45 protein-coding genes are annotated in these 42063 nt (G+C 63.0%); 35 read left to right on the forward strand and 10 right to left on the reverse strand.

The genetic code is table 11. The features are described 5' to 3' along the window. Window positions 1-472: 472 nt before the first annotated feature. The 3 genes from fliP to MCB86_RS22715 are packed head-to-tail and all read right to left on the reverse strand — an operon-like array spanning window position 473 to window position 2432. The gene (gene fliP, locus MCB86_RS22705; protein ID WP_045160123.1) at window positions 473-1228 is read right to left on the reverse strand and encodes a flagellar type III secretion system pore protein FliP; all 756 of its coding nucleotides are present in this window, start codon (window positions 1226-1228) and stop codon (window positions 473-475) included. Beyond that, window positions 1225-1596 carry a flagellar motor switch protein FliN gene (gene fliN / locus MCB86_RS22710; RefSeq protein WP_046163473.1) on the reverse strand — a complete coding sequence of 124 codons (372 nt, stop codon included), beginning with the start codon at window positions 1594-1596 and terminating at the stop codon, window positions 1225-1227. Before fliN ends, fliP begins: the two co-directional genes overlap by 4 nt. Further along, a complete protein-coding gene (locus tag MCB86_RS22715; RefSeq protein ID WP_045160125.1) occupies window positions 1593-2432 on the reverse strand; it encodes a FliM/FliN family flagellar motor C-terminal domain-containing protein in 840 nt (279 codons plus the stop codon). The genes fliN and MCB86_RS22715 overlap by 4 nt, the downstream gene beginning before the upstream one ends. Window positions 2433-2868: 436 nt before the next feature. On the opposite strand from MCB86_RS22715, the gene MCB86_RS22720 reads away from it, so the two are divergent. The 17 genes from MCB86_RS22720 to MCB86_RS22800 all read left to right on the forward strand — a co-directional run bounded on the left by MCB86_RS22720 (window position 2869) and on the right by MCB86_RS22800 (window position 17216). Continuing rightward, window positions 2869-4254 (forward strand): sigma-54 dependent transcriptional regulator, encoded by a 1386-nt coding sequence (locus MCB86_RS22720; RefSeq protein WP_045160126.1) that lies wholly within the window; start codon window positions 2869-2871, stop codon window positions 4252-4254. Between the two features lie 28 nt (window positions 4255-4282). Beyond that, window positions 4283-4603, forward strand: a complete 321-nt coding sequence (locus MCB86_RS22725; protein ID WP_239612227.1) for a flagellar hook-basal body complex protein FliE — start codon at window positions 4283-4285, stop codon at window positions 4601-4603. A 20-nt stretch (window positions 4604-4623) separates the two neighbouring features. Then, window positions 4624-6303, forward strand: coding sequence for a flagellar basal-body MS-ring/collar protein FliF (gene fliF, locus MCB86_RS22730; RefSeq protein ID WP_239612228.1), 1680 nt, complete (start codon window positions 4624-4626; stop codon window positions 6301-6303). Beyond that, window positions 6275-7342 carry a FliG C-terminal domain-containing protein gene (locus MCB86_RS22735; RefSeq protein WP_239612229.1) on the forward strand — a complete coding sequence of 356 codons (1068 nt, stop codon included), beginning with the start codon at window positions 6275-6277 and terminating at the stop codon, window positions 7340-7342. The genes fliF and MCB86_RS22735 overlap by 29 nt, the downstream gene beginning before the upstream one ends. A gap of 6 nt (window positions 7343-7348) precedes the next feature. After that, entirely contained in the window at window positions 7349-8047 is a 699-nt protein-coding gene (gene fliH, locus MCB86_RS22740) for a flagellar assembly protein FliH (RefSeq protein WP_239612230.1), read from the forward strand. Window position 8048: 1 nt separating this feature from the next. After that, window positions 8049-9380: a flagellar protein export ATPase FliI gene (gene fliI, locus MCB86_RS22745; protein ID WP_239612231.1), complete on the forward strand. Its 1332-nt coding sequence runs from the start codon at window positions 8049-8051 to the stop codon at window positions 9378-9380. Then, entirely contained in the window at window positions 9377-9802 is a 426-nt protein-coding gene (locus tag MCB86_RS22750; protein ID WP_045160133.1) for a flagellar FliJ family protein, read from the forward strand. Before fliI ends, MCB86_RS22750 begins: the two co-directional genes overlap by 4 nt. 138 nt (window positions 9803-9940) lie before the next feature. Further along, window positions 9941-10216 (forward strand): flagellar biosynthesis anti-sigma factor FlgM, encoded by a 276-nt coding sequence (gene flgM / locus MCB86_RS22755; protein ID WP_045160134.1) that lies wholly within the window; start codon window positions 9941-9943, stop codon window positions 10214-10216. After that, complete coding sequence (locus MCB86_RS22760) at window positions 10213-10653, forward strand: flagellar protein FlgN (RefSeq protein WP_239612232.1); 441 nt, start codon at window positions 10213-10215, stop codon at window positions 10651-10653. Before flgM ends, MCB86_RS22760 begins: the two co-directional genes overlap by 4 nt. A 386-nt stretch (window positions 10654-11039) precedes the next feature. Then, window positions 11040-12311, forward strand: coding sequence for a flagellar filament capping protein FliD (gene fliD, locus MCB86_RS22765; RefSeq protein ID WP_239612233.1), 1272 nt, complete (start codon window positions 11040-11042; stop codon window positions 12309-12311). Next, window positions 12308-12706, forward strand: a complete 399-nt coding sequence (fliS, locus tag MCB86_RS22770; RefSeq protein WP_045160137.1) for a flagellar export chaperone FliS — start codon at window positions 12308-12310, stop codon at window positions 12704-12706. The genes fliD and fliS overlap by 4 nt, the downstream gene beginning before the upstream one ends. Beyond that, window positions 12690-13013: a hypothetical protein gene (locus MCB86_RS22775; RefSeq protein ID WP_239612234.1), complete on the forward strand. Its 324-nt coding sequence runs from the start codon at window positions 12690-12692 to the stop codon at window positions 13011-13013. The genes fliS and MCB86_RS22775 overlap by 17 nt, the downstream gene beginning before the upstream one ends. Further along, entirely contained in the window at window positions 13010-14188 is a 1179-nt protein-coding gene (locus MCB86_RS22780) for a flagellar hook-length control protein FliK (protein ID WP_239612235.1), read from the forward strand. The genes MCB86_RS22775 and MCB86_RS22780 overlap by 4 nt, the downstream gene beginning before the upstream one ends. Before the next feature lie 36 nt (window positions 14189-14224). Next, window positions 14225-14686, forward strand: a complete 462-nt coding sequence (locus MCB86_RS22785; protein WP_045160139.1) for a flagellar basal body-associated FliL family protein — start codon at window positions 14225-14227, stop codon at window positions 14684-14686. A gap of 10 nt (window positions 14687-14696) precedes the next feature. Further along, window positions 14697-15431 (forward strand): FliA/WhiG family RNA polymerase sigma factor, encoded by a 735-nt coding sequence (locus tag MCB86_RS22790; protein WP_239612236.1) that lies wholly within the window; start codon window positions 14697-14699, stop codon window positions 15429-15431. Window positions 15432-15435: 4 nt separating this feature from the next. Then, entirely contained in the window at window positions 15436-16308 is an 873-nt protein-coding gene (gene motA, locus MCB86_RS22795) for a flagellar motor stator protein MotA (protein WP_239612237.1), read from the forward strand. Further along, window positions 16305-17216, forward strand: coding sequence for an OmpA family protein (locus MCB86_RS22800; protein ID WP_239612238.1), 912 nt, complete (start codon window positions 16305-16307; stop codon window positions 17214-17216). Before motA ends, MCB86_RS22800 begins: the two co-directional genes overlap by 4 nt. A 108-nt stretch (window positions 17217-17324) precedes the next feature. On the opposite strand, the gene MCB86_RS22805 is transcribed toward MCB86_RS22800, so the two are convergent. From MCB86_RS22805 to flgA, 4 genes are all read right to left on the reverse strand, one after another. Next, complete coding sequence (locus tag MCB86_RS22805; protein WP_045160144.1) at window positions 17325-17807, reverse strand: hypothetical protein; 483 nt, start codon at window positions 17805-17807, stop codon at window positions 17325-17327. Beyond that, window positions 17804-18694: a winged helix-turn-helix domain-containing protein gene (locus MCB86_RS22810; protein ID WP_239612239.1), complete on the reverse strand. Its 891-nt coding sequence runs from the start codon at window positions 18692-18694 to the stop codon at window positions 17804-17806. The genes MCB86_RS22805 and MCB86_RS22810 overlap by 4 nt, the downstream gene beginning before the upstream one ends. Window positions 18695-19035: 341 nt before the next feature. Beyond that, on the reverse strand, window positions 19036-19872 hold the full coding sequence (gene lafA / locus MCB86_RS22815) for a lateral flagellin LafA (protein WP_045160146.1): 837 nt from the start codon (window positions 19870-19872) through the stop codon (window positions 19036-19038). A 149-nt stretch (window positions 19873-20021) separates the two neighbouring features. After that, the gene (flgA, locus tag MCB86_RS22820) at window positions 20022-20699 is read right to left on the reverse strand and encodes a flagellar basal body P-ring formation chaperone FlgA (RefSeq protein WP_239612240.1); all 678 of its coding nucleotides are present in this window, start codon (window positions 20697-20699) and stop codon (window positions 20022-20024) included. A 225-nt stretch (window positions 20700-20924) separates the two neighbouring features. Between flgA and flgB the strand changes: the two genes are divergently transcribed. From flgB to MCB86_RS22880, 12 genes are all read left to right on the forward strand, one after another. After that, entirely contained in the window at window positions 20925-21290 is a 366-nt protein-coding gene (gene flgB / locus MCB86_RS22825; RefSeq protein ID WP_045160148.1) for a flagellar basal body rod protein FlgB, read from the forward strand. Between the two features lie 4 nt (window positions 21291-21294). Next, entirely contained in the window at window positions 21295-21723 is a 429-nt protein-coding gene (flgC, locus tag MCB86_RS22830) for a flagellar basal body rod protein FlgC (RefSeq protein WP_021209033.1), read from the forward strand. After that, complete coding sequence (locus tag MCB86_RS22835) at window positions 21723-22406, forward strand: flagellar hook capping FlgD N-terminal domain-containing protein (protein ID WP_239612241.1); 684 nt, start codon at window positions 21723-21725, stop codon at window positions 22404-22406. Before flgC ends, MCB86_RS22835 begins: the two co-directional genes overlap by 1 nt. A 50-nt stretch (window positions 22407-22456) precedes the next feature. Beyond that, entirely contained in the window at window positions 22457-23644 is a 1188-nt protein-coding gene (gene flgE, locus MCB86_RS22840) for a flagellar hook protein FlgE (RefSeq protein WP_239612242.1), read from the forward strand. Window positions 23645-23653: 9 nt separating this feature from the next. Then, the gene (gene flgF, locus MCB86_RS22845) at window positions 23654-24382 is read left to right on the forward strand and encodes a flagellar basal-body rod protein FlgF (protein WP_239612243.1); all 729 of its coding nucleotides are present in this window, start codon (window positions 23654-23656) and stop codon (window positions 24380-24382) included. A gap of 14 nt (window positions 24383-24396) precedes the next feature. Continuing rightward, window positions 24397-25182 (forward strand): flagellar basal-body rod protein FlgG, encoded by a 786-nt coding sequence (gene flgG, locus MCB86_RS22850; protein WP_045160153.1) that lies wholly within the window; start codon window positions 24397-24399, stop codon window positions 25180-25182. 8 nt (window positions 25183-25190) lie between these two features. Then, a complete protein-coding gene (gene flgH / locus MCB86_RS22855) occupies window positions 25191-25853 on the forward strand; it encodes a flagellar basal body L-ring protein FlgH (RefSeq protein ID WP_230623560.1) in 663 nt (220 codons plus the stop codon). Window positions 25854-25880: 27 nt separating this feature from the next. Continuing rightward, entirely contained in the window at window positions 25881-26981 is a 1101-nt protein-coding gene (locus MCB86_RS22860) for a flagellar basal body P-ring protein FlgI (protein WP_239612244.1), read from the forward strand. 77 nt (window positions 26982-27058) lie between these two features. Beyond that, window positions 27059-28087 (forward strand): transglycosylase SLT domain-containing protein, encoded by a 1029-nt coding sequence (locus tag MCB86_RS22865; RefSeq protein ID WP_239612245.1) that lies wholly within the window; start codon window positions 27059-27061, stop codon window positions 28085-28087. Continuing rightward, window positions 28084-29451, forward strand: a complete 1368-nt coding sequence (gene flgK, locus MCB86_RS22870) for a flagellar hook-associated protein FlgK (protein WP_045160157.1) — start codon at window positions 28084-28086, stop codon at window positions 29449-29451. The genes MCB86_RS22865 and flgK overlap by 4 nt, the downstream gene beginning before the upstream one ends. 37 nt (window positions 29452-29488) lie before the next feature. Next, window positions 29489-30403 (forward strand): flagellar hook-associated protein FlgL, encoded by a 915-nt coding sequence (flgL, locus tag MCB86_RS22875; RefSeq protein ID WP_045160158.1) that lies wholly within the window; start codon window positions 29489-29491, stop codon window positions 30401-30403. A gap of 14 nt (window positions 30404-30417) precedes the next feature. Then, on the forward strand, window positions 30418-31449 hold the full coding sequence (locus MCB86_RS22880) for a hypothetical protein (RefSeq protein WP_045160159.1): 1032 nt from the start codon (window positions 30418-30420) through the stop codon (window positions 31447-31449). Window positions 31450-31475: 26 nt separating this feature from the next. Here MCB86_RS22880 and MCB86_RS22885 read toward each other — a convergent pair whose 3' ends face one another. Beyond that, window positions 31476-32666: a lactonase family protein gene (locus MCB86_RS22885; protein ID WP_196298624.1), complete on the reverse strand. Its 1191-nt coding sequence runs from the start codon at window positions 32664-32666 to the stop codon at window positions 31476-31478. Window positions 32667-32811: 145 nt separating this feature from the next. On the opposite strand from MCB86_RS22885, the gene MCB86_RS22890 reads away from it, so the two are divergent. From MCB86_RS22890 to MCB86_RS22905, 4 genes are all read left to right on the forward strand, one after another. Next, window positions 32812-33174 (forward strand): YciI family protein, encoded by a 363-nt coding sequence (locus MCB86_RS22890; RefSeq protein ID WP_230623561.1) that lies wholly within the window; start codon window positions 32812-32814, stop codon window positions 33172-33174. A gap of 70 nt (window positions 33175-33244) precedes the next feature. Beyond that, window positions 33245-33691 (forward strand): nuclear transport factor 2 family protein, encoded by a 447-nt coding sequence (locus tag MCB86_RS22895; RefSeq protein WP_045160160.1) that lies wholly within the window; start codon window positions 33245-33247, stop codon window positions 33689-33691. A 104-nt stretch (window positions 33692-33795) separates the two neighbouring features. Next, window positions 33796-34152 carry a YciI family protein gene (locus MCB86_RS22900; RefSeq protein WP_045160161.1) on the forward strand — a complete coding sequence of 119 codons (357 nt, stop codon included), beginning with the start codon at window positions 33796-33798 and terminating at the stop codon, window positions 34150-34152. Window positions 34153-34180: 28 nt separating this feature from the next. Then, complete coding sequence (locus tag MCB86_RS22905) at window positions 34181-35437, forward strand: RNA polymerase sigma factor (protein WP_239612246.1); 1257 nt, start codon at window positions 34181-34183, stop codon at window positions 35435-35437. A 466-nt stretch (window positions 35438-35903) separates the two neighbouring features. On the opposite strand, the gene MCB86_RS22910 is transcribed toward MCB86_RS22905, so the two are convergent. After that, a complete protein-coding gene (locus MCB86_RS22910) occupies window positions 35904-37265 on the reverse strand; it encodes a sigma-54 dependent transcriptional regulator (protein ID WP_045160163.1) in 1362 nt (453 codons plus the stop codon). A 27-nt stretch (window positions 37266-37292) separates the two neighbouring features. Next, the gene (locus tag MCB86_RS22915) at window positions 37293-39056 is read right to left on the reverse strand and encodes an ATP-binding protein (protein WP_239612247.1); all 1764 of its coding nucleotides are present in this window, start codon (window positions 39054-39056) and stop codon (window positions 37293-37295) included. Between the two features lie 378 nt (window positions 39057-39434). On the opposite strand from MCB86_RS22915, the gene MCB86_RS22920 reads away from it, so the two are divergent. After that, window positions 39435-40922 carry a SulP family inorganic anion transporter gene (locus MCB86_RS22920; protein WP_239612248.1) on the forward strand — a complete coding sequence of 496 codons (1488 nt, stop codon included), beginning with the start codon at window positions 39435-39437 and terminating at the stop codon, window positions 40920-40922. A 13-nt stretch (window positions 40923-40935) separates the two neighbouring features. Continuing rightward, entirely contained in the window at window positions 40936-41787 is an 852-nt protein-coding gene (locus tag MCB86_RS22925; protein ID WP_239612249.1) for a universal stress protein, read from the forward strand. Window positions 41788-42063: the final 276 nt, after the last annotated feature.

Here is a 42063-nt window from a genome sequence, read left to right on the forward strand (position 1 = left end):
CTCGGCCTCCTGAAGGGGAATCGAGTCCGAGTTACCTGAAAGATCGTAAACAGCGAAACAAGCGCGCTTCGCTTGTTTGCTAACGAACGAACCATCAGACGACGCCGAACGCCCCTTTCAGGAGGCCGAATGGAATCGCTGCGCAGAGGGGCGAGCGGCATGGATGCCGCGAGAGCCGTGAAGGGCCATGGATGGCCCTTGCGCGGCGACCCTCGGAGCAGCGATGGAATGAGGGAAGTCGAGCGCAGCGAGACCCGGATGCAGGGGCAAGCGTTTTTGCTTACTTTTTTGGCAACTGAAAAAAGTGAGTCGCCCAGCAGGGCGAAACCTACGGTGCGAAGCGACGACGGAGCCGGGCTATACGAAGATGGCCGTATCGTCCCCTGATCGCGAGCAAGCTCGCTCCTACGAAAAGCGATAGACCGCTCAGCGGCTGAGGTATAGAGGGAACGATGACTCATCACGGCGCCCCCTAAAACGGCTGAACACTGGTGGTCAGCGTCCCCATCAACAACGCCCAGCCATCCACCAACACAAACACCATCAACTTGAACGGCAGCGAAATCATCATTGGCGACAGCATCATCATGCCCATCGCCATCAGCACACTGGCCACCACCAGGTCGATCACCAGAAACGGCACGAAAATCATGAAGCCGAGCTGAAAGGCCGTCTTCAACTCGCTCAGCACGAACGCCGGCAGCAGCAGGGAGAAGTCCAGTTCTTCGAGATTCTCCGGCACTTCTTCGCCGGCCAGCGACACCATGGTCTCCAGCGAGGTCTTGTTGGTCTGCGCCAGCATGAACGCCGAGAGGCTGGTTTTGGACACCTCCAGCGCCTGCTCCAGGCTGATCTCGTCGTTCTGAAACGGCTCGAACGCGGCGCTATGAATTTCCTGCCACACAGGGCGCATCACCAGCAGGGTAACGATCAGCGCGATGCCGATCAGGACCTGGTTGGGTGGGCTCTGTTGCAGGCCGATGGCCTGGCGCAGGATGGCCAACACGATGATGAAGCGGGTGAAGCAGGTCATCATCATCAGCATCGCCGGCAGGAAGCCCAGCAGCGTCATGATGATCAGGATCTGCAGCTTTATGCTGAATGCCTGACCGTTCTCGGTATCGTTCAGGTTGAACAGCGTGATTTCGCCGCCGGCAGCCTGCGCCGCCAGCGGGAACAGGCTGGCCAGCAGCAGGCACAGCAGCAACAGCCCGCGGCGCAGCTTCATTGCGTCAGCGCATCCAGGCCGACGCCGGACAGTTCGACGATGCGCAGGCCGTAGCTGCCGTTCATCACCACCACTTCTGCCTTGGCGAACAGGGTGCCGTTGACCTTCACGTCCAGCGGCTCGCCGGCGACCTTGTCGAGGACGATGACGCTGCTGGTGTCGCACTCCATCAGTTCTTTCAGCGAAATCTCAGCCGAGGCCACTTCCAAGGTGACATTCACCGGGATCTTGCCGAAGAAGCTCAGGTCCTGACGCGGCGCCTGGGGCTGGGGAGCGGGCGCAGCGGCTGGCTCGTCGGTACCGTCGAGGCTCAGGTCGCCCTCGTTGATCAGGTTCTCGAATTCGTTGTCGGACAGTTGACCGGTCATTGGGATTTCACGCTTTCAAGTGAAGTGAGGAACAGGGCGCCGTCTTCTTCGAAGACAGTCCCCCGGAAAAGCTTCTGCTGGTTGATGCGCACTTCGTAGCGGTCCAGCGGGCGCACCATGAGGATGTCGTTGAGCTGCAGGGCAAGCACCTGCGACAGCGGCATTTGTACCGAGGCGACCACACAATCGAGGCGTACCGGCAGGTGCTTGATGTGATCGAGCGGATTGCCGGTCAGCCGAGCAGGCAACGGGCCGGCCAGGTGACTGGTGAGTTCATCGACCAGATCGGTGTCTAGATAAATGAAAATCGATGAACGGCTATTGGTCAGGTGGCTGATGTATTCGAACTCAGCGACATATTCCCAGGTGGTTTCTTCGTAATCGTTTTCATAGCGCTCAAGTTCGCCGAATGTTTCGCCGGACAATATCGAGCGCGCAAAAATATAAGTCAGATCCAAGCCCAGGCGATCACGCATCCGTTGTTCTGAAGTGCTGATCGGCGGTGCTTCCTGACTCGGCACTATTGTTCCGCCGTAATAGCACTCGAGTGCCTCGGTGAGGAGTGCCCGATCAATTGAAAACCCGACCTTTCCCATCGGCGAGCGATAGATGCATTCCGGTGCTTTGTTTGCCGGCTCTTGAACATCCACCTTGCTCAATTCGAGGCTGATCCGGTAATTGCGCAAGAAGTAGTCACCCATCAAGCGTGGGTTCTTGTTGGTGGTTTCCTTGATGAACTGAGGAATCTTGTGGTGATGCCGGCCAAGCTTCTGCGGTTTCAAAACAGTCAGGCTTTGGGCGGGCACGCCATGGTGGACTTTTGAATTGCCAGACATGTTGTGAACGGTATTTCCTGGTTCTTGCACGGCAGGCGATGGCCTGTCGCGCGGGTAAAAGCAGAAGAATGTTTGGCCAGGGCGGGTTTGCGGTGCCTGAGATGACGGGCACAGCTCTAGCGTGCCGCCAGTCTAGGCTTGGGCGCGAGGAAGAATTAAATCAATAGGTATCAATTGATCTTTTTTGAGATCAGCTGTGAGCAATTGATTTAATTTTAGCGGAACTGATTGGGCGGTTCCGGGCGGGCTTGTTAGCGTGCGCGCAATTGTTTCGGAGCGGTCGGCTGCAGTTACCTGTCTCGTTCGGCGAGTTGGACAGACAAGGCGACGAAAGTTCCAGAAGACTTAAATAAATTTTTCAGCGAATCCGGCGTTGTGCTCGAGCAACAGGCGTAACAGCGCCAAGGTGGTCACATTGAATAGTGTCAGTCATGCAATGAACTACTCCCGCGATGAGCTATTCGCTCCAGCGCCGGCGCGCAAGAAAATTCTCATTGTCGGCAATCCCGCAGAGGCGGGTTGCGAGTTCCTTGAAGCGGGCTTGCGAAAGGAAGGCTGCGCAGTATTTTCACACGCCGATCTGAATGATCTGGATAACGCCGCTTTGAAGGGCACATCGCTGGTTTTCATCATAATCAGCGGCATACAACAGCCGGCCTTATATACGCAGGTCGATTCACTGATTCGTCGTGGACGCGCCATCAGCGTTATTCCCGTCGTGCAGTACGCCGACCAGGAAAAGGCCGCAGCCTTACTTGAACTGGGCTGTGTCGATTACTTGTTGTCGCCATTCAGCGCAAGCCAGTTAAGCGCATTGCTGCGCCGCCAGGAATTCGCCGATACGGCCCAGGAGAGTTTCGTCTCCTGTTCCCAGGCTGGCCGCCGTCTGCTGGCCATGGCACAGCGTGTGTCGCTGACCCGGGCGCCGATTCTGATCACCGGTGAAACCGGCACCGGTAAGGAGCTGATGGCGCGTTATATCCATCGCTTCTCGGCCAGTGCGGATGCACCTTTCATTGCAGTCAACTGCGCAGCGATTCCGGAGCAGATGCTCGAATCGATACTGTTCGGCCATGAGAAGGGCGCCTTCACTGGCGCGGTGACGGCCCAGCCGGGGAAATTCGAACTGGCCAACGGCGGCACGCTGCTGCTCGATGAGATCGGCGAACTGCCCCTGGGGCTGCAAGCCAAGCTGCTTCGCGTACTGCAGGAACAGCGCGTGGAGCGCCTCGGCGGGCGCAAGGAAATCGAGCTCAACGTGCGCATCATCGCCGCCACCAACCGCGATCTGCAGGTGGAAGTCGCGGAGGGGCGATTCCGTGCCGACCTGATGTTCCGCCTCGACGTGCTGCCGCTGCACATCAGCCCGCTGCGTGAGCGAAAGGAAGACGTGCTGCCGCTGGCTCGCCGTTTCGTGGCCAAGTACGCGCCGCAGGAAGCCGACGAAGAACTGTTCACCAGCGATGCCTGCCGCGCCCTGCTGCGGCACGACTGGCCGGGCAATGCCCGCGAGCTGGAGAACACCGTGCAGCGCGCCCTGGTGTTGCGCAACGGTCTGTTCATCCAGCCGCAGGATCTCGGCCTGGCAGCCCCTTCGCAAGTCGAAGTACGCACCGAGCGGTTGCCGCTGCCCACGCTCGAAACCGGAAAGGCTGCCCTACGCGCCAGCGGCAAGTGGGCCGAGTACCAGCATGTTATCGACACCATTCGCAAGTTCGACGGGCACAAGACCAAGGCGGCGGCCAGCCTCGGGATGACCTCGCGTGCCTTGCGCTACCGCCTCAATGCCATGCGCGAGCAGGGCATCGAGCTGGATTTCTGATTTAGACAAGGCAAGGGGAGAGCCAGCGATGAGTTCAATCACTCAGGTGCAGCAGGAACTGCTGGGCCAAATGCAGCAGCTCCAGGGTGTCGCGTCCGGCGCGGCCATCAAGCCGGCTGACCAGGCGGCACCCGATGCGGGCGGTCTGTTCATGGCGGCGATGCGTTCGGTCGATGCCCAGCAGCATCAGGCCGGCGCGGCCATGGCTGCGGTGGACAGCGGCAAGAGCGACGACCTGGTGGGCGCCATGCTCGACAGCCAGAAGGCCAGCGTGTCGTTTTCCGCGTTGCTGCAGGTGCGCAACAAACTGACCACGGCGTTCGACGACGTCATGAGAATGCCGCTTTGATCCGGCGTGAGAGCTAAGACGTGCTGCAGAAAATCAAAAGCAAGCTGCCGGCTGGCGGCCTCCAGCTCGACCCGCGGGTAACGCTCGCCGGCATGGCGGTGATCGCCGCCGCGCTGGCTGTCGCCGTGGCCTTTTACCTGTGGCGTGACAACGGCTCGTTCCGGCCGCTGCATGGCGCCGGTGAGGCTTTCCCGGTAGCCGAGGTGATGCAAGTGCTCGATGCCGAGGCCGTGCAATACCGCATCCACCCGCAGAGCGGGCAGATCCTGGTGCGTGAGGACCAGCTGTCCCGAGCGCGCATGCTGCTCGCCGCCAAGGGCGTGAAGGTGGCGATGCCGGCCGGTTATGAGCTGTTCGACAAAGAGGAGCCGCTGGGCACCAGCCAATTCGTCCAGGACGTGCGTCTCAAGCGCAGCCTGGAAGGTGAACTGGCACGCACCGTGATGTCGCTCAAGGGCGTTCAACATGCCCGCGTGCACCTGGCGCAGGAGGAGAACAGCTCCTTCGTGGTCAGTAAACGCGCGCCGACCAAGGCCTCGGTGATGCTCCAACTGGAGCCCGGTTACAAGCTGGGCGCCGATCAGGTTGGCGCGATCGTCAATCTGGTGGCTGGCAGCGTGCCCAACCTCAAGCCCGAAGATGTTGGCGTGGTCGATCAGTACGGCGCGCTGCTGTCGCGCGGTCTGAATGTCGGCGGTGGGCCGGCGCAGAACTGGGGCGCTGTGGAGGATTACCAGCAGAAGGCTGTGGCCAACATCGAGCAGGTGCTGGCGCCGGTGCTGGGCAGCGGCAACTACCGCATCAGCGTCGCCGCTGATATCGACTTCAGCCAGAAGGAGGAAACCTTCCAGTCCTATGGCGAAACCCCACGCCTGCGTCGCGAAGTGCTAAGCAACGAAAGCGCGCTGGATCAGCTGGCGCTGGGCATTCCCGGCTCGCTGGCCAACCGTCCCGTCGCCCCGCCGAAGGAAGGCGAGGAACCGGCGCCGGCCAAGGGCGAAACCAAGGGTGCCACCTCCTTGCGTGAAGAATCCACTCGCCAGTTGGACTATGACCAAAGCGTGGTGCATGTGAAGCACGCCGGTTTCGCCCTGCGCCAGCAGAGCGTGGCGGTGGTGCTCAACGCCGATGCCGCGCCCGAAGGCGGCTGGAGCGACGAGGCGCGCGCCGAGCTGGAAGCCATGGTCCGCAGCGCGGTGGGCTTCAAGCAGGATCGAGGCGATCTACTGACCCTCAGCGTCCTGCCCTTCGCCAGCGTGGAAACCGTCACTGAAGAGGTGCCCTGGTGGGAAAACAACCAGGTGCACGCCTTGGCCAAGCTGGGCGTGGCCGGCCTGATCGCGCTGCTGTTGTTGTTGATCGTGGTGCGTCCCGCCGTGCGCAGCCTGACCCAGCGCAGTGCGCCCGCCGAGGCCGATCCGGCTGCTCTGGAAGGCACCCTGGCGGGGATGGCGGGACCGCTGCCGATCGAGACCGAGTCGCGTGCGGCCCTGGCCAGCCCAAAATCCAGTGGCGACGGCGTACACGTATTCGGCGAGCTCAATCCGCTCTCGGAAATTCGCCTGCCAGCGCCCGGTTCGGGGCTGGAACTACAGATCGAGCACTTGCAAATGCTCGCCAAGAACGACCCGGAGCGCGTTTCGGAAGTCATCAAGCATTGGATAGGCCGCAATGAAAGAGACCTCAACCCAGCCAGCTGAGTCGGTGACCGGCTCGAGCAAGGAAATCAAGGCGCGCCCGATACAGCTGCGCTCGGTGAGCTCGCTGGACCAGGCGGCGATCCTCATGCTGAGCATGGGTGACGACATTTCCGCCGGCATCCTGCGCAATTTCACACGTGAAGAAATCATCAGCATCAGCCAGGCGATGGCGCGGCTGTCCAACGTCAAACAGCCGATGGTTTCCGATGTGATCAGCCGCTTCTTTGACGACTACAAGGAGCAGAGCAGCATCAAGGGCGCCTCACGCACCTACCTGTCCGGCATGCTCGGCAAGGCGTTGGGTGGCGATATCACCCGTTCGTTGCTCGATTCCATCTATGGCGAGGAGATCCGCGCCAAGATGGCGAAGATGGAGTGGCTCGACCCCCAGCAGTTCGCCGCCCTGATCGCCAAGGAGCACGCACAGATGCAGGCGGTGTTTCTTGCTTTTCTGCCGCCGGGCATGGCCACCGACGTGCTCGAGTGCATGCCGGCCGAACGTCAGGACGAGCTGCTCTACCGCATCGCCAACCTCAGCGAGGTCAACAGCGACGTGATTGCCGAGCTGGAGCAGCTCATCGATCGCAGCCTGCAGGTGCTCTCGAACCAGGGCTCGCAGGTGCGCGGCGTCAAGCAGGCGGCGGACATCATGAACCGCTTCAAGGGCAACCGTGACCAGATGTTCGAGCTGTTGCGCGCCCACAACGAAGAGCTGGTCGGCAAGATCGAGGATGAAATGTATGACTTCTTCATCCTTTCCCGGCAGAACCAGGACGTGTTGCAGACCCTGCTGGAAGTGATTCCCTTGGAAGAATGGGTGGTCGCGCTCAAGGGCGCCGAACCGGCACTGGTCAAGGCTATTCAGGGGGCGATGCCCAAGCGGCAGGCGCAGCAGATGGAGTCGATCAACCGTCGCCAGGGCCCGGTGCCGCTGTCGCGGGTGGAGCAGGTGCGCAAGGACATCATGGCGGTGGTCCGCGACATGTCCAATGAAGGCGATCTGCAGGTTCAGCTGTTCCGCGAACAGACGGTCGAGTAAGCGCCGATGAGCATCAAGATCATCAAGGGGGAAGGCCGCTCCTGGCGCCCGTTTCGCTTTCCACCTCGTGTGCGTACCGCGGCCGAACTGGCTGACAGCGTGGCCGGCGATCCGGCGGCGTTGCAGCGCGCGGTCGCCGATGGCTTTCAGGAAGGCATCGACAAAGGTTACGAACAGGGCCTGGAGCAGGGCCGCGAAGCCGGGCATCGCGAAGGGTTCGAGCGTGGCATCGAGGACGGCAAGGCCATCGGCCGAGAAGAAGGCCGTGCCCAGGGGCGTCAGGCCTTCGACGAGGCGGCTCGGCCGTTGGATCGATTGATCGAAAGCGTCGAGCGTTTCCGCCAGGATTTCGAACAGGCGCGTCGGGACCAGTTGCTGGAGCTGGTGCAGAAAGTCTCCAAGCAGGTGATCCGCTGTGAGCTGACCCTGCACCCGACGCAATTGCTGACGCTGGCCGAGGAAGCCCTGGCCGCCATGCCGGGCGATCAGGAAGATGTGCGCATTCTGCTCAACCCCGAGGAATGCACACGGATCAAAGAGCTGGCGCCCGAGCGTGCAGCGGCCTGGCGTCTGGTCCCGGATGAGAAGCTGGCGCTCGGCGAGTGCCGTGTGGTGACGGCTCAGGCCGAAGCCGATATCGGCTGCCAGCAGCGCCTGGACTCTTGCATGGACACGCTCGCCGAACACATCCGGGCAGAGGCCTGAGATGTCCCTGCGCGAGAGCTTCCGGCTCGACGAGGCGTTGCGCTCGCTCGACACGGTGCAGCTGGCGAAGGTCAGCGGCCGGCTGGTGCGCGTTTCCGGCATGTTGCTGGAAAGCCTTGGCTGCCAGCGCATGACCGGCCAGCGCTGCTTCGTCGAGCAGGGTGATGGCAGCATGCTCGAAGCGCAGGTGGTGGGCTTCAACCGCGATATCACCTATTTGATGCCGTTCAAGAAGCCGGTGGGCCTGACCGCTGGCTCGCGGGTGTTCCCCGCTCCGGACGACGCCAAGCTGCACATCGATGACTCCTGGTTGGGGCGCGTAGTCAACGGCCTCGGCGAGCCGCTGGACGAAATGGGCAAGCTCAGCGGGCGCGATCCCCTGCCCACCGAGCTGCCCTCGGTCAACCCCCTCAAGCGCAAGCCAGTGAGCGAACCGCTGGACGTCGGCGTGCGGGCGATCAATTCCATGCTCACCCTCGGCAAGGGCCAGCGCGTCGGGCTGTTCGCAGGCTCCGGTGTCGGCAAGAGCGTGCTGCTGGGCATGATCACCCGGCAGACCAAAGCCGATGTGGTGGTGGTCGGGCTGATTGGCGAGCGTGGGCGCGAGGTGCAGGAGTTTTTGCTGCATTCGCTGGGCGAGGAGGGCCTGAAAAAGGCCGTGGTGGTGGTGGCGCCGGCCAACGAATCGCCGTTGATGCGCCTCAAGGCCACCGAGCTGTGCCACAGCATTGCCGCTTATTTTCGCGATCAGGGCAACGATGTGTTGTTGCTGGTGGACTCGCTGACCCGCTACGCCATGGCCCAGCGCGAAATAGCCCTGGCGTTGGGTGAGCCGCCAGCGACCAAGGGTTATCCGCCGTCGGTGTTCGGCATGCTGCCGGAGCTGGTGGAGAGCGCCGGCAACGGCGCCAACGACAATGGCAGCCTCAGCGCGCTGTATACGGTGCTCGCCGAAGGCGACGACCAGCAGGACCCGATCGTCGATTGCGCGCGGGCGATTCTCGACGGCCATATCGTGCTGTCGCGGCGCCTGGCCGATGCCGGCCATTACCCGGCCATCGACATTTGCGCCTCGGTCAGCCGCTGCATGAGCCAGGTCGGCCAGCCACCGCACCTCGGCGCGGCGCGCCAGCTCAAAGAGTTCTACAGCACCTACGAGAAGATCAAGGAGCTGATCCCGCTCGGTGGCTACAGCCCGGGTGCCGATATCAAGACCGACCGCGCCGTGCAGCTGGCGCCCACCATCGAGCGCTTCCTGCGCCAGGAAGTGGGCGAAGCGGCGGAGCTGGAAACCAGTCTCACCATCCTGCAAAGCATCATCCGGAAGCCATGAAACAGCAGATCGAAACGCTCACGCGCCTGGCCAGCCTGCGCGGTAACCGGGTCAAGCAGATGCTCGGGCAGGTTCAGTACCAGCAGAACCTCTGTCAGCGCTATCGCAACAACATCACCGGCCTCAGCCGCCTGTGCGGTTTCAGCGTGCCGATGAGCACCCCACTGCAGCGCGACAATCAGCAGCGCTACAAGGCCACGCTGTACAAAATGGTCGAACTGCAACGGCGCGAACTGGCGGTGGCCGAGCAGGCGCTGGCGCGAATCCAGCAGGAGTTGTTGCAGGCCATGCGCAGCGAGAAGGTGGTCGAGCATGTCATCGACGCCAAGATGCAGCAGTGGCAGCACTTGCTGATGTCGCAGGAGCAGAAGATTCAGGATGGCCTCGCCGCGCAGTCCTGGTGGCGTAACCAGATTGCCTAGGGCGCCCGGCGGTGCGACAGGAGACCTCGAACAGTGGCACCTGATCAGAGCGCTTCCGTCAGCCGCTGAAAAAAAGATTTAAGGTTTTCGCCCGAGCGGTCGCTTGTTTGGCAGTAACCACCGAGTTGGAACGAGATCATGGAAATCAGCCGGCAATTCAAGCCCGCCATTGCAATCCCCACCGAGACCGCCCCGGCGCGTCCGGCCGGTGTTCGCCCCGCCGCGCAGCCGGCCGCACGTCAGGCCGAAAGTCTGCCGCTGGAGCAGATGCACGACGCGCTGCGCGCCATGCCCGAGGTCGATCTGGACCGGGTAGCGGCCATCAAGCAAGCGTTGCAGCGCGGCGAGATATCCACTGACGTGGGTGAGCTGGCCAGCAGCATGCTCAGCTATCACCGCGGTAACGATGCGTGAGCCAGCGCGAGAAGCTGCTGGCCGTCGTCGATGACGATCTGCAGCAGGATTGCGGCGATTACCTCGCCTTGCGTGAGCTGATGCAGGAGCTCTACGGACGTCTGCTGGAACGCGATGTCCCGGAGATCAATCGGATCAATCTGCAAATCACCGTCCGCGTCGAGGCCATTGCTGCGCGTGCTCAACGTCGCAGCAAGGTGCTGGCCGCCTTCCGTCTGGAAACCTCGGGCGTCGGCATGCGTCGCCTGTTGTCCAGCTGCACGGGCGAGCGGGGTGAATCCTTGCAGCGGCATTGGCGGCAGGTCGGCGACCTCGCTGTGCAGTGCCAGCAATTCAACGAGCACAACGGCAAGCTGCTCGCCATGCACCACGATATCCTGCAGCAGCTGCTTGTCGGCAGTCAGGATGCCCGGCTCTATTCGCCTCAGGCCTACTGAGGCGCAAGCTACTCAGCGCCGTGGCCCACCTCGTCTCGCAGAAGTCGTAGCGCAGACCGCGCCGCGTTTCCGCCAGCAAAACAGCTGCTGTGAAAAGCGCATCCGCCCTAGGGCTACCTTCGATCCTGCGCTAACCAACCACCCGACCGGTAAGACGGCACCGGGTCGTGTCGCTCGGATTGATTCCTTAACAAAACCATCCCCACCGTCGCCTTTACAGACAGATGTTCCGCCCTAGCAGTAGGCGGAAACGGTACTTCCCCGTTTCCTCGTCCTGCCGCGTTGCGGAAGTTCCTTTTCTGCATGCCATTGGCTGAGATGCCCGTATCACGGGGCTTTGAGACCTGGCATGCAATCTGCTCTGCAAGCATCAAGAGGGGATGGTGATGGCTATAGATTCCGATTACGTACAGCAGATGTCGACGCAGTTGGCGACCTACGAAGTTCAGTCTTCGTTGGATCGGCTTAACCGCAACGAAACGCGCTACAAGGCGCAGCGCGATGCGTTGAGCTCGCTGCGTACCTCGCTGACCACCTTCAAGTCGGCGATGACCAAGCTCAACAGCCGTACGTCGAGCATGCTGACCAACAGCGCGACCTTCAGCCAGGAGGGTTTCGCCACGGCCACCGTGGGCACTACCGCGACGGCCGGTACCTATGATTTTTATGTCGAGCGCCTGGCCGGCAAGCAGCAGGTGGCGGTGCAGGGGCTGGTCGACGGCAGCCTGAGCGGCACCCTCACGCTCAATGCTCAGGCTTTCGATCTGAGCAGCTACGCCACCCTCGATGACGCGGCCAAGGCCATCAACGCGGCAGGGCTAGGCGCCCAGGCCACATTGGTGCGCAGCAACGGCGCGGTCAATCTGGTGGTGACCAGCGAGAAAAGCGGTGCGGCCGACGGCTTCACCCTGGATGTAGCCGGCAATGCGGCAGCCACCACTACCACGCTGTCCACAGCGCAGGATGCCCTGATTCGCCTGGGCGGCAGCTACGGCGCCGGCGGCATCGAGCTCACCAGTGCCAGCAATACTTTCACCGACGTCATCGACGGCGTCAGCATGACCGTCAGCAAAGTGCATGCGGCGGGCGATGCACCATTGACCGTCACCGTCGGTCAGGACAAGGCTGGGACCAAGGCCAAGGCGCAGAGCTTCATCGATGCCTTCAACAGCCTGATGACAAGCTTCGATTCGCTGACCGCCAGCGGTAGCGACAGCAGCGCCCGTGGCGCCCTGGCCGGCGATTCCAGCGTGCGCTCCATCGAGAGTCGCCTGAATGGCCTGCTGCGTACCGACTTCGGCGGCAAGAGTCTGGTCGAGTTCGGCATCAGCGCCGATCGCAACGGCAAGCTGAGCATTGACGCCACGCGTTTCGAGGCCGCAGTCGCCAACGATCCGGAAGGTTTCGAGGCACTGTTCACCGGCAAGGACAACCTGCTCGACAGCATCGACAAGACCGTCGCCAGCTACACCAGCAGCACCAACGGCATGCTGAAAAACCGCATGGACACGCTGGACATGAGCCTGCGCCGCATCGATGAGCAGTTCGACAATCTTCAGCAGCAGTACGACAACCACTACAGCCGCTACCTCAGACAGTTCACTTCCATGATGCAAACCATGCAGAGCATGGAACAGACCTACGGATTGTTCGGATGAATCCTTATCTCCAAAACGACAGTTACGACAGCTACCGCGCGGTAGACCTCGAAGCCCGCGCGGCCTCCGCATCGCCTTACGAGCTGGTGCTGGTGCTGATGGACGGCCTGCTCGACGAACTGGCTCGCGCCCGTGGACACATCGAGCACAAGCGCTATCAGCAGAAGGGCATTTCCCTGGAGAAGTGCATGAACATCCTTAACGGCCTCAACGGTGCGCTCGACGAAGAGGGCGGCGGAGAGGTCGTGCAGGGCCTGGCGCGGCTCTACGAATACTGCATCTACCGGCTCTCCGACGTCAGCGTAACGCTGTCGCTGGAAGGTCTGGATGAGGTGATCAATCTGCTTGGCATCCTGCGTGAAGGCTGGGAGGGCGTCAGTGCCGCCCGTAAATGACAGCGAACGCCTGATGGCGCTGCATGGGCAGCTGCAACAGGCGTTGCAGGTCAATGACTGGACAGCGGTTGCGACGATCGATGCCGCGATCCGCCAGTGCCTCGAAGCGCTGGCCGGTCGGCTGGAGCAGGACGAGCCCACACGATTGGCGAAAAGCCGCCTCAAGCAGCTGCATGGCGAAGGTCTGCAAGCCTGCGCCGACGAATGCGAACGCCTGCGCCTGTTGCTGCTGAACCATCTGGAGTACGCCGAGGGGCGTGCCGCTTACCAGCGTATCGATATGTTCCAAGCCGGAGACCGGGGATGATCCAGTCGATTCCAACCGCACGCGCGGCTGCCGAGAGTGCCGGGTCGGCCATGCCGACGCCCGCCCGCGTGAGCCAGGGCGGCAAGTCCGTCGAAGGGCGCCAGGTGACGGAGCGCGCCGTCCATGCTTTCGGTGAGCGCATGCGACTGGCCTCTCGTGAAACCGAGGCGCGTTCGACCGAGCCGACTGCGGTCTGGATGCCTGATGCACGGGCGGCGCTGCCGACCGAGCAGGGGCAGGTGCTGCGGTTGGGTGGCGATGCGGCTCAAGGCGCCGAAGCGGCGCGAGAGCTGACCCCCGAACAGTGGTTGCTGAGCATGATCGACCAGCAACTCGCCGAGATCCAGGCGCGCGACGCGGCGCAACTGGAGGCGGTGCCCGAGCCGGTCGCGCCGGCTTCGGTGGAGGCTGCCGCGCCCTTGATCGATGAGCTGCTGGCCTGGATACCCGGGTCTTCGCCTCTTGGTGAGCAGGAGTCCGAGGCCGATCAAGCGTTGACGGCCGATCCGCTGGACCTACTGGGCGGCTTTCACGGCAAGACCAGCGGGGCGAGCCTGACCGCGTCGCCCATGCCGAAGCCTGTCGCCGAGATGGCGCCAGGCCTGTCAACGCCAGCGCTGACCGATGTCTTGCCGACGGCATCATTGGAACCGCAGCTGAATGCGACCGAGTCCCTAGACGCCGGGGAACCGCTTGCCGGGGCCGTCGAGAGAGGTCAGGCGCCGCTGGTGCAAGGCGCTGATCGTGGGCTGAAGCTGCAGGCGCCGGAAGCCAAGTGGGGCGAGCAGATGTTGCATGCCCTGCGTGAAAACGTCGATTTGCAGATCCAGCAGAAGATTCAGAGCGCCACCATCCGCCTCGACCCGCCGGAGCTGGGCAGCATGGAAATCCTGCTCAGCCACGAGTCGGGCCGGCTGAACGTGCAGCTGAGCGCGGCGAACGCCGACGTGGCGAGGCTGCTGCAGCAGACCAGCGATCGCCTGCGCCAGGAGCTGGTCGGTCAGCACTTCGTACAGGTCAACGTGCAGGTGGGTGCCGACAGCGGCGGTCAGCAGGGCCGACGCGATCAGCGGGCAACGTTGCCCGGTGAGGAGCCGCCGCTGGCAGCCCGGCCGGCGGAGCAGGAACAGCGCCGGGAGAACGGCCGCGCCCGTGACGTATTGATCACCGTTTGACCCGATTCAACCCAATTAGCCAACTGTGAGTGTGTTATGTCGACCCCCCGTCTCGTCCTGCTGATGCTGCTGCTCAACGTCCTGACCGTTGCCGGTGGCGTTGGTGTCAGCTACTGGCTGCTCAAGCCTGGCATCGAAGGTACGGTTTCCGAGGAAACCGCCGTGGTTGAATCTGTCGAGCCCTCGGAATACGTGTTCTTCCCGGTGCAGAAAGTCATCGTCAGCGTGCGTGGCGACGGTCGCGAGCACTACTTCGTGCTGGACCTGGCGTTGCAGGCAGACGCATCGGACGAGCCGCCGAAATTCGAGCAAGCCGAGCCCATCGTGCGCAACTCGGTGGTGGGCTACCTGTCGTCCCTGCCCTTCGATGAGTTACGCGGGCTGAAGATCGGTGAGTTACAGGAGCGTCTGGAAACGGCCCTGTTCGCCGACTTTGCCAGCAAGAACGCAGCAGTGCCGTTCAAGCACGTGCTGGTCAACAAGCTGATCGTGCAGTAAAGGCCCCGCCATGAGTGCCATTTGCCCCGTCGACTATTACGGCGCTACGCCGGCCGGTCCCTCGGTGTTCGCACCGGCCGCCGAACAGCGCTGGCTGATGCAGTATCTGCCGCTGGTCAAGCGCATCGTCCGGCAGTTGTCGCTGCAGGCCAACCAGGTGCTCGACCGTGAGGATATGGAGCAGATCGGCATGATGGGGCTGCTCGAGGGGTTACGGCGCTACGGCGAGCCGGACGAGCAGTTCGGCAAGTTCGCCTCGCTGCGCATCCGCGGCGCGATTCTCGACGAGCTGCGTCGCCAAGACTGGCGTCCGCGCCAGGTTCGCCAGCAGGCGCACAAGATTCGCGACGCGATTCGCGACCTGTCCCGTCAACTGGGCCACGAACCCAGCGACGAGGAGATCAAGGCGTACACGGGCCTCGCCGAGAAGGACTATCAGGATTTCCTCTGGGCAGACTCGTCCGAGGCGATAGAAAGCCTCGACGAGCTGCTGCAGAGCGGACACGAGCATTTCCCCGACACCACGGAGTTGTTCGAGGAGCGCTTGATCAAGGAACGGGTGCTGGCGCAGGCGCTGGCCCGGCTGGACGAGCGCGAGCGGCTGGGGCTGACGCTGTATTACCAGCATGAGTTGAGCCTGAAGGAAATTGCCCTGGTGCTGGAAGTCAGCGACGCCCGGGTTTGTCAGCTGAGCAAACAGGCGATCGGCAAGGCTTGTCGCTTCCTAACAGAGAAGAGTCAGTAACGTCATGCAGAAAGTATTAGGCGCCTTCATCATCATTGGCTGTGTGCTGGGCGGCTACGCCATGGCACACGGTGACATGAGCATGCTCTGGCAACCGGCCGAGGTGGTCATCATCCTGGGTGCCGCGCTGGGCAGTCTCGTGGTTGGCAACCCCAAGGAAGTGCTGATCGAGATGTTGCATCAGATCAAGGGCGTATTTGCCTACAAGCGCCGTGGCGAGGAGTTTCAGCGCCAACTGCTGATGCTGCTGTATGAGCTGCTGGAGATGGTCGATGTCGGTGGCCTCAAGGTGCTCGACTCGCATATCGAGGAACCGGAGCAGAGCGACCTGTTCGTGCGCTACCCGCTGATTCTCCAGGAAAAGAACCTGATGGCTTTTATCGCCGACAACTTCCGCCTGATGGCCATGGGCAAGATCAGCGCGCACGAGCTGGAAGGCTTTCTCGAGCAGGAACTTGAAGCCATGGAGCACGCCCTGCTGCAGCCGGCGCGCTCGCTGCACAAGATCGGTGAGGCCATGCCCGGCTTCGGCATCCTTGCGGCGATCATGGGCATCATCATCACCATGGGCAGCATCGGTGGCAGCGTCGCGGAAATCGGCGCCCATGTAGCGGCGGCGCTGGTGGGCACGTTCCTCGGCATCTTCTTCTGCTACTGCCTGATGGACCCGCTGTCCAATGCCATGAGTCAGCGCATCAAGACCGAACTGTCGGCCTTGGAATGCGTGCGCACCACGCTGGTCGCCCACGTCGCCGGCAAGCCTACGCTGTTGGCAGTGGACGCCGGCCGCAAGTTGATCGAGCAGGACGTCAAGCCGGCCTTCCGTCAGCTGGAAAACTGGGTGACCCAGTATGAGGAAGAAAGGGACGCCGCATGAGGAGCCGGGACAAGCACAAAGGCGGCGGCGACCACGAAATCATCATCAAACGGCGTAGCAAGAAAGGCCACGGTGACGAGCATGGTGGCGCCTGGAAGGTCGCCTTTGCGGACTTTACCCTGGCGATGATGGCCCTGTTCATGGTGCTGTGGATCATCCAGCCGCAGATGAATCAGACCAACCCATCCTTTGGCGAGATGGAGAGCAATCCGCTGGTTGAAGGCGGGGCCGGCATCTTCGACGGCACCAGCACCTCGCCGCTGGAGCTCGACGGGCTGCCGGTGCGCCCGCTGCCAGTGGAGCAGAAGGACCGCAGTGAGTCGGCGCGCGAACAGGACGGCAGCCACAACTACGGCTCGACCGCAGAACTGAAAAAGCTCGCCGAGCTGATGCGCGAAGTGGCCAATGAAGTCGATGCGTTGGCCAATCTGGAGGTCGATGTGGTCCCGCAGGGGCTGCGCATTCTGATCAAGGACGACCAGCAGCGCTTCATGTTTCAGCGTGGCAGCGCGACCTTGAATCCACATTTCCAGAAGCTGCTGGGCGTGCTTGCCGGTGTACTGGCGAAGGTCGACAACAAGCTGATCATCAGCGGCCACACCGACGCCACGCCGTACCGGCAGAAAAATGGTTACGACAACTGGAATCTGTCCGGTGACCGCGCGCTACGCGCCCGCAACGCCCTGGTCGACGCCGGCTTGGCTGAGCGCTCCGTATTGCAGGTGACCGCGCAGGCGGCCGTCATGCCGCTGCATCCAGAGGACCCACTGAACGGCGCCAACCGCCGCGTGGAAATCCTCTTGCTCACCGCCTCGGCCGAGGCTCTGTACAAGGAGCTGTTCGGCGACAGTTACGGCCAGGTTCGCTTTTCCGAGCGCGGCGCGAGCTACAGCGGTGAGGGTTCCTAGCGCGGGCTGTTTGGCGGGCTCGAGGCCGCTCGACCGTATCGATTCAGCCGGCGGTCGCCGACTGGATGGTCCCTCTGGGTTAGGCGTTATCCGGGTCGAAACGTTGGGTCAGCCGCGATCTGGATGGTCGTCCGAACAGTAGACCTGCTGAGTCTCGACGCCATAGAGGCAGGCGCCAACCTGCTCGAGGCTGATCCGTGCGCCCTTGTGGGCACCATAGAACAGATTGAACATCAGCTCATCATCGAGTCGATCCTGGGGGCCCAGGCCGTGAACCTGGCCCTCTTCAACGATCAACGAAGCCCGTCCGAGCAGATCCGTTTCCAGGCGACCGGACGCCTCGACAATCGCCGGGGAGTTGCGCGTGAGTGAATAAAACCGGCCCTTGTTGAAGACCAGGCTTTGGCTGACTTGCCGGGTCGTGCCGTCGCGCAGCAGAACGTAGCCGCTTGAACTGTAGCGGCCATCGAAACTGGACGATGTACTGCCATTGGTGCCCATTGCTACAAACGCCCACAGCAGTAACGCCGAAGGGGCCATCACGCGCAATAGGCGCCGGCCTACAGCGCCGGTTTCGTTCTGGCTGCTCATCGCAGGCATCCTTGTAGATGGTCGCTGGGGATCGTCTGAATCTGGCTCTTGTGAACCTTCAGCCAATTGACCCGGCCGTCGTCTTGCAGGCAACGGATCTCATAAAACCCGGGAGACATGTTGACGATCAGCCGGGCCGGTTCGGCCGTCATGCCGCTCATCGTATGGACCAGCAGGCGTGTTTCATTGACCAGCGAATCGAGCAAACGCTGGCTCTTTTCCACGTAAAGCACCTCGAAACCGTTCATATCCAAGGTCTGCGTAAAGGATGGCGCCGGCGTGCTGGCCAGGCGGAAACCCAAGGTCGCCAGTGCCAGCAGCATCAGCATGCCGGTGCTGGCGAGCGCCGCGGTCTGCCACGAGCGGTAGCCCTGGTTCTGTTTGGACGGGCTCGCAACCGCCGCGGCGCTGGGGGCCGGCAGTTCGACTAAGGCACTGGTCGCCCTTTCAGGCAGCGGCTCTGCAGGCAAAGATCCGGTTACAGCGGCGGGGCTGGCTGCCAAGGCTGTCTTTTCGACTATCACGTATTGCGGGTTGAACAGATAGCCGCGCCGCGGCAGCGTCTGAATGATCTGGTTGCGGCTATCGAACAGTGCCTGGCGCAGCGTATAGATTTGCTGATTGAGGCTGCCCTGGCCGACGACCCGACCTTCCCAGGCGTAATTCATCAGCTCTTCGCGGGAGACCACCTCACCGGGCGCCTGCAACAGGCGCTCCAGCACCCGGCTACCGGAAAAGCCGAGGTCGAGCGTGTTTTCGTTTTCCTCTTGGCTCAGTACGAGCTGATAGAGCGAGCGATCGAAACGAGCCGAGCAATCGGCCCGGCCGGTTTGCAACAGGGGGCAGACGAGGGCATCGGTGGCCGTAGGGGTCAGAGATGAAGTCATGAGCGCCTGGTTAGGAAAAGAAATTTAGCTGTGATGAGGTTGGCAAACAGGGCGGCGGCATATTGACGCCGTTTTTTTGATACTACAAGCCGGTCATTACAGGAAATCGCTGAACGGACGCTCCCAACCCTTAATGTCGAGAACGTTGAGAAACGGCATATATGCCGTGCATAGCGGAATAAGTGGGATTAATCAGACATATCTTGTGTTTTTGGCGTCACGTGATGGCGACCACCATTGGTCGGGTAGCCTTTTAACGAGAACGCCGGAAAGCAAAAAGCCCCGAACCAGTCGGGGCTTTTTCTGCGCCGGTCGTTGCGACCGGCGGTGCTGCGTGCCGCTTAGCCCAGCAGGCCCATGACCATGCCTGGCATCTGGCCAGCTTGCTTGAGCATGGAGATGCCCGACTGCATGAGCATGGAGTTCTTGCTCATGTTGGCGCTTTCGATGGCGAAGTCGGCGTCCATGATCCGGCCTTTGGCCATTTCAGTGTTGTCCTTCATATTCGCCAGGTTGTTGCTGGTGTGGTTCAGGCGGTTGATGTTGGCGCCGAACTGGGCGCGCATCGAACCTACGTCGTCCAGAGCGGTTTCCAGCGCGGTGATAGCGGCGCCGGCGTTGGCGGCGGAGTCCAGGGTCAGGGCCTGAACGTCAGTCGTCAGCGTGGTTTCCAGGGTGCCCATGTCGGCAGAGACGTCGAGCGCCAGGGTTTCTGCTGCGCTCGCACCGATCTGGAAGTTGACTGCAGCAGCCAGCTTACCGGTGAACAGCGCTTCGCCAGCGTACTTGGTGTTGTTGAAGATGTTGGTCAGTTCCTTGCCCAGCTCGTCGAACTCGGCCTGCAGCGAAGTACGGTCGTCAGCAGTGTTGGTATCGTTCGCGGCTTGGGTCGACAGGTCCTTCATGCGCTGCAGAATGTCGGTGGTTTCGCTGAATGCGCCTTCCGCGGTTTGCAGCATGGATACCGCATCGCCAACGTTACGCATGGCGACACCCATGCCGCGGCTCTGTGCGTTCAGGCGAGTGGCGATCTGCAGGCCGGCGGCGTCGTCCGCGGCGGAGTTGATGCGCAGGCCGGTGCCCAGACGCTGCTGGTTGGTGGCCAGGGCGTTGTTGGACTTGTTCAGCGCGGTGTTGGTGGTCAGAGCGGAGTAGTTGGTGTGAATGGACAGAGCCATGATGATCATCCTTCGTGCGATTGGGCTGTTAGGAGCTGGCTTGACTGCCTGCTGAAAAGGTAAGGCGACAGCCCCTGGCGAAGGATTAAATCCTGACGTCAAAAATTTTTAGTTGCGCTTCGAAGCCTGATACGGCGCGCCTCCAGCCGTTAAAACGTACTGCTCACCACCCCAGCTTCCAATACCTTAGCATCGATCACCTTGCCGCTGCGTGTGTTGCGCACGCGGATCACCTCGCCAGGCTGACCATCGCCCAGGGCTTCGCCGGACGTTGAGGCTTCGATCCCGTCGTTGCTGGCGACGATTTTTACCGGCTCCCCGCGTTTGACTGCCATGGCCTGCTCCAGCAACGCGGGGGTGATGGTCTGACCGGCGCGAACGCGACGTTTGGCGGCCAGGCCGACCACCTCGCTCAGGCGGTTATAGAACCCGCGCCGGGCCTTGGCGATGTTGATGCGCTCGAGCTTGAGGTCGCTATCACGGATGGTCTGGCCCCGGTCGATGATGGCTGCGGCGTGCACGGCAGGCAGGAATACATGGGCTTGGGCAGTGGCACTCAGCGACCAGCCGGGGGTGTCCGCGCAACGGATCTCCAGTTGCTGCCGCTCCATGGCCGAGGGCGCATCGCCCGTGGCGCGTACCCGCAAGCTGTTGCCGCAGGGGGGATGGTTGTGGGCGGAGCCTGGCAGGCTGGTTTCATAACGCAGCTGCATGCCCTGCCAGCCCTGGCGCTCAGCCTGCTGCTCGAGCATGGCGCGCAGGTGGTTCTCCACCGCCTGGCGTATCTGAGCGGTCGCGTCCGCGTGTGCCTGGAAGCTCGCGCTCATGACCAGCAGCGTGATGGCCCACCAGGCGGAAGGCTCTTTTCCGCTTCCCTTCCGCGAAGGCTCTCGATGCGGAAGCAAAGGTCCGGAAGGTTGAACTGATTCTTTAGTTTTATCGATATTAAACAATGACTTACCTGCGTCTATCGGTTCGGCATGGTTACTGCAAAAGATCTCGAAAGCTGCGGGCTGTCGTTCGGCCCGCTCGTGCTGAAAAGGTATGGGTGAATGAGTATACGGATTGATGAAGCGCTGGGCGTTCACGAGCGCGCCCTGGGGTTGCGCATGCAGCGCAGCGAAATTCTCGCGGCGAACCTGGCCAACGAGGACACGCCGGGCTTCCAGGCGCGGGACATCGATTTCAGCAAGGAAATGCAGCGGCTGGACAGCAGCATCTCGCCTCGCGCCAGCCTCGCCAGTACCGATCCGCGTCTGCTGTACCGCATTCCGGACCAGGCTTCGCAGGACGGCAACACCGTCGAGCTGTCCACCGAGCAGGCGCAGTTCTCGCGCAACTCCATGGATTTCCAGACCAGTCTGACCTTCATCACGATGAAATTTCGTGGCTTGAAGCAAGCCATCGAGGGACGTTGAAGCCATGTCATTCGATTCCATCTACCGCATCGCCGGCTCGGCCATGAACGCACAGACCGTGCGCCTCAACACCGTGGCGAGCAACCTGGCCAACACCGATTCGGCGGCCAACAACGCCGCCGACGTCTACCAGGCGCGCAAGCCGATGTTCGCGGCCGTCTACGAAAACAACTCGCTGACCCGTGGCGTCGGCCTCGGCGGCGCCCATGTGCAGGTGCTCGACGTGGTCACCTCCGGCGCCGAGCCCAAGCGTCGTTACGAGCCGGGCAATCCGCTGGCCGATGGCGATGGCTACGTCTATTACCCCGACATCAACGAGATCGAAGAGATGACCGACATGATGTCGGCCACGCGCAGCTTCGAGACCGGTGTCGAGGTACTCAATCGCGTGAAAAGCATGCAGCAGAGCCTGCTACGGCTGGGAGAGTCCTGATGGCGGTGACCAATAACCTCCAGGGCAGCGGCTTGTCCGGTAGCGCCAGCAACGATCTGCCGAAGCAGGCAGTGAACGTCAGCGACGCCACTCAGATGGAGAACAACTTCATCAGCTTGATGGTCGCGCAGATCAAGTACCAGGATCCGACCAAGCCGGTCGACAGCACCGAGTTCCTCAATCAGTTCTCGGCGATGTCGCAGGTCAAGAGCATGGAAAACCTGGCGACCCTGGCGCAGAACAACCTCGTGCTGACCGACAACCTGCAGACGCTCACGGCTGCCGGCCTGGTTGGTCAGCAGGTGAGCGTGGCCGTCGAGTCGGTGGAGCTGAGCGGTCAGGCCGTCAGCGGTGGCTTCGATCTGAGCCACGCCTCGACCCGCACCGCCGTTGTGTTGACCGATTCCAACGGCACTCAGACCCGTATCGAACTAGGCGCGCAGTCAGCCGGCAAGGTGCCCTTCGTAATCGACCCGGCCAAGCATGGCCTGCGCGACGGTGCCTACAGCGTCAGCATCGAATCGGAGAACGGTGAATTCCCGCAGGTGGAAGTCGCCGGTCAGGTCTCCAACGTGCGCGTTAGCGCCGAGGGGCCAGTGCTTCAGGTGCAGGGCGTCGGTTCGGTGCCCTTCTACAACATCCTCGAATTCGCCCAGGCCGATGCCGGGCTGCTCGGCGGCTGAGCTTCGGTGCTCGCCAGTCTTCACTTCCTTTTACATATCGAGATCAGCCCATGAGCTTCAACATCGCCCTGACCGGCCTGTCCGCCGTCAACGAACAACTCAATACCATCGGTAACAACATCGCCAACTCCGGCACCGTCGGCTTCAAGTCCTCGCGCACCGACTTCGGCAGTCTCTATGCCGAAAGCCAGGCCATGGGCGTCGAGGTGATCGGCACGACTCAGAGCATCAGCCAGGGCGGCGCGCTGACCACCACCAACCGTGACCTGGATCTGGCGATCTCCGGCGGCGGCTTCTTCGTCACACGCGCCAGCAACGGCGACGTTGCGTACACCCGCGCCGGCATGTTCGGTACCGACAAGAACAGCTACCTGACCAACAGCCTGGGCCAGCGCCTGCAGGGTTACCCGACCGATGCGACCGGCAATCTGCAGACCGGCGTGGTCAGCGACCTGCAGATGAAGACGGGTGGATTGCCGGCCAAGGCCACCGACGAGCTGAGCTTCGTCGCCAACCTCGATGCCAATCAGGACGTGCCCGCTGTGGCGTTCGATCCGCTGGTGGCCGACAGCTACAACTCCACCTATACGACCAAGGTGTTCGACTCTCAGGGCAAGGAACACACCCTGACCCAGTACTTCGCCAAGACCGCCGACAACAGCTGGAATGCCCACTATTACGTCGACGGCACCGCGCTGGCTGGCCCGCAGGCGCTGACCTTCGACACCAGCGGCTCGTTGGCGACTCCGATCGGAATCGTCGGCCTGACCGCGCCGCTGGGGGGTGGCGTCGCGCCACTGAACATCGCACTCGATTACACCGGCACCAGCCAGTACGGGTCGGAGTTCAACGTCACCAGCAACCGCGCCAGCGGCTACGCCGCGGGTGAGCAGACCGGCATGAGCGTGGAGAAGGACGGCAAGGTTTACGCCACCTACTCCAATGGTGAGCGTCTGCTGCAGGGCCAGGTCGTGCTGGCCACCTTCGTCAACCCCGAGGGTCTGAAGAACATCAGCGGCACCGCCTGGACCGAAACCGCCGCTTCCGGTGCGGCCATGCTCGGTGCGCCCGGTGTCGGCCAGTACGGCAACCTGGCCAGCGGCGCGCTGGAAAGCTCCAACGTCGACCTCACTCAGCAACTGGTGGGCCTGATGGAAGGCCAGCGTAACTACCAGGCAAACACCCAGGTCATTTCCACCAACAAGGAACTGACCCAGGTTCTGTTCAACGCGCTCTGAGGCTGATTCATGGATCGTTTGGGATACACGGCGATGACCGCTGCCAGCCGCACGATGATGTCGCTGCAGGTGCGCTCGAACAACCTCGCCAACGCCAACACCCCGGGCTTTCGCGCCGACCTCGAGCGCGCCCAGGCGGTGGCGGTCGAGGGCTACGGCTACGATAGCCGGCACATGGCGGTGGTCGAGAACAACGGCGTCAGCATGGCTGCCGGCCCGCTGATGGCCACCGGGCGTGAGCTGGATTTCGCCGTCAAGGGCACCGGCCTGATCGTCCTGCAGGACGGCGAAGGTGAGGCCTACACCCGCCAGGGCAGCATGCAGATCGACGCCGAAGGCCGTCTGACCCTCAACGGCCGCGCCGTGATGGGCGAGGGCGGACCGATCGAGCTGCCCGAGCATGACCGCGTCGAAATTGGCAACGACGGCACCGTCTCGATCATGGCGCCCGGCGACTGGATGATGGCCGAAGTGGACCGCATCCGCCTGGTCGACGTGGCAGCGGCAGATCTGATGAAGAACGAGGCCGGCTTGCTGGTGACTCGTAACGGCGAACCCGCTGCACCCAGCGAAGACGTGCGCCTGGCGAGCGGCTTTCTCGAGTCGAGCAACGTCTCGGCGATCGACGAGTTGGCCTCGACCATGAGCCTGAATCGCCTGTTCGAAACCCAGGTAAAGATGATGAAAGCCGCCGAGGACCTTTCCGACGCCGGTAACCGAATGATCCGCGGCAGCTGATCGGGAGATAACGCATGAATTCCGCACTTTGGGTCAGCAAGACCGGTCTGGCCGCCCAGGACACCGCCATGGCGACCGTCGCCAACAATCTGGCCAACGTCAACACCAACGGCTTCAAGAGCGACCGCGCGGTCTTCGAGGACCTGTTCTACAGCATCGAGAAGCAGCCCGGCGCACAGGCTGACGAGATCAATACCGTGCCTTCCGGGATCCAGCTGGGCAGCGGCGTGCGCGTCGCCGGCACGCAGAAGGTCTTCACCGAGGGCAGCATCCAGACCACCGGCCAGCCGATGGATCTGGCGATCGTCGGGCGTGGCTTCTTCCAGGTCGAATCGCCCAACGGCGACATCCTCTACACCGAGAACGGCCAGTTCCAGCTCAACGCCGAGGGTGTGATGGTCAATGCCCAGGGCTTGCCGCTGACGCCGGCCATTGAAGTGCCGCAGGGCAGCACCGGCTTTACCGTCGGCGCCGATGGCATCGTCACCGCGGTATTGGCCGGCGACACCCTGCCGTCCGAGCTCGGGCAGATCACCTTGGTCAACTTCACTAACCCGGGCGGCCTGGAAGCGCTGGGCGGCAACCTCTATCGCGAAACGGTCGCCAGCGGTGAAGCCGTCGAAGGCGTGCCGGGTGAAGAGGGCCTCGGCCAGCTCAAGCAGGGCGTACTGGAAGGCTCGAATGTGCAGGTGGTCGAGGCCATGGTGGCTATGATCGCCATTCAGCGCGCCTACGAGGCCAACGCCAAGGTGCTCGACGCTGCCAGCGGCATGCAGCAGTTCCTCAACCAGACCGTCTGAGATCGATGATGCGTACCCCCATCCTGCTCGTCGCCCTGACCCTGCTCGGCGGCTGCGCCAGCTTCAACGAAATGCTGCCGGACGAGCCGTCAACCGAGTACGAGCCGCTGGAGCTGGACTACAGCCTGCCGCCGACCACTGGCGGCGGCCTGTTCCGCTCCGGCTACAGCGGTTCGCTGATCAGCGACAAGCGCGCGGTACGGGTCGGCGACATCCTCACCGTGGTACTGGACGAATCCACTCAATCGAGCAAGAGCGCCGGTACCAGCTTCGGTAAGGAATCGAGCGTCGGTATCGGCATTCCCACCGTGCTCGGCAAGGCCTACCCGGACGTCGAATCATCGGCCTCCGGCGAGCGCGAGTTCAAAGGTTCGGCCAAGAGTTCGCAGCAGAACACCCTGCGTGGCTCGATCGCCGTCAGCGTTCATCGCGTGCTGCCCAACGGCACCTTGCAGATCAAAGGCGAAAAGGCCCTGCGGCTGAACCAGGGTGACGAGTACATCCGCCTCACCGGGCTGGTGCGTATCGACGACATCAACCGCTACAACCAGGTGTCCTCGCAAAGCGTGGCCAACGCCAAGATTTCCTATGCCGGGCGCGGTGTGCTCAACGACAGCAATTCGGCTGGCTGGCTGACGCGCTTCTTCGCGTCGCCGCTGTTCCCTCTTTAAGCGAGCTGCCCTGGAATGACTAGCCCGATGCGATCCGTGAAGCTGTTTTTTGTCGCCGTTGCGCTGTGCTGGCAACTGCCGGTGCATGCCGTGCCGCTGATGGACCTGGTGGATGTCGAAGGCATCCGCGGTAACCAGCTGATCGGCTACGGCCTGGTGGTCGGCCTCGACGGCACCGGGGACAAGAACCAGGTGAAGTTCACCAGCCAGTCGGTGACCAACATGATCAAGCAGTTCGGTGTGAACCTGCCGCCGAACGTTGATCCGAAGCTGAAGAACGTCGCCGCGGTGACCATTACCGCCACGGTGCCGCCTTCCTATTCGGCCGGGCAGAGCGTAGACGTCACCGTCTCCTCGCTGGGCGACGCCAAAAGCCTGCGCGGCGGCCAGCTGCTGATGACCCCCCTGCAGGGCGTCGACGGCGAGATCTATGCATTGGCTCAGGGCGCGGTCATCGTCGGCGGCGTCAACGCCGAAGGCGCGAGTGGCTCCAAGGTGGCAATCAACACGTCGAACAGCGGTCTGATCCCTAACGGCGCGACCATCGAGCGGATGATCCCGAGCGACTTCACCGAGCGCCCAGATGTGATGCTCAACGTGCGTCAGCCCAGTTTCCAGACCGTCACCCGGGTGGTCGATGCGGTGGACGCCTACTTCGGCAAGGGCACCGCCACCGCGCTCAATGCCACCAAGATATCCATCCGCGCGCCGGTTACCAGTACCCAGCGCATGAGCTTCATGGCCATGCTCGAGCGCCTGGAAGTGGAAGAAGGCCGCACCCGGCCGAAGGTGGTATTCAACAGTCGCACCGGCACCGTCGTGGTCGGCCAGGGCGTACGGGTGAAGGCCGCCGCGGTGGCCCATGGCAGCCTGACCGTGACCATCAGCGAGCGGCCGCAGGTCAGCCAGCCGAACGCCTTCGGCCGTGGCGAGACGGTCGTCACGCCGCAATCGGACGTGGCCATCGAGCAGGACCGCAAGGCCATGTTCAAGTGGCCCGAAGGCGCCAGCCTGGAAAGCATCATCAACACCATCAACAGTCTCGGCGCCACGCCCGACGACGTGATGAGCATTTTGCAGTCGCTGGAACGCGCCGGCGCACTGAACGCTGAATTGATCGTGATGTAAGACCGGGTTGGCGAGCCAGCGGTTGTAACCCAGCAGGCCCGACGCGCAGTAGATTTTGAACAGGTTCCAAGACGACCATGAGCATCGTTTCCCTACCCCAGCACCTCAATACGCTGCGCAATCGCGCCGACGGCCCGACCGCGGCGCGGCGGCAGCAGCTGGAAGTCGTCGCCGAGCAGTTCGAGGCGATGTTCCTGCAGCAGATCCTCAAACAGATGCGTAAGGCTGGCGACGTGCTCGGCGCGGGTAATCCCATGCGCAGCCGTGAGCTGGACACCATGCGCGACTTCTATGACGAAGTGCTGGCCGACACCCTGGCCAGCAAGCGCCAGACCGGCATCGCCGACATGCTGGTGCAGCAGCTCGGCGGCGAGGCCGGCACCGCGCAGGCACCGACTGCCTTGGCCGGTCAGGTTGGCAGCGGCTTGCAGAGCGGCGGCTTGCATGCGCTGCGTGGCACCTGGCAACGCGGCGTCGATGCGTTGGACAGCGCCTGGGAAAGCGGCAAGGCGGGCTTCAAATCGCTGGTCGACAGCGTCATCAAGCATGAGTCCAGCGGCAACATTGCGGCGGTCTCACCCAAGGGCGCGCGAGGCCTGATGCAGCTGATGCCCGGCACCGCACGGGACATGGCGGCCGAATTGGGTCTGCCGTTCAGCGAGGCGCGGCTGACCACCGATGCCGAGTACAACAAACGCCTGGGCAGCGCATACCTGAACAAGATGCTCGACCGCTACGATGGGCATCAGGCCTTGGCGCTGGCCGCCTATAACGCTGGCCCTGGCAAGGTCGACGAGTGGCTCAAGATCCACGGCGACCCGCGCAAGGGTGAAGTCGGCACCGGGGCCTGGGTACAAAAAATCCCCTACGCGGAAACCCGTAACTACACCCGCAATATCCTTAACGACCTGCGTGCTGAAGCATCGAAGCCGGTCGAGCCGCGGGCGCAGATCCAGCCGCTGAGCGATCCTCTGCCGCCGACACTTAATTCCGCTGCCGATGCGGTCGCTCTATCCACTCAGCACCATCGTGTTGTCGGCGGCGGCCATCTGTCCGTGGCGTTCGCGCAACCGATCCGGATCGAGCCGAAGGAAGTCGTGTCGTGAGTATTTTGGGTCAAATTGGCTACAGCGGCGTTCGCGCCTCGCAGATCGCTCTCTCGGCGACCGGGCAAAACATTGCCAACGTCAACACGCCGGGCTTCAGCCGCTTGAGGCCAGACCTGCATTCGCTCGGCGGCCAGGGCTCGGTCAGTGTCGGCGGCGGCGTTCAGGTCAGCAGCATCCGTCGCCTGTCCAACGATTTCCAGAACCAGCAGCTCTGGCGCGCCGGCACCGACAAGAACTACTTCAATACCAATCAGCAGTACCTGACCGCGCTCGAAGGCCTGATCGACAGTGAAGGCTCCAGTGTCAGCGTCGGCCTGGACAATTTCTTCGCCGCGCTCAGTGAAGCCAGCTCCACCCCCGAGTCCATCGCCCTGCGCCAGCAGATCATCGGCGAGTCCAAGCAACTGGCACAGCGCTTCAACGGCCTGAACAGCAACATCGGCATTCAGCTCAACGCACTGCAGGGCCAGCGTGTGGCGATGACCAGCGAGATCAACGGGTTGTCCGGCAATATCGCCGAGCTCAACGCGCAGATTCGCGAGATGGAGTCGTCCGGACGCGACACCTCGACCCTGCGCGACTACCGCGAGAATCTGGTCAAGGACCTCAGCCAGTACGCCGGCCTCCGCGTGCAGGAAGCGTCGGATGGCACCCTCAGCGTGTCGCTGGTCAATGGCCAACCACTGGTGGCCGGCACCACGGCCGGACAGATGAAGGTCAGCGATAACCTCGCGGGCGAACAGGAGATGGCCCTGGTCTTCGCCAATACCACCTTCCCGCTGAATCAGAAGGGCCTCGGCGGCTCGCTCGGCGCGCTGTACGACATGGAATACGGCGCTCTGCGCCCGGCCCAGCAGGATCTGCACGACATGGCGTCGGCGCTGGCGACGATGGTCAACGACACCCTCGGCGGTGGCTTCGACCTCAACGGCAACCCCGGCCAGCCACTGTTCGTCCACAACCCCGGCAGCACCAGCGGCATGCTTGAGGTCAACCCACTGGCGGCTGCCGAGCTGGCGTTCTCCTCGGTGCCGGGCGAAGTGGGAAACAACAAGAACCTGCTTGCGCTGCTCGATTTGAAATCGCGAGGCATCAACGTTGCGGGCAACACCGTACCGCTCAACGATGCCTATGCCGGCCTGGTTGGCCGTGTCGCCAGCGCCAGCCGGCAGAACCAGGCGGACCTCAGCGCTGCCAGCACCGTCGCCGATCAGGCGCAAGCCCAGCGCGACAGCGTCAGTGCGGTGAACCTGGATGAAGAGGCGGTCAACCTGATGGCCTACGAGCAGGCCTACCAGGCCAACATGAAGGTGATCAGCACCTCCAACGATCTGTTCAACGCCGTACTGGCGATGTTCTGAGCCGGCCCCCGCCGGCTCGACTGACGAGAAAGACACCATGCGTATCTCCAACGCCCAGATCACAGCCATGATGCACGGCTCGCTGAATACCAGCTCCGAGAAGCTCGGCAAGCTCATGCAGCAGATGGCCACCGGCGAGCGCATGCTGCTGCCCTCGGATGACCCGATCTCCGCCGTGCGCGTACTGCGCATCCAGCGCGAGGAAGCGACGCTAACGCAGTACCGCACCAACATTGCCAACGTCTCGGGCAACCTCTCCAAGCAGGAGGCCAACCTCAAGTCCGCCTCGGACACCATGCTCAACGTGCGCGACATGCTGTTGTGGGCGGCCAACGGCAGCAACACCAGCGATGACCTGGCGGCGATCGCCAATGAGCTGCAGAGCCTGGAGAAGACCATTCTCAGCTTCGCCAACGTGCGTGACGAAGAGGGCCGCTACCTGTTCTCCGGCACGCTCAGCGATCGCCCGGCGATCACCTTCGACGCGGCGACCGAGACCTACACCCTGACCGGCAACGACCAATACCGCCAGGCGGCAGTCGCCAATGGCGTGCTGGTCGATGAGAATGTCACCGCCGCGCAGGTGTTCGGCGCTGGCGTGGGCATGCTCAACGATCTCAATGCGCTGGTGAAAATGCTCGCCGACCCGGCGCTGGACGCAACCGATCCCGCGGTTCAGGCATCGGTTACCGCTACGTTGAACAGTCTCGACGCCACCCATGGCGACCTGCTCGGCGCGGTCACCGAGCTGGGCGGGCGGCAGAACACCCTGACCCTGCTGTCGAGCAGCAACGAGGACGTCTCGCTGGTAAACAAGAAGATCGAGGGCGAGCTTTCGCAGCTCGATTACGCGACGGCCAGCATCGACCTGAACAACTATCAGCTGTCGCTGCAGGCGACGCAGAAGACTTATTTGAAGATCAACGGGCTGTCGCTGTTCGGCATGCTCTGACCGAGGTAGCGTGAATGAAGATTGGCAAGCAGCTCCCGGCTGTTTCCGCAATCAACCCGCAGGAGCGCCGCGAGGCGTTGCTGCGCGATGCGCCCGCGCCGCTGCGCGCCGGTGTGCCGTCTGATGCGCCGCACACCGAGACGACTACCAGCAAGAGCACCAGCTTCAGCCTGCAGCTCAATCAACAACTGTCGTCGATGCAGTCGGCCGACAGCTATCTGGGCGACCTGCAGACGCGCCTGTCGCAACTCAAGCTCAACCTCAGTCGCCAGATCAGTTCGCCGCAGCCGAACGGTGAAGAAAGCATCCGCCAGGCGGTGCAGCAAGTCGGCGACTTGCTCAAGGAGCGCAGCCAGCGCTCCGGCAACTCCCTCGACGCCACGCTCAAGCTGCGGCTGACCGAGCCGGTGCGCAGCCGCTTCAGTCTGCAGGGGCTGGAATCGCTGGAGAAGATTCGCCAATCCGGCCGCGAAACATTGCTGTTCAGCGGCGGCCGTCAGTTGGCCGAACCGGTGGCGGTGGTGCTCGACGACGAGATGAGCGATGAGCAGATTCTGCGGCGCTTCAATGGCAGCCTGGGTCAGGCCGGCATCCGCGCCGAGCTGGATCAGCACGGCGATCTGAAGTTCTCCGCTCGTGAAGACGATTGGCACAAGCTCAAGGATCAACTGGCCGTGCAGGGCGAGGGCAAGCTATTTGACAAGGGCAAGTCCACGCGCGTGCAGAGCCAGGAAGAGCAGCTGCTGAGCTTTCCCGAAGAGCTGCAGTTGGGGTCCTTTCGCGAACTCCGTCGGCTGCTCGACTCGGTGGTCGCCGGGCTCGACAAGGTCACCGCACTACGCGAACAGCTGAGCCTCCGTCAGCAGGAAATTCGTGAGTTCCTGGCGCGCCAGGCGCATGCCGACGAAAAACAGTGGGCCTTGGACTTCTCTCGTTCGGTATTCAATCTGATGCAGCGCAGCCCCTCCAGCTACGCCGCCGTCACCCAGACGGTGGTGGCCCAAGCCACCATTGGCCGCTTCGCGGTGGTCAGCCTGCTCTCCTGATCGACCCCGCGCCGAACCCGCGTTGCTTAAAGCCTGCTGCGATCGATGAACTTCACATCCGAGGGGCGGCCCATCGGCAGCGTCTGCAGGGTATCGCCCAGCCTGCCGCTGTCGGGGTCGCGCTGCAGCACCACCAGGGCGTCGCTCTTCTGATTGGCAATGATCATGAATCGACCGCTCGGGTCGATGGCGAACTCGCGCGGCTCGCGGCCTTCGCTGGAACGCGCCTGAATCTCACGCAGGTTGGCGTTCTCCTCGATGGCATAGACCATGATGCGGTTCTTCTCGGCCCGGTCGCTCACGTACAGGAAGCGTCCGTCTGTTGAAGGATGGATGGCGCCCGGCGAATGCAGCTTGGGAGCATCACCAGCTGCCAGGTCGACCAATTGCCGCTGCACCAGGCCACCATCGACATGATCGAAGCGAGCCACCTGAGCGCTGAGTTCCAGCGTGGCGTAAGCCTGCAGGCCGTCCGGGCTGAACACCAGATGGCGCGGGCCGCTGCCCTCCGGCAGGGCGATGAATGCCGGATCAGCCGGCGACAGTGGCCGTTCTGCATTGGCCGGGTCGTAGCGGTAGACGAAGATCCTGTCGGCGCCCAAATCGCTGACGAACAGGGTCTTGCCGTCCGGCGACATCACCGCCGAATGCACATGCGCTGACTGTTGGCGCTCGGGGTGCACTTCGCTGGCCTGATGCGCGGCAATCTGGGTGACCGGCATGAGTGTCCCGTCCTTGGCCGTCGGCATCACGGCCAGGTTGCCGCCGGGGTTGGCGCTGGAGCCGTAATTAGAGACGAACAGGTAGCGCCCGTCGCGGCTGAGGCTCAGATGCGTCGGCTCGTCGCCGAGGGTCAGCTGCTGGGCCAGCGGCGATAGCTTGCCGCTGTTCGGCGCCATGATGAAGGCGCTCACCCGGCCCACCGGGTCGGGATGTCCCGGGCCGTTCTCGTTGGCCGCATAGAGCCGGTTGCGGTTCAGGTCCAGCGCCAGCCAGGACGGATTGTGACTGCGCACCACCTGCAGCGGTTGCGCTTCGATCTGGCCGCGCTCGGCGTCGAACTGCATGCGGTAGATGCCTTCGCTGTCACCTTCGCTGGTATAGCTACCGACGAGAAACTGGTACATGGGTGCTGCCGCTCCCGTGAGACTGAACGTCAGAAGCGCCGCGGCGATGCCGAGGCGTATGGGTGATGAACCCCGCGATGAACGGCGCATGGGTCGCTCCTGTATCGCTGAATGATTGAAGCCTGGAATCGCTTTGAGCGCGTCACACGAAAAAAATTTGCTACCGCTCGCCTGACGCTGTCGATTTCGTCGTTCCCCGTGCGACTAGGAGTTAAAGACAGGCGCAGGCGAGGGTATGGCGATGCGTTATTTATGCCTGGTTTATCTGGATGAAACCGCGCTGGCGGCAATGTCCGTCAATGCTCGGGCGGCGCTGGAGGCCGAGTGTCGGGACTACCGCGAAGGCCTGCTGCGCAGCGGCCGATTGATCGTTGGCGAAGCGCTGCAGTCGGCGCTCAGTACCACCACCCTGCGCGTACAAGGCGATCAGGTATCGCTGCACGATGGCCCGATCGCCGAAGGGCGCGAACAGCCCACAGCCATCTACCTGTTCGAGGCGACCGATCTCAACGACGCCATTCTGCTGGCTTCGCGCATTCCGCCCGTACGTCTGGGGTGCGCCGAAGTGCGGGCATTGCATTCGCGCTCGCCGCCATGACCCTTGTTCAATCGCAACCAAAGCGCTTTACCGTCATCACCCAGGTCCATCCCACCAAGAGGAAACGAAAATGAACACTGCAAGCGATATTCAGAACGGCGAAACCCGCATCCGTGAACTGATGGCCGAGTTCGAACAGCTGGTTGGCAGCAAGGATCTGGATCGGATCATGGCCCAGTATGCGTCCGACGTCGTGGCCTTCGATGCGGTCGGCGAACTGCAGTTCAAGGGCGCCGAAGCCTATCGCGCCCACTGGCAGCGCTGCTTCGACTTCTGCCAGGGCGAAGGCTTCTTCAAGATCGGCGACGTCGATGTCGTTGCCAACGGCGACCTCGCTTTCAGCTATTCGCTGAACCACTGTGGCGGCACCAACGAGAAAGGCGAGATGCAGACGGCCTGGATGCGTGGCACTCGCTGCTGGCGCCGGCAGGGCGGCGACTGGAAGGTCGTGCACGAGCATTTCTCGATGCCATTCGACATGGCCACTGGTCAGGCTTGCTTCGACGTCAAACCCTGAGTTGAACAGCGACTCATCTCGTGCAGCTGTTGCGTCGAGAAGCCCTCGTTCTTTCGCCGCCAGCTGCTAATGTTGTCGGTCTGCATGATGTGATGGAGAACAGCATGAAATACCTTTGCCTCGTCTACTACGACGAAAAGCGTGTGGATGCCATGACCGACGAGCAGTGGGCTGCGCTGGTCGACCAGTGCATGGCCAACAGTGAACGCCTGCACCAAAGTGGCCACTTCGTCGCTGGCGAGCCGCTGCAGTCGGTACGCACCGCCAAAACCGTGCGCGTACGCGAAGGCGCGGTCTCGGTGGTCGACGGCCCATTCGCCGAAACCCGCGAGCAGCTGGCCGGCTTCTATCTGCTAGAAGCGGCGGATTTCGACGAGGCGGTACAGCTGGCGGCGAAGATTCCACCGGCCACGCTGGGCAGTATCGAAGTGCGTCCGCTGCGCCAGCTGCCTGACCGTTGATGCACCCGGACGCGTTTGCGTGACGGCCATGTCGGACGGTGAAGCGGCAACCCAGCGGGCTGTCGAGGCTATCTACCGCAACGAGTCGCGACGTGTGCTGGCGACCCTGATCCGTCTGCTGGGCGACTTCGACCTGGCCGAGGAGGCGTTGCACGACGCCTTCTTCGCCGCTGTGCAGCAGTGGCCTCGTGACGGCATCCCGGCCAACCCGCGCGCTTGGCTGGTCTCGGCCGGGCGCTTCAAGGCCATCGACGGCCTGCGTCGGCGGGCACGCTTCAATGCCTCGCTGAACCTGTTGGCCGATCAGCTGGACGCCGCAGAGGAGCCGGACTGGGATCACGACATGCTGGAGGACGATCGCCTGCGGCTGGTCTTCACCTGCTGCCACCCGGCCTTGCCTGACGATGCACAGGTGGCGCTGACCCTGCGCGAGGTCTGCGACCTGAAGACCGAGGAAATCGCCCGCGCCTTTCTCGCCTCGCCCAGCACCATCGCCCAGCGCATCGTGCGCGCCAAGCAGAAGATTCGTGATGCCGCGATTCCTTATCGTGTGCCTTCGCGCGAGGAATTGCCGGCGCGCCTGGATAACGTGTTGAGGGTGATCTACCTGGTGTTCAACGAGGGCTATTCGGCTTCAAGTGGTGCCGAGCTGACCCGTGCCAGCCTGAGCGCCGAGGCGATCCGGCTGGGCCGATTGTTGCTCGAGCTGCTGCCGGACCCGGAGCTGATGGGCCTGCTCGCGCTGATGCTGCTGCACGACTCGCGCCGCGCCGCGCGCACCGATGAGGCGGGGGAACTGGTGCGCCTCGATGATCAGGATCGCAGCCTGTGGGACCGGGCGCAGATCGAAGAAGGCTCGGCGCTGGTGCAACGCGCTCTAGCCTCGCGGCGTTTCGGTCCCTATACCTTGCAAGCCGCGATCGTTGCCGTGCATGCCGAAGCGCCCAGCGCGGCGCAGACCGACTGGGTGCAGATCGTCGGGCTCTACGACGTGTTGTTGCGCGTCAGCCCTTCGCCGGTGATCGAATTGAACCGCGCGGTGGCGGTCGCCATGCGCGAAGGGCCCGAAACTGGCCTGAGGCTGATCGACGACCTGCTGGCCCGCGGGCAGCTTCAGGACTATCACCTGCTGCACTCGGCCCGCGCCGATTTTTGCCGCCGCCTCGGTCGCCTGGATGATGCGCGGAGCGCCTATCGGGACGCGTTGCAGTTGGCGCAACTGGAGCCGGAGCGGCGGTTTCTGCAGCAGCGCCTGGATGAGCTTGGATCCGGCAAGCCGCAGTAGGCTAACGCCCGCCGCCACCTAAAAGCATCGCCCCTGCGATGAATGTCCGGACCGCCGCCCTCCAAAAGCTTTGCTCCGGGTCGGGCCTCCCACGAACGCGGCCGGCGCACGGCCCCTGCTTGTGTGGGAGGCGCGCCCCGCGGCGAATGCAGGCCGAAGGCCTGCCCAGCCTTTGTAAGCATCGCCCCTGCGATGAATGTCCGGACCGCCGCCCTCCAAAAGCTTCGCCCCGGGTCGGGCCTCCCACGAAAGCGGCCGGCGCACGGCCCCTGCTTGTGTGGGAGGCGTGCCCCGCGGCGAATGCAGTCCTGTAGGGTGGGCCGGGTGGCGTTCCGCTTCAGCCCACCGCTTGCTTGCCGGAACTGCCTCATTCATGTTTCGTCCGTGCCTTGTCACCGAACTCTGGTGGGCTGAAGCCCACCCTACAAAAACCGGCATCGAGACTCGGAGCGCCGCCCGGCCATGATCAGCTGTCGGCGCTACCCGTCGGCAGGTAATCGCTACGACTGAGGCCGTGACGTTGCATCTTTTCGTTGAGGGTGCGGCGTGGCAGCTGCAGCTGATTCATCACCTCGGCGATGTTGCCTTTGTGTTGCTGCAGGGCGCTGTGTAGGCATTGCGCTTCGAAGGCTTCCATCTGTTCGGCCAACGATGTACCGGCGCCCGCGGCCGGGACGCTGGCGTTCGCGGACGAGGGTGGTGTCAGACCCAGCGCATGGCGCTCGGCGGCGTTGATCAGCTCGCGCACGTTGCCCGGCCAATCATGGCTGAGCAGTTGCGCCAGCTCGCCTGGACTGGCCGGCACCGGGTCGCGGCCATGACGCTGGGCTGCCTGACTGGCGAAATGGTCGAACAGTAGCGGGATGTCTTCGCGACGATCACGCAGCGGCGGGATGTGCAGCTCGGCGACATTCAGGCGATACAGCAGATCCTCGCGGAAGCGCCCGCCACGCACTTCTTCGAGCAGGTCCGGCTTGGCCGCGCTGATTACCCGCAGGTCGACCTCGATGCTGCGGTTGGAACCGAGCCGCTCCAGGGTCTTTTCCTGCAGCACCCGCAGCAGCTTGACCTGCTGGGCCAGCGGCATGCTTTCGATCTCATCGAGAAACAGGGTACCGCCGTGGGCATGCTCGATCCGGCCGATGCGCTTGCCCTGGGCGCCGGTGAAGGCGCCGCTCTCATGGCCGAACAGCTCGCTTTCGAAGATGGTTTCCGGGATGGCCGCGCAATTCAGCGCCACGAAGGGGTTGCGTGCTCGCGGGCTGAAGTCGTGCAGGCAACGCGCTACCTGCTCTTTGCCGCTGCCGGTGTCGCCGCGAATCAGCACGTTGACGTTGGTGCCGGCCAGTTCCAACACTTGGCGCCGGAGGTGCTCCATGCCCCGCGAAACGCCCAGCAGCATGGATTCGATACGGCCCTTGCGGGTGAACTGCTCGCGCAGCTGACGGTTCTCGCAGACCAGCCGGCGCTTATCCTGGGCGCGGCGCACGCTGTCGAGCAGACGTTCCGGGGTGAAGGGTTTTTCAATGAAATCGTAGGCGCCCTGGCGCAGCGCTTGGACCGCCATCGGTACGTCGCCATGGCCGGTGACCATGATCACCGGCAGCTCCGGATCCAGCGCCACCAACCGCTCCAGCAGGCCGAGGCCGTCCAGGTCGGGCATGCGCACGTCACTGATCAGTACGCCGGGGAAGTCACGGTTGATCGACGCCAGCGCTTGCTCGGCGCTGGCGCAGGTGCGCACGCTGAAGCCAGACAGTTCCAGCCATTGCTGCACGGCCTGACGGATCGCCGCTTCGTCGTCGATGAAGATGACCTGACCGCTCATGTCTCACTCCTCTTGCGAGTTGCCAGTCTACTCGGCGGCGGCCTGTTCGGCTGCCGGCAGGTGCAGGACGAAGACGGCGCCGAGCGCATCGTTGTGTGCTTCCAGGTTGCCGCCGAGATCGCGCACGATGCCGTAGGAAACCGCCAACCCCAGGCCCAGCCCCTGGCCGACAGGCTTGGTGGTGAAGAAGGGCTCGAAGACCTGGTCCAGATGCTCACTGGCGATGCCGCCGCCGCTGTCGGCGACGCTCAGCGTCCAGCCCTGCCGGTCGCGGTGACCCTCGATGCGCAGCTGGCGGACCTGGCTACCCTGCATGGCGTCGAGCGCATTGGTCAGCAGATTGATCAACACCTGTTCCAGACGAATGCCATCGCCACTGACCCAGGCATCGGCCGGCACCTGACGCAGGACCTCGACGCTATCGTTGCGGATGCGCGGGCCGAGCAGTTGCAGAGCCTGTTCCAGCACCTCGGCCAGGCTCAGCCGTTGACGCAGACCGGCGGGACTCTTACGCGCGAAGGTCTTCAGATGACTGGTCAGTGCGGCCATTCGCTCGAGCAGGCCCTCAACTTGGCCGATGCCTTCGCGCACTGCGTCGGTGCGGCCGTTGTCGAGCAGCAATCGCTGGCTGGCCAGCTGCATGCGCAGGGCGGTCAGCGGCTGGTTGATTTCGTGGGCGAGGGCGGCGGACATCTGCCCCAGCGCCGCCATGCGTGCGGCATGTACCAGTTCATCCTGGGCGGTGCGCAGCTCTCGCGTGCGCGCCTCCACCAGGTGCTCCAGCTCGCTGCGGCTGCGCTGCTCGACGCGTCGGGTCTTGCGTCGCTGGGCCAGGTAAAGCAGCAGGAATGCCAGAGTCATCCACACGCCGGCCGCGGCCAGGCGATAGCTGCGCACGTTGGCGGCGATCAGTTGCGGTTCCTGCAACAGGTGCAGCGTCCAGTTTTCTTCTGGCAACTGCAGGCGCTGCCAGAGGTAGTTGCGACGACCGTCCGGGCCGTCCACCTGGCGCCGTTCGCTGTCTGCGGCGATGCGTTGCAGGCTGTGGTTGGGTAAGGGTTGCAGGTTCTGCTCGGCATAGCGGCGCGCGGCGACCAGCTGCGCGCGTACCGTTTCGTCGAGCGGGCGCAGGTAGCGGAAACGCCAGGCGGGGCGGTTGGTAAGGATGACGATATCCAGCGAGTCGGCAATCAGCAGAATGCCCGACTGCCCGACCCACTCGCGCTGCATGTCCTCCAATTCGAGCTTGACCACCAGCACGCCGATCACCTCGCCGGCGCTGTTCTTCACCGAACTGGACAGGAAGTAGCCGGGGATGCCGGTGGTCACGCCGACAGCGAAATAACGCCCGGAGTCGTTTTTCAGCGCATCGAGAAAATAGGGGCGGAAGGCGTAGTTGTTGCCGACGAAGCTGGTCCAGTCGCGCCAGTTGCTGGCGGCGAGGGTTTCGCCGCGGCGATCGAGCAGATAAAGCACCGAGGAGCCTGCCGCCTCGTTCTGTTGCTCCAGGCGCTGGTTCAACAGCTCCCGCAGGGCCTGATCGCCAGGGTTGTTCAACAGCTCTTGGATATCGCTGTCCAGTGCAAGCAATGCCGGCACCGAGCGAAAGCGCTCGACCTGAGTGTGGATCGCCTGTGCGTACAACTCCAGCTGCCCACGTGCCTCCTGGCTGCGCTCGGCCCAGGCGCGACGCTCGGCAATCTGCCCGGCCCAATACATGCTGAGCAGCAAGCCGACGAGGATCAACAAGACGATCAGGGCAACGCGGTGACGGCTGGAGTGGACAGGCATGGCGGGCTCGCTGTGGGGATTTCGCATGGTAAGCCAAAGTGCCTGCAGGGTGGTTTGCCGAGTCAGCTAGCGGCTATCGATGGTCAGGCGCGGTCGCGGTGACGGGCGGGTTTCGGTATGCTTGCCGACCCTTTCGGCGCCTTCCAGCGCCAAGACTCGTATGAAATGGTTGATTCCATGACCTGGCTGCCTAGTCCGCCTTAGCGCAACGTCCCTCTGCCTGGCTGCGACCGCCTGTCATAGCGGGGTCGCGTTCTGCCGTGCGCCCACACCTCGTGTGCGTGGATCGCGCCCATACTCGAATTTGAAAACTGGTCTCGTTTCAGCCTTGCTTGCCATACCCGGTCTGGCGGCGATGCCTTTGCTCTGGAAATTCCGATGCTCCATTCGATCAAGCAAAACTGGTTCTGCAATATTCGTGGCGACGTGCTTTCCGGTCTCGTCGTCGCCCTGGCGCTGATCCCTGAAGCGATCGCCTTTTCGATCATCGCCGGCGTCGACCCGCGGGTCGGTCTCTATGCGTCATTCTGCATCGCGGTAGTGATCGCCTTCGCCGGCGGTCGCCCCGGCATGATCTCCGCTGCGACCGGTGCCATGGCGCTGCTGATGGTGACGCTGGTGCGCGAGCATGGCCTGCAATACCTGCTGGCCGCATCCCTGCTCTGCGGGGTACTGCAGATCGGCGCTGGCTACCTGCGGCTCGGCTCGCTGATGCGCTTCGTCTCGCGCTCGGTGGTCACCGGCTTCGTCAATGCCCTTGCGATCCTGATCTTCATGGCGCAGCTGCCGGAGCTGACGAACGTCACCTGGCACGTCTATGCCATGACCGCCGCCGGCCTCGGCATCATCTACCTGTTCCCCTATGTGCCGAAGGTGGGCAAGGTCATCCCCTCACCCCTGGTGTGCATCCTCACGTTGACCGCAGTGGCCATGTACCTGGGGTTGGACATCCGCGCTGTCGGCGACATGGGCGATCTGCCCGATACGCTGCCTGTTTTCCTCTGGCCGGAAGTCCCGCTGACCTTCGAAACCCTGCAAATCATCTTCCCGTACTCCGCCGCGCTGGCCGTGGTCGGTCTGCTGGAGTCGCTGATGACCGCCACCATCGTCGATGACCTGACCGATACCGGCAGCGACAAGAACCGCGAGTGCAAAGGGCAGGGGGTCGCCAACATCGTCTCCAGCCTGTTCGGCGGCATGGCCGGTTGCGCGATGATCGGTCAGTCGGTGATCAACGTGAAATCGGGCGGTCGCACTCGTCTGTCGACGCTGATCGCTGGCCTCGTGCTGCTGCTGATGGTGGTGTTTCTCAGTGACTGGGTCGGCCAGATCCCTATGGCCGCGCTGGTGGCGGTGATGATCATGGTGTCCATCGGCACCTTCAGCTGGGATTCGCTGCGCAACCTCAAGCGTTATCCGCTCTCGACCAACATCGTGATGGTGGTCACGGTGGCGGTCGTGGTCTTGACTCATAACCTGGCCTACGGCGTGCTGGCGGGTGTGCTGCTGGCGGCGATGTTCTTCGCCAACAAGGTCGGCCATTACCTCGACATCCGCTCGGAGCTGGATGGCGACGGCAGTGGTCGAACCTATCGGGTGATCGGGCAGGTGTTCTTCAGCTCCTCGGACAAGTTCACTGCCGCCTTCGATTTCAAAGAAGCGCTTTCACGGGTCACTATCGATCTCAGTCAGGCGCACTTCTGGGACATCACCGCCGTATCCGCACTGGACAAGGTGGTGCTCAAGTTCCGTCGTGAGGGCACCGAAGTCCAGGTGCTGGGTCTGAATGAGGCGAGCGCGACGATCGTCGACCGCTTCGGGGTGCACGATAAACCCAATGCTATCGACAGCCTCATGGGCGACTGACAGGGAGAACGACATGAACCAGGTTATGGCTTGCATTGACGGTTCACCGCAAGCGTCAGCCGTGTGCGATTGCGCGGCATGGGCCAGCCGGCAGCTGGATGCGCCACTGACCCTGCTGCACGTGCTCGACCAGCAGCAGTACCCGGCGACCGGCAACCTCAGCGGCATCATCGGCCTTGGCAGCCGTGAATACTTGCTCGAGGAACTGGCCGCGCTGGATGAGAAGCGCAGCAAGCTGGCGCTCGAAGAAGGACGAATGATGCTCGACGCTGCCCGGCAGCGTGTGATTACCGCGGGTGTCGAGCAACCGGACGTGCGCCAACGCCACGGCGATCTGGTCGAAACGTTGCACGATCTTGAACCGGATATCCGGCTGCTGGTGATCGGCAAGCAGGGCGAAGACAGCGGCAGCGATCTGCAACTGATCGGCAGCCAGCTCGAAAGCGTGATCCGCACTCTGCACCGACCCATTCTGGTCACTCCCGCCGATTTCAGTGTGCCCACGAGCGTCATGCTGGCCTTCGACGGCAGCGCCACCACCCGCAAGGGCGTCGAGATGCTCGCCTCGAGTCCGCTGTTCAAGGGGATTCCGATCCATTTGGTGATGGTCGGCGATGACACCACTGATAGCCGTGCGCTGCTCGAATCCGCCCGCGATTCGCTGGCTGCGGCGGGGTTTGAGGTGCACATCGCCATCCGCGCCGGGGAAGTCGAGCCGGTGCTGCATGCCTACCAGGCCGAGTATCAGGTCGGCCTGCTGGTGATGGGCGCCTATGGTCACTCGCGGATTCGCCAGTTCCTCGTCGGCAGCACCACCACGCGAATGATCCGCACGACTACCACGCCGCTGTTGCTACTGCGCTGATAGAGGCGACCCGCGGGCGGGCTGGTCAGTAGGGACCGCTTCGCCCCGGGGGCGGTCCCACAGCAGCCCCAAGCGCCCCATGAAGCTCCGTGGGAGGCGCGACCCCGCGCCGAATGAGCCCCGCCGCCCAGCTCAACGGTTTTAACCCGCAGTGGTTGTATGCAGTGGAGAAACCGCTTCGCCCCGAGGTCGGGGCTCCCACAGTGCCTCCAGGCACCACTCCAATCCCCGTGGGAGGCGCGACCCCGCGCCGAATGGGCCCCGCCGCCCATCTCA

The organism is Pseudomonas sp. KSR10 (genome assembly GCF_022355455.1).
Lineage (GTDB): Bacteria > Pseudomonadota > Gammaproteobacteria > Pseudomonadales > Pseudomonadaceae > Stutzerimonas > Stutzerimonas stutzeri_E.

Coding starts and splice junctions, on each gene's coding strand:
- MCB86_RS22880 (WP_045160159.1), top strand. CDS start 30,418: ATGAAGATTGGCAAGCAGCTCCCGGCTGTTTCCGCAATCAACCCGCAG.
- MCB86_RS22860 (WP_239612244.1), top strand. CDS start 25,881: ATGCGATCCGTGAAGCTGTTTTTTGTCGCCGTTGCGCTGTGCTGGCAA.
- motA (WP_239612237.1), top strand. CDS start 15,436: ATGCAGAAAGTATTAGGCGCCTTCATCATCATTGGCTGTGTGCTGGGC.
- MCB86_RS22735 (WP_239612229.1), top strand. CDS start 6,275: ATGAAAGAGACCTCAACCCAGCCAGCTGAGTCGGTGACCGGCTCGAGC.
- fliP (WP_045160123.1), bottom strand. CDS start 1,228: ATGAAGCTGCGCCGCGGGCTGTTGCTGCTGTGCCTGCTGCTGGCCAGC.
- flgL (WP_045160158.1), top strand. CDS start 29,489: ATGCGTATCTCCAACGCCCAGATCACAGCCATGATGCACGGCTCGCTG.
- MCB86_RS22900 (WP_045160161.1), top strand. CDS start 33,796: ATGAAATACCTTTGCCTCGTCTACTACGACGAAAAGCGTGTGGATGCC.
- MCB86_RS22920 (WP_239612248.1), top strand. CDS start 39,435: ATGCTCCATTCGATCAAGCAAAACTGGTTCTGCAATATTCGTGGCGAC.
- fliH (WP_239612230.1), top strand. CDS start 7,349: ATGAGCATCAAGATCATCAAGGGGGAAGGCCGCTCCTGGCGCCCGTTT.
- MCB86_RS22790 (WP_239612236.1), top strand. CDS start 14,697: ATGAGTGCCATTTGCCCCGTCGACTATTACGGCGCTACGCCGGCCGGT.
- MCB86_RS22750 (WP_045160133.1), top strand. CDS start 9,377: ATGAAACAGCAGATCGAAACGCTCACGCGCCTGGCCAGCCTGCGCGGT.
- fliS (WP_045160137.1), top strand. CDS start 12,308: ATGAATCCTTATCTCCAAAACGACAGTTACGACAGCTACCGCGCGGTA.
- MCB86_RS22835 (WP_239612241.1), top strand. CDS start 21,723: ATGGCGGTGACCAATAACCTCCAGGGCAGCGGCTTGTCCGGTAGCGCC.
- MCB86_RS22810 (WP_239612239.1), bottom strand. CDS start 18,694: ATGACTTCATCTCTGACCCCTACGGCCACCGATGCCCTCGTCTGCCCC.
- flgM (WP_045160134.1), top strand. CDS start 9,941: ATGGAAATCAGCCGGCAATTCAAGCCCGCCATTGCAATCCCCACCGAG.
- flgG (WP_045160153.1), top strand. CDS start 24,397: ATGAATTCCGCACTTTGGGTCAGCAAGACCGGTCTGGCCGCCCAGGAC.
- MCB86_RS22715 (WP_045160125.1), bottom strand. CDS start 2,432: ATGTCTGGCAATTCAAAAGTCCACCATGGCGTGCCCGCCCAAAGCCTG.
- MCB86_RS22865 (WP_239612245.1), top strand. CDS start 27,059: ATGAGCATCGTTTCCCTACCCCAGCACCTCAATACGCTGCGCAATCGC.
- fliN (WP_046163473.1), bottom strand. CDS start 1,596: ATGACCGGTCAACTGTCCGACAACGAATTCGAGAACCTGATCAACGAG.
- MCB86_RS22805 (WP_045160144.1), bottom strand. CDS start 17,807: ATGAGCAGCCAGAACGAAACCGGCGCTGTAGGCCGGCGCCTATTGCGC.
- flgA (WP_239612240.1), bottom strand. CDS start 20,699: ATGAGCGCGAGCTTCCAGGCACACGCGGACGCGACCGCTCAGATACGC.
- flgE (WP_239612242.1), top strand. CDS start 22,457: ATGAGCTTCAACATCGCCCTGACCGGCCTGTCCGCCGTCAACGAACAA.
- MCB86_RS22785 (WP_045160139.1), top strand. CDS start 14,225: ATGTCGACCCCCCGTCTCGTCCTGCTGATGCTGCTGCTCAACGTCCTG.
- MCB86_RS22720 (WP_045160126.1), top strand. CDS start 2,869: ATGAACTACTCCCGCGATGAGCTATTCGCTCCAGCGCCGGCGCGCAAG.
- lafA (WP_045160146.1), bottom strand. CDS start 19,872: ATGGCTCTGTCCATTCACACCAACTACTCCGCTCTGACCACCAACACC.
- MCB86_RS22725 (WP_239612227.1), top strand. CDS start 4,283: ATGAGTTCAATCACTCAGGTGCAGCAGGAACTGCTGGGCCAAATGCAG.
- MCB86_RS22925 (WP_239612249.1), top strand. CDS start 40,936: ATGAACCAGGTTATGGCTTGCATTGACGGTTCACCGCAAGCGTCAGCC.
- fliI (WP_239612231.1), top strand. CDS start 8,049: ATGTCCCTGCGCGAGAGCTTCCGGCTCGACGAGGCGTTGCGCTCGCTC.
- MCB86_RS22915 (WP_239612247.1), bottom strand. CDS start 39,056: ATGCCTGTCCACTCCAGCCGTCACCGCGTTGCCCTGATCGTCTTGTTG.
- flgB (WP_045160148.1), top strand. CDS start 20,925: ATGAGTATACGGATTGATGAAGCGCTGGGCGTTCACGAGCGCGCCCTG.
- flgC (WP_021209033.1), top strand. CDS start 21,295: ATGTCATTCGATTCCATCTACCGCATCGCCGGCTCGGCCATGAACGCA.
- MCB86_RS22905 (WP_239612246.1), top strand. CDS start 34,181: ATGTCGGACGGTGAAGCGGCAACCCAGCGGGCTGTCGAGGCTATCTAC.
- flgF (WP_239612243.1), top strand. CDS start 23,654: ATGGATCGTTTGGGATACACGGCGATGACCGCTGCCAGCCGCACGATG.
- MCB86_RS22910 (WP_045160163.1), bottom strand. CDS start 37,265: ATGAGCGGTCAGGTCATCTTCATCGACGACGAAGCGGCGATCCGTCAG.
- fliD (WP_239612233.1), top strand. CDS start 11,040: ATGGCTATAGATTCCGATTACGTACAGCAGATGTCGACGCAGTTGGCG.
- MCB86_RS22885 (WP_196298624.1), bottom strand. CDS start 32,666: ATGCGCCGTTCATCGCGGGGTTCATCACCCATACGCCTCGGCATCGCC.
- MCB86_RS22890 (WP_230623561.1), top strand. CDS start 32,812: ATGGCGATGCGTTATTTATGCCTGGTTTATCTGGATGAAACCGCGCTG.
- MCB86_RS22895 (WP_045160160.1), top strand. CDS start 33,245: ATGAACACTGCAAGCGATATTCAGAACGGCGAAACCCGCATCCGTGAA.
- MCB86_RS22780 (WP_239612235.1), top strand. CDS start 13,010: ATGATCCAGTCGATTCCAACCGCACGCGCGGCTGCCGAGAGTGCCGGG.
- flgH (WP_230623560.1), top strand. CDS start 25,191: ATGCGTACCCCCATCCTGCTCGTCGCCCTGACCCTGCTCGGCGGCTGC.
- MCB86_RS22800 (WP_239612238.1), top strand. CDS start 16,305: ATGAGGAGCCGGGACAAGCACAAAGGCGGCGGCGACCACGAAATCATC.